Annotated in this window: 54 protein-coding genes, 1 tRNA gene, 1 other RNA gene and 1 riboswitch (1 of these 57 cut by a window edge); of the genes, 26 read left to right on the forward strand and 30 right to left on the reverse strand. The window is 63.9% G+C overall.

Features of this window, described 5'->3' with window-relative positions; translation table 11 throughout:
• The 4 genes from AWB75_RS20875 to AWB75_RS20890 form a co-directional block, all read right to left on the reverse strand.
• On the reverse strand, positions 1-218 hold a 218-nt coding region (locus AWB75_RS20875), incomplete at its 3' end, for an Arm DNA-binding domain-containing protein (protein ID WP_143746475.1).
• 183 nt (positions 219-401) lie between these two features.
• Positions 402-486, reverse strand: a tRNA-Leu gene (locus tag AWB75_RS20880).
• 111 nt (positions 487-597) lie between these two features.
• On the reverse strand, positions 598-1,758 hold the full coding sequence (locus tag AWB75_RS20885) for an ABC transporter substrate-binding protein (RefSeq protein ID WP_061126068.1): 1,161 nt from the start codon (positions 1,756-1,758) through the stop codon (positions 598-600).
• Between the two features lie 56 nt (positions 1,759-1,814).
• Positions 1,815-2,756 (reverse strand): CysB family HTH-type transcriptional regulator, encoded by a 942-nt coding sequence (locus tag AWB75_RS20890; protein WP_061125986.1) that lies wholly within the window; start codon positions 2,754-2,756, stop codon positions 1,815-1,817.
• Positions 2,757-2,993: 237 nt separating this feature from the next.
• Between AWB75_RS20890 and AWB75_RS20895 the strand changes: the two genes are divergently transcribed.
• The 6 genes from AWB75_RS20895 to cobA all read left to right on the forward strand — a co-directional run bounded on the left by AWB75_RS20895 (position 2,994) and on the right by cobA (position 9,124).
• Positions 2,994-4,670, forward strand: coding sequence for a nitrite/sulfite reductase (locus tag AWB75_RS20895; RefSeq protein WP_061125987.1), 1,677 nt, complete (start codon positions 2,994-2,996; stop codon positions 4,668-4,670).
• A gap of 10 nt (positions 4,671-4,680) precedes the next feature.
• Positions 4,681-5,220, forward strand: a complete 540-nt coding sequence (locus AWB75_RS20900) for a DUF934 domain-containing protein (RefSeq protein WP_061125988.1) — start codon at positions 4,681-4,683, stop codon at positions 5,218-5,220.
• 3 nt (positions 5,221-5,223) lie between these two features.
• Positions 5,224-5,946: a phosphoadenylyl-sulfate reductase gene (locus tag AWB75_RS20905; protein WP_061125989.1), complete on the forward strand. Its 723-nt coding sequence runs from the start codon at positions 5,224-5,226 to the stop codon at positions 5,944-5,946.
• Positions 5,947-6,038: 92 nt separating this feature from the next.
• On the forward strand, positions 6,039-7,001 hold the full coding sequence (cysD, locus tag AWB75_RS20910; protein ID WP_061126069.1) for a sulfate adenylyltransferase subunit CysD: 963 nt from the start codon (positions 6,039-6,041) through the stop codon (positions 6,999-7,001).
• Positions 7,002-7,026: 25 nt separating this feature from the next.
• On the forward strand, positions 7,027-8,349 hold the full coding sequence (locus AWB75_RS20915) for a sulfate adenylyltransferase subunit 1 (protein WP_061125990.1): 1,323 nt from the start codon (positions 7,027-7,029) through the stop codon (positions 8,347-8,349).
• A 16-nt stretch (positions 8,350-8,365) separates the two neighbouring features.
• The gene (gene cobA, locus AWB75_RS20920; RefSeq protein WP_061126070.1) at positions 8,366-9,124 is read left to right on the forward strand and encodes a uroporphyrinogen-III C-methyltransferase; all 759 of its coding nucleotides are present in this window, start codon (positions 8,366-8,368) and stop codon (positions 9,122-9,124) included.
• Positions 9,125-9,191: 67 nt separating this feature from the next.
• Here cobA and AWB75_RS20925 read toward each other — a convergent pair whose 3' ends face one another.
• Genes AWB75_RS20925 through lptF form a run of 5 tightly spaced genes read right to left on the reverse strand, consistent with a single transcriptional unit; the run spans position 9,192 to position 12,587 of the window.
• Positions 9,192-9,614: a type II toxin-antitoxin system VapC family toxin gene (locus AWB75_RS20925; RefSeq protein ID WP_235012182.1), complete on the reverse strand. Its 423-nt coding sequence runs from the start codon at positions 9,612-9,614 to the stop codon at positions 9,192-9,194.
• A complete protein-coding gene (locus tag AWB75_RS20930; protein ID WP_327219482.1) occupies positions 9,614-9,895 on the reverse strand; it encodes an AbrB/MazE/SpoVT family DNA-binding domain-containing protein in 282 nt (93 codons plus the stop codon). Before AWB75_RS20930 ends, AWB75_RS20925 begins: the two co-directional genes overlap by 1 nt.
• A gap of 47 nt (positions 9,896-9,942) precedes the next feature.
• The gene (locus AWB75_RS20935) at positions 9,943-10,314 is read right to left on the reverse strand and encodes a sirohydrochlorin chelatase (protein WP_061125992.1); all 372 of its coding nucleotides are present in this window, start codon (positions 10,312-10,314) and stop codon (positions 9,943-9,945) included.
• Between the two features lie 22 nt (positions 10,315-10,336).
• On the reverse strand, positions 10,337-11,485 hold the full coding sequence (gene lptG, locus AWB75_RS20940; protein WP_061125993.1) for an LPS export ABC transporter permease LptG: 1,149 nt from the start codon (positions 11,483-11,485) through the stop codon (positions 10,337-10,339).
• A gap of 4 nt (positions 11,486-11,489) precedes the next feature.
• Entirely contained in the window at positions 11,490-12,587 is a 1,098-nt protein-coding gene (gene lptF, locus AWB75_RS20945) for an LPS export ABC transporter permease LptF (RefSeq protein WP_061125994.1), read from the reverse strand.
• A gap of 164 nt (positions 12,588-12,751) precedes the next feature.
• Here lptF and AWB75_RS20950 point away from each other — a divergent pair, with 164 nt between their 5' ends.
• The 3 genes from AWB75_RS20950 to AWB75_RS20960 are packed head-to-tail and all read left to right on the forward strand — an operon-like array spanning position 12,752 to position 15,107.
• A complete protein-coding gene (locus tag AWB75_RS20950; RefSeq protein WP_061125995.1) occupies positions 12,752-14,284 on the forward strand; it encodes a leucyl aminopeptidase in 1,533 nt (510 codons plus the stop codon).
• Between the two features lie 7 nt (positions 14,285-14,291).
• Positions 14,292-14,708 carry a DNA polymerase III subunit chi gene (locus AWB75_RS20955; RefSeq protein ID WP_061125996.1) on the forward strand — a complete coding sequence of 139 codons (417 nt, stop codon included), beginning with the start codon at positions 14,292-14,294 and terminating at the stop codon, positions 14,706-14,708.
• A gap of 60 nt (positions 14,709-14,768) precedes the next feature.
• The gene (locus tag AWB75_RS20960) at positions 14,769-15,107 is read left to right on the forward strand and encodes a DUF2486 family protein (RefSeq protein WP_061125997.1); all 339 of its coding nucleotides are present in this window, start codon (positions 14,769-14,771) and stop codon (positions 15,105-15,107) included.
• A gap of 66 nt (positions 15,108-15,173) precedes the next feature.
• On the opposite strand, the gene ilvD is transcribed toward AWB75_RS20960, so the two are convergent.
• Entirely contained in the window at positions 15,174-16,847 is a 1,674-nt protein-coding gene (gene ilvD / locus AWB75_RS20965) for a dihydroxy-acid dehydratase (RefSeq protein WP_061125998.1), read from the reverse strand.
• 109 nt (positions 16,848-16,956) lie between these two features.
• Here ilvD and AWB75_RS20970 point away from each other — a divergent pair, with 109 nt between their 5' ends.
• Both AWB75_RS20970 and lgt read left to right on the forward strand, forming a co-directional pair.
• Positions 16,957-17,874, forward strand: a complete 918-nt coding sequence (locus AWB75_RS20970; RefSeq protein WP_061125999.1) for a LysR family transcriptional regulator — start codon at positions 16,957-16,959, stop codon at positions 17,872-17,874.
• A 37-nt stretch (positions 17,875-17,911) separates the two neighbouring features.
• Positions 17,912-18,814 (forward strand): prolipoprotein diacylglyceryl transferase, encoded by a 903-nt coding sequence (gene lgt / locus AWB75_RS20975; RefSeq protein WP_061126000.1) that lies wholly within the window; start codon positions 17,912-17,914, stop codon positions 18,812-18,814.
• On the opposite strand, the gene AWB75_RS20980 is transcribed toward lgt, so the two are convergent.
• The 5 genes from AWB75_RS20980 to AWB75_RS21000 all read right to left on the reverse strand — a co-directional run bounded on the left by AWB75_RS20980 (position 18,815) and on the right by AWB75_RS21000 (position 21,124).
• Positions 18,815-19,546, reverse strand: a complete 732-nt coding sequence (locus AWB75_RS20980) for an SIMPL domain-containing protein (RefSeq protein WP_407642158.1) — start codon at positions 19,544-19,546, stop codon at positions 18,815-18,817.
• Positions 19,547-19,614: 68 nt separating this feature from the next.
• Positions 19,615-20,073: an EVE domain-containing protein gene (locus AWB75_RS20985; protein ID WP_061126001.1), complete on the reverse strand. Its 459-nt coding sequence runs from the start codon at positions 20,071-20,073 to the stop codon at positions 19,615-19,617.
• 71 nt (positions 20,074-20,144) lie between these two features.
• Positions 20,145-20,326, reverse strand: a non-coding RNA gene (gene ssrS, locus AWB75_RS20990) — 6S RNA.
• Between the two features lie 118 nt (positions 20,327-20,444).
• On the reverse strand, positions 20,445-20,759 hold the full coding sequence (locus AWB75_RS20995) for a cell division protein ZapA (protein WP_061126002.1): 315 nt from the start codon (positions 20,757-20,759) through the stop codon (positions 20,445-20,447).
• Complete coding sequence (locus tag AWB75_RS21000; RefSeq protein WP_061126003.1) at positions 20,756-21,124, reverse strand: hypothetical protein; 369 nt, start codon at positions 21,122-21,124, stop codon at positions 20,756-20,758. Before AWB75_RS21000 ends, AWB75_RS20995 begins: the two co-directional genes overlap by 4 nt.
• Before the next feature lie 257 nt (positions 21,125-21,381).
• Positions 21,382-21,701, forward strand: a riboswitch (cobalamin riboswitch).
• 84 nt (positions 21,702-21,785) lie between these two features.
• Between AWB75_RS21000 and AWB75_RS21005 the strand changes: the two genes are divergently transcribed.
• The 6 genes from AWB75_RS21005 to cobC are packed head-to-tail and all read left to right on the forward strand — an operon-like array spanning position 21,786 to position 27,865.
• Positions 21,786-23,672 (forward strand): TonB-dependent receptor domain-containing protein, encoded by a 1,887-nt coding sequence (locus AWB75_RS21005; RefSeq protein ID WP_087086720.1) that lies wholly within the window; start codon positions 21,786-21,788, stop codon positions 23,670-23,672.
• A gap of 26 nt (positions 23,673-23,698) precedes the next feature.
• Complete coding sequence (locus AWB75_RS21010; RefSeq protein WP_061126004.1) at positions 23,699-24,706, forward strand: FecCD family ABC transporter permease; 1,008 nt, start codon at positions 23,699-23,701, stop codon at positions 24,704-24,706.
• Positions 24,703-25,479, forward strand: a complete 777-nt coding sequence (locus tag AWB75_RS21015; protein ID WP_061126005.1) for an ABC transporter ATP-binding protein — start codon at positions 24,703-24,705, stop codon at positions 25,477-25,479. The genes AWB75_RS21010 and AWB75_RS21015 overlap by 4 nt, the downstream gene beginning before the upstream one ends.
• 10 nt (positions 25,480-25,489) lie before the next feature.
• Entirely contained in the window at positions 25,490-26,536 is a 1,047-nt protein-coding gene (gene cobT / locus AWB75_RS21020; RefSeq protein WP_061126006.1) for a nicotinate-nucleotide--dimethylbenzimidazole phosphoribosyltransferase, read from the forward strand.
• 10 nt (positions 26,537-26,546) lie between these two features.
• Positions 26,547-27,308 (forward strand): adenosylcobinamide-GDP ribazoletransferase, encoded by a 762-nt coding sequence (locus AWB75_RS21025; protein ID WP_061126007.1) that lies wholly within the window; start codon positions 26,547-26,549, stop codon positions 27,306-27,308.
• Positions 27,293-27,865: an alpha-ribazole phosphatase gene (gene cobC, locus AWB75_RS21030; protein WP_061126008.1), complete on the forward strand. Its 573-nt coding sequence runs from the start codon at positions 27,293-27,295 to the stop codon at positions 27,863-27,865. Before AWB75_RS21025 ends, cobC begins: the two co-directional genes overlap by 16 nt.
• Here cobC and AWB75_RS21035 read toward each other — a convergent pair whose 3' ends face one another.
• From AWB75_RS21035 to cobU, 4 genes are read right to left on the reverse strand one after another with little or no spacing between them, the layout of a single operon-like run.
• Entirely contained in the window at positions 27,866-28,756 is an 891-nt protein-coding gene (locus AWB75_RS21035) for a cobalamin-binding protein (RefSeq protein WP_061126009.1), read from the reverse strand.
• Positions 28,756-29,751 carry a threonine-phosphate decarboxylase CobD gene (gene cobD / locus AWB75_RS21040; protein ID WP_061126010.1) on the reverse strand — a complete coding sequence of 332 codons (996 nt, stop codon included), beginning with the start codon at positions 29,749-29,751 and terminating at the stop codon, positions 28,756-28,758. The genes AWB75_RS21035 and cobD overlap by 1 nt, the downstream gene beginning before the upstream one ends.
• Position 29,752: 1 nt before the next feature.
• On the reverse strand, positions 29,753-30,694 hold the full coding sequence (gene cbiB / locus AWB75_RS21045; protein ID WP_061126011.1) for an adenosylcobinamide-phosphate synthase CbiB: 942 nt from the start codon (positions 30,692-30,694) through the stop codon (positions 29,753-29,755).
• 6 nt (positions 30,695-30,700) lie between these two features.
• Positions 30,701-31,252, reverse strand: coding sequence for a bifunctional adenosylcobinamide kinase/adenosylcobinamide-phosphate guanylyltransferase (gene cobU, locus AWB75_RS21050; RefSeq protein ID WP_061126012.1), 552 nt, complete (start codon positions 31,250-31,252; stop codon positions 30,701-30,703).
• A gap of 57 nt (positions 31,253-31,309) precedes the next feature.
• Here cobU and AWB75_RS21055 point away from each other — a divergent pair, with 57 nt between their 5' ends.
• Complete coding sequence (locus AWB75_RS21055; RefSeq protein ID WP_061126074.1) at positions 31,310-32,794, forward strand: cobyric acid synthase; 1,485 nt, start codon at positions 31,310-31,312, stop codon at positions 32,792-32,794.
• Here the strand turns inward: AWB75_RS21055 and AWB75_RS21060 are convergent.
• Positions 32,788-33,207 (reverse strand): PaaI family thioesterase, encoded by a 420-nt coding sequence (locus AWB75_RS21060; RefSeq protein WP_061126013.1) that lies wholly within the window; start codon positions 33,205-33,207, stop codon positions 32,788-32,790. The two genes, AWB75_RS21055 and AWB75_RS21060, sit on opposite strands and share 7 nt — an antisense overlap.
• Before the next feature lie 179 nt (positions 33,208-33,386).
• Between AWB75_RS21060 and AWB75_RS21065 the strand changes: the two genes are divergently transcribed.
• Positions 33,387-34,013: a ParA family protein gene (locus AWB75_RS21065; RefSeq protein ID WP_061126014.1), complete on the forward strand. Its 627-nt coding sequence runs from the start codon at positions 33,387-33,389 to the stop codon at positions 34,011-34,013.
• A 50-nt stretch (positions 34,014-34,063) separates the two neighbouring features.
• Here the strand turns inward: AWB75_RS21065 and panD are convergent, their stop codons facing one another.
• The 4 genes from panD to AWB75_RS21085 all read right to left on the reverse strand — a co-directional run bounded on the left by panD (position 34,064) and on the right by AWB75_RS21085 (position 36,480).
• A complete protein-coding gene (gene panD / locus AWB75_RS21070; protein WP_061126015.1) occupies positions 34,064-34,450 on the reverse strand; it encodes an aspartate 1-decarboxylase in 387 nt (128 codons plus the stop codon).
• Between the two features lie 17 nt (positions 34,451-34,467).
• The gene (gene panC / locus AWB75_RS21075; protein WP_061126016.1) at positions 34,468-35,301 is read right to left on the reverse strand and encodes a pantoate--beta-alanine ligase; all 834 of its coding nucleotides are present in this window, start codon (positions 35,299-35,301) and stop codon (positions 34,468-34,470) included.
• A 64-nt stretch (positions 35,302-35,365) separates the two neighbouring features.
• On the reverse strand, positions 35,366-36,193 hold the full coding sequence (locus AWB75_RS21080; RefSeq protein WP_061126075.1) for a segregation and condensation protein A: 828 nt from the start codon (positions 36,191-36,193) through the stop codon (positions 35,366-35,368).
• A gap of 98 nt (positions 36,194-36,291) precedes the next feature.
• Positions 36,292-36,480, reverse strand: a complete 189-nt coding sequence (locus AWB75_RS21085) for a DUF3460 family protein (protein ID WP_200823014.1) — start codon at positions 36,478-36,480, stop codon at positions 36,292-36,294.
• 401 nt (positions 36,481-36,881) lie between these two features.
• Between AWB75_RS21085 and AWB75_RS21090 the strand changes: the two genes are divergently transcribed.
• Together AWB75_RS21090 and AWB75_RS21095 are read left to right on the forward strand one after the other, a co-directional pair.
• The gene (locus AWB75_RS21090; RefSeq protein WP_235012183.1) at positions 36,882-38,615 is read left to right on the forward strand and encodes an autotransporter assembly complex protein TamA; all 1,734 of its coding nucleotides are present in this window, start codon (positions 36,882-36,884) and stop codon (positions 38,613-38,615) included.
• 10 nt (positions 38,616-38,625) lie between these two features.
• On the forward strand, positions 38,626-42,774 hold the full coding sequence (locus tag AWB75_RS21095) for a translocation/assembly module TamB domain-containing protein (protein WP_061126019.1): 4,149 nt from the start codon (positions 38,626-38,628) through the stop codon (positions 42,772-42,774).
• 8 nt (positions 42,775-42,782) lie between these two features.
• On the opposite strand, the gene AWB75_RS21100 is transcribed toward AWB75_RS21095, so the two are convergent.
• Both AWB75_RS21100 and metG read right to left on the reverse strand, forming a co-directional pair.
• Positions 42,783-43,283 (reverse strand): hypothetical protein, encoded by a 501-nt coding sequence (locus AWB75_RS21100; RefSeq protein ID WP_235012184.1) that lies wholly within the window; start codon positions 43,281-43,283, stop codon positions 42,783-42,785.
• A 23-nt stretch (positions 43,284-43,306) separates the two neighbouring features.
• Positions 43,307-45,442: a methionine--tRNA ligase gene (gene metG, locus AWB75_RS21105; RefSeq protein WP_087086721.1), complete on the reverse strand. Its 2,136-nt coding sequence runs from the start codon at positions 45,440-45,442 to the stop codon at positions 43,307-43,309.
• A gap of 94 nt (positions 45,443-45,536) precedes the next feature.
• Here metG and AWB75_RS21110 point away from each other — a divergent pair, with 94 nt between their 5' ends.
• Positions 45,537-45,719: a hypothetical protein gene (locus tag AWB75_RS21110; protein ID WP_235012185.1), complete on the forward strand. Its 183-nt coding sequence runs from the start codon at positions 45,537-45,539 to the stop codon at positions 45,717-45,719.
• 228 nt (positions 45,720-45,947) lie between these two features.
• On the opposite strand, the gene AWB75_RS21115 is transcribed toward AWB75_RS21110, so the two are convergent.
• A complete protein-coding gene (locus AWB75_RS21115) occupies positions 45,948-46,604 on the reverse strand; it encodes an OmpA family protein (RefSeq protein ID WP_061126078.1) in 657 nt (218 codons plus the stop codon).
• Positions 46,605-46,871: 267 nt separating this feature from the next.
• On the opposite strand from AWB75_RS21115, the gene apbC reads away from it, so the two are divergent.
• The 4 genes from apbC (at position 46,872) to AWB75_RS21135 (ending at position 51,751) form a co-directional block, all read left to right on the forward strand.
• Positions 46,872-47,960 (forward strand): iron-sulfur cluster carrier protein ApbC, encoded by a 1,089-nt coding sequence (gene apbC / locus AWB75_RS21120; protein ID WP_061126020.1) that lies wholly within the window; start codon positions 46,872-46,874, stop codon positions 47,958-47,960.
• A 119-nt stretch (positions 47,961-48,079) separates the two neighbouring features.
• Positions 48,080-48,622, forward strand: a complete 543-nt coding sequence (locus AWB75_RS21125) for a superoxide dismutase family protein (RefSeq protein ID WP_061126021.1) — start codon at positions 48,080-48,082, stop codon at positions 48,620-48,622.
• Between the two features lie 167 nt (positions 48,623-48,789).
• Complete coding sequence (gene dcd, locus AWB75_RS21130) at positions 48,790-49,359, forward strand: dCTP deaminase (protein ID WP_016344590.1); 570 nt, start codon at positions 48,790-48,792, stop codon at positions 49,357-49,359.
• Between the two features lie 106 nt (positions 49,360-49,465).
• A complete protein-coding gene (locus AWB75_RS21135; RefSeq protein WP_061126022.1) occupies positions 49,466-51,751 on the forward strand; it encodes an arginine/lysine/ornithine decarboxylase in 2,286 nt (761 codons plus the stop codon).
• A gap of 94 nt (positions 51,752-51,845) precedes the next feature.
• On the opposite strand, the gene AWB75_RS21140 is transcribed toward AWB75_RS21135, so the two are convergent.
• The 3 genes from AWB75_RS21140 to gstA all read right to left on the reverse strand — a co-directional run.
• Positions 51,846-52,799 carry a Csu type fimbrial protein gene (locus tag AWB75_RS21140; RefSeq protein WP_061126079.1) on the reverse strand — a complete coding sequence of 318 codons (954 nt, stop codon included), beginning with the start codon at positions 52,797-52,799 and terminating at the stop codon, positions 51,846-51,848.
• 4 nt (positions 52,800-52,803) lie between these two features.
• Positions 52,804-55,125 carry a fimbria/pilus outer membrane usher protein gene (locus AWB75_RS21145; protein WP_235012186.1) on the reverse strand — a complete coding sequence of 774 codons (2,322 nt, stop codon included), beginning with the start codon at positions 55,123-55,125 and terminating at the stop codon, positions 52,804-52,806.
• A 388-nt stretch (positions 55,126-55,513) separates the two neighbouring features.
• On the reverse strand, positions 55,514-56,080 hold the 3' portion of the coding sequence (gene gstA, locus AWB75_RS21150) for a glutathione transferase GstA (protein WP_061126024.1). It continues 39 nt past the right edge of the window; 567 of the gene's 606 nt are visible here — the last part of the coding sequence; its start codon lies off the right edge, out of view — the gene reads right to left on this strand; it ends in the stop codon at positions 55,514-55,516.

Consider the following 56,080-nt stretch of genomic DNA (forward strand, 5'->3'; position numbering starts at 1 on the left):
TCGCGCGCGTCGTCGCGCTTCTTGCGCGCCGCCGCCAGTGATACGTCGGGATACACGCCGAGCGCGAGGCGCTTCTCCTTGCCCGCAAAACGGTACTTCATTCGCCAATACTTGCCGCCCGCCGGCGTGACTTCGAGGTACATGCCGCCGCTGTCGGCGAGGCGGTAGGACTTTTCGCGCGGCGCTGCATTGCGCGCGGCGGTATCGGTGAGTGGCATGGGGCACCTGTGGGGGCATAAATCCGGGGGCATCTCGCGAAATGCCCTGATGCCCCCAAAAATGCCCCCGGTGTGCCCCCGCTGTCAATGGTGAGACGTTGGCGTAAGCAGGCAATAAAAAACCCCGAGAGCCTTTCGCTGTCGGGGTTTCTGGTCATACTTGGGTGTTGCTTGGAAACTTGTTGGTGCCCAGGGCCGGAATCGAACCGGCACGCCTTGCGGCGGGGGATTTTGAGTCCCCTGCGTCTACCAATTTCACCACCTGGGCCTGGATTGGTTCGCACAGAAACTTCAGCAACGCACCAATCGAGTCGGCGATTATGACCGAAAACCCCGTCGCCGGCAAGCAGCGGCGCTGTCGATTCAAAAAGCTCGGAAATTACTGGGGAAGATACGTGAACTGCCCGTTTTTGATCACGCCCATCACGCTCGCGCGCTGATCCAGGCCCACGTGGTCGGTCGCGCTCGTATTCACCACGCCGTTCGGCACCACGAGTTCATGCGCATGCTCCAACTCCGTGCGCAGCGCCACGCGGAACGCCTTCGTGCCGGGCTGGCCGGCCTTCAGCGCGCGCGCCACGGCATCTTGCAGGCGCGGATACACGCCGGCCGCATCGCCGGCGAACTGCGTCACCGTGCCCTTGCCGTACTTTTCTTCGTAAGCATTCACGAACGCGAGCGCTGCCTTCTTCGACGGATGATCCGCCGGCAGCGTGCGCGCGACGACCACTGGCTGCGTCGGGAAGAGCGTACCTTCCACGTCCTTGCCGCCCAGCTTGATGAATTCCGGCGTCGCGATACCGTGCGTCTGATAGATCGCGCCCTTGTAGCCGCGCTCGACCAGCGTGCGCTGCGGCAGCACCGTCGGCGTGCCTGCGCCCGCTATCAGCACCGCATCCGGCTTCGCCGCCATCAGTTTGAGAATCTGGCCGGTGACGCTCGCATCGGTCCGGTTGAAGCGCTCGCTCGCGACAATCCTGATATGCCGCAGATCGGCGAACTTGGTGAATTCGTTGAGCCAGCTGTCGCCGTAGCTGTCCGCGAAGCCGATGAAGCCCACCGTCTTCACGCCGTGATTGGCCATGTAGCGCGTCATCACGTCGGCCATCGCGCGGTCGGTCTGCGCCATCTTGAACGCCCAGACCTTCTTGCCTTCCTGCGGCTCCACGACCGATGCAGAGCCGATCAGCGTGATCATCGGTGTTTCGGATTCTGCGACGGGATCGAGCGCGGCGAGCGCCGCCGGCGTGATGTTCGGCCCGACGATGACGTCGACATGATCCTCGCTGATGAGCTTGCGGATATTGCGCACGGCCGCGCCCGGGTCCGAGCCGTCGTCGAGGATGATGTACTCCGCGTTCTGCCCGGCGATGGTCTTCGGCCACATGAGCATCGCGTTCTTGCTGGTGATGCCGATTGCCGCGGCGGGCCCGGTGCTCGACAGATCGATGCCGACTTTCAGTTGCGCGTGCGCGGCGGCCGCAAAGACAGACAGGGCGACGCCGGCCACGAGCCGGCGCGTGAACTTCGACAACGTCATCGAAAAGGTCTCCAGGAGGGGTTTTCTTTTATTGAGGCGGCAGGCGCCGCCCATCTTCAAAGCTCGTAGCTCTCGTGCCTGCCCGAAAGCGCCTGCTCGATCAGCTTGCGGTTCAGCGACGGCGAAAGCAGTTCGACGAGCGTATACACATAGCTGCGCAGATACGCGCCCTGTTTTAGCGCGAGCCGCGTCACGTTTGTGCCGAACAGATGCCCGACCGGCATCGCGCGAAGATGTTTGTCGCGTTCAGGATTGAACGCGATGTCCGCCATGATGCCGATGCCCAGTCCGAGCTCGACGTAAGTCTTGATGACGTCGGCGTCGATGGCTTCGAGCACGATGTCCGGCGTCAGATTGCGCAGCGCGAACGCCTGGTTGATCTTCGTGCGGCCGGCAAACGACGCCTCGTACGTGATGATCGGGTATTGCGCGAGATCGTCGAGCGTGAGGATCTTGCGCTCCAGCAGCGGATGATCCGGCAGCATCACGGCGAGGTGCTGCCACTGGAAGCAGGGCAGCGACACCAGTTCCTTATAGTTCGCGATCGCTTCCGTCGCGATGGCGATGTCCGCCTGATCGTGAATCACCATCTCGGCGACCTGCGTCGGGCTGCCTTGCAAGATCGCAAGATGGACTTTCGGGAAGCGCTTCTTGAACTCCGCGATGGCGGACGGCAGCGAGTAGCGCGCCTGAGTATGCGTCGCGGCGATGACGAGATTGCCCTGATCCTGCGCCGCGTAATCCTTTCCGACGCGCTTCAGACTCTCCACTTCCTGCAATATTTTCTCGACGGACGCCAGAATGATGCGCCCCGGCTCCGTGAGCGATCGCACGCGCTTGCCGTGTCGCGTGAAGATTTCGACGCCCAGTTCGTCCTCCAGCTCGATGATCGCCTTGGAGACGCCTGGCTGCGATGTATACAGTGCCTTCGCGGCTTCCGTGAGGTTGAAGTTCTGCCGGACGGCCTCGCGCACGAAGCGGAACTGATGCAGGTTCATATATAACTCAGCCGCATATCAAAGTAATTTTTCAGTCGTTTGCAATATATAGCAGGTTATTTACTATCAGTCCAACTTTTCCAATATCCATAGCTCTATCCGTCATAAGCAAATGACGGTTCCGTCTGAACGGCTGACGGCGCAGGCACTCAATGGATATTCGATGGATGAGACGCGCCACGGGTCTGGAGCAACGAGCTAGGACGTAGCGCTTTTACAAGAACTTGGGGCCCCCGAATGTACCAATACGATCAGATCGACCAACGCATCGTCGACGAACGTGTCGCGCAGTACGCCGACCAGGTCCGCCGCCGTCTGTCGGGCGAATTGAGCGAAGAAGAATTCCGTCCGCTGCGTCTGCAAAACGGCCTGTACTATCAGCGCCACGCGTACATGCACCGCATCGCGATTCCTTACGGCCACCTGCGCAGCGACCAGTTGCGCATGCTTGCGACCATCGCGCGCGAGCACGACCGCGGCTACGGCCACTTCTCGACGCGCACCAACATCCAGTTCAACTGGGTCGAGCTCGAAGAGACGCCGGAAATCCTGCGCAAGCTGGCTTCGGTGCAGATGCATGCGATCCAGACGTCGGGCAACTGCATTCGCAACATCACGGCCGATCAGTTCGCGGGCGTCGCGCCCGATGAAGTCGTCGATCCGCGTCCGTGGGCGGAAATCCTGCGTCAGTGGTCGACGTTCCACCCCGAGTTCGCATGGCTGCCGCGCAAGTTCAAGATCGCGGTGAACGGCTCCGCGGAAGACCGCGCGGCCGTGCAGATCCACGATCTCGGCGTGTACCTCCGCAAGAATGCGCAGGGCGAAGTCGTGATGGACATTCTCGCGGGCGGCGGTCTCGGCCGTACGCCGATCGTCGGCGCGATCATCAAGCGCGATCTGCCGTGGCAGCACCTGCTCACCTATTGCGAAGCCGTGCTGCGCGTGTACAACCGCTACGGCCGTCGCGACAACATGTACAAGGCGCGCATCAAGATTCTGGTGAAGGCGCTGTCGGCTGAGAAGTTTTCGAAGCAGGTCGAGGAAGAGTGGCAGCATCTGAAGGACGGCCCGTCGACGATCACGCAGGACGAAGTCGATCGCGTGTCGAAGTTCTTCGCGCCGCCCGCTTACGAAACGCTCGCGGACACGGACGCGTCCTATGAAAAGCATCTGATCGACAGCAAGCCGTTCGCGCGCTGGGTCGAGCGCAACGTGCGTCCGCACAAGGTGCCGGGCTACGCTTCGGTGACGCTGTCGCTCAAGCCGCGCGAAATCGCGCCGGGCGACGCCACCGACAAGCAGATGGACGACGTCGCCACGCTGGCCGACGAGTTCTCCTTCGGCGAGATCCGCGTTTCGCACGAGCAGAACCTGATTCTCGCGAACGTGAAGAAGCACGACCTGTACACCGTTTGGGAACGCGCGAAGGCGCTGGGTTTCGCGACGGCGAACATCGGCCTGCTGACGGACATCATCGCGTGCCCGGGCGGCGACTTCTGCTCGCTCGCGAATGCGAAGTCGATCCCGATCGCGCTGGCCATTCAGGACCGCTTCAACGATCTCGATTACGTGCATGACCTGGGCGACCTGTCGCTAAATATCTCGGGCTGCATCAACGCGTGCGGTCATCACCACGTCGGCAACATTGGCATTCTGGGCGTCGATAAGGACGGCTCCGAGTGGTATCAGGTGACGCTCGGCGGCGAGCAAAGCTCGGGCGAAACCGGCGCGCATCTCGGCAAGGTGATCGGCCCGTCGTTCTCGGCGGAAGAAATGCCGGACGTGATCTCGCAAGTGATCGATACCTTCGTCGATAACCGCATCGAAGACGAACGCTTCATCGAGACGTTCGGCCGCATCGGCATCGCGCCGTTCAAGGAGCGCGTGTACGCATCGCGCCAGGCACACGCTTAAAGGAATTCAGATGACGTTGATTATCAAGAACCGCGCGGTGGTCGTTGACAGTTTCAACGTGGTGCGTGCAGCCGAAGACGGTACACTGGCGGCCGTCGATGCGTTGCCCGCCGGCAAGATCATCGTGCCGTTCGCGCTGTGGAAGGAGCACAAGGCGGCGATCATTGCATCGCGTCCGAAGGACGACATCGGCGTGTGGCTCGCGCCGGACGACGAACCCGCCGATCTCGTACCGGACTTCGGCTCGCTTTCCGTGATCGCGGTCGATTTCCCCGTGTTCCGCGATGGCCGCGGCTTCTCCATTGGCCGTCTCTTGCGCGAGCGTTACCAGTGGACGGGCGAGCTGCGCGCGATCGGCGACGTGCTGCGCGATCAGGTCGCGTTCCATGCGCGTTGCGGCTTCGATGCGTTCGCGGTGCGCGCCGACAAGGACATCAACGACGCGCTGAACGCCTTCACCGAGTTCACCAATCTGTATCAGGGCGCGACCGACAATCCGGAGCCGCTGTTCCGCCGTCGCGCTGCATTGATCGCCGAGATCGGAGCCTGATGTATGACGCCTGAATTGCAAGCCAAGGTTGATCGCCTGGACGCGCTGCTCGATTCGATCGCGTCGCGCCATCAGAGCGTCAAGCTAGCCAGCAGTCTCGCCGCCGAAGACATGGTCTTGACGCACGCCATTCTCTCGCGCGGTGTGAGGATCGGCATCTTCTCGTTGAACACGGGCCGCCTGCATGCGGAAACGCTGGGCATGCTCGACGCCGTGAAAGCGCGTTACGGCTACGACATCGAGCAGTTCCTGCCGCAGCAGGACGCGGTCGATGCCTATGTGCGCGATCACGGCCTGAACGCGTTTTATGAGAGCATCGACTTGCGCAAGAGCTGCTGCCATATTCGCAAGGTCGAGCCGCTCAACCGCGCGCTGTCGGACGTGTCCGCGTGGGTCACGGGCCAGCGCCGCGAGCAGTCGGTGACGCGCGCCGAACTGCACGAGGAAGAGCACGACGAGCCGCGCGGCATCGCCAAGTTCAATCCGCTCGCGGACTGGACCGAGACCGATGTCTGGGATTATCTGAAGGCCTTCGAGGTACCGGTGAATCCGCTGCATGCGCGCGGCTATCCGAGCATCGGCTGCGAGCCGTGTACGCGGGCGGCGCGCCCTGGCGAAGACAGCCGGGCCGGCCGCTGGTGGTGGGAATCGCGCGACACGAAGGAATGCGGCCTGCACATCACGAACATCAAGATCGTCGAAGAAGCTCCGAGCTCGGCGATCTGAGGCGCACAAGACGCCGCTGCATCAAAACCCTGTCATTGAACGCATCGTCACACGGAACATGCATGACGCTGCATAAAAAAGGATCGACGAACATGAGCACGACGCTCGACTCTACCGTCACCGCACCCGTCGTCAACAAGGCGACGCGCATGGATCACCTGGATTGGCTCGAAGCCGAGTCGATCCACATCATTCGCGAACTCGTCGCGGAATGCAGCAAGCCCGCGCTCCTGTTCTCGGGCGGCAAGGATTCGGTGGTCGTGCTGGCGCTCGCGCTCAAGGCGTTCGGCCTCGGCGGCAACCGCAAGACGACGCTGCCGTTTCCGCTCGTGCATATCGACACCGGCCACAATTTCCAGGAAGTGATCGATTTCCGCGACCGCCGCGCGGCGGAAATCGGCGCGGAACTGGTCGTCGGTCATGTCGAGGATTCGATCAAAAAGGGCACCGTGCGCTTGCGCCGCGAGACCGATTCGCGCAACGCCGCGCAAGCGGTGACGCTGCTCGAAACCATCGAGGAATATGGCTACACGGCGATGATCGGCGGCGCGCGCCGTGACGAAGAGAAGGCCCGCGCGAAAGAGCGCATCTTCTCGTTCCGCGATGAATTCGGCCAGTGGGACCCGAAGGCGCAGCGCCCGGAACTGTGGAGCATCTACAACGCGCGTCTGCACGCAGGCGAGCATCTGCGTGTGTTCCCGATCTCGAACTGGACCGAGCTCGACGTGTGGCAGTACATCGCGCGCGAGAAGCTCGAGCTGCCGAATATCTACTACGCGCACGATCGCGAAATCGTGCGCCGCAACGGCCTGCTCGTGCCCGTGACGCCGCTCACGCCGGTGCGCGAAGGCGAGACCGCCGAGATCGCACAGGTGCGCTTCCGCACGGTCGGCGATATCAGCTGCACGTGCCCCGTCGCAAGCGATGCCGATGATGTCGAGAAGATCATCGCGGAAACGGCCGTGACGGAAATCACGGAACGCGGCGCCACGCGCATGGACGATCAGGCTTCCGAAGCCGCGATGGAACAGCGCAAGAAGCAAGGCTATTTCTAAGCAACGCCCAAAGGAATCAACGAACATGAGCATCTATCAAGCTGAAGACCTGGGCGTGCTGCGCTTCATCACCGCGGGCTCCGTCGATGACGGCAAGAGCACGCTGATCGGCCGTCTGCTGTACGACAGCAAGGCTGTGCTGTCGGACCAGTTGTCGGCGATCTCGCGCGCGAAGAACAAGCGCACCGTCGGCGATGAAATCGACCTTTCGCTGCTGACGGACGGCCTCGAAGCCGAGCGCGAGCAGGGCATCACGATCGACGTCGCCTATCGCTACTTCGCGACGGCGAAGCGCAAGTTCATTATCGCCGACACGCCGGGCCACGAGCAGTACACGCGCAACATGGTGACGGGCGCATCGACGGCGCATGCGGCGATCATTCTCGTCGACGCAACGCGCGTCACGTTCGCGGATGACGATGGCGGCGTCGCGCAACTGCTGCCGCAGACCAAGCGCCACAGCGCGATCGTCAAGCTGCTCGGCCTGCAGCACGTGATCGTCGCGATCAACAAGATGGATCTGGCCGAGTACAGCGAAGCGCGCTTCAACGAGATTCGCGATTCGTATGTCACGCTCGCGCGTCAGCTCGGTTTGTCGAACGTGCGTTTCGTGCCGGTGTCGGCGCTGAAAGGCGACAACATCGTCACGGCGAGCGAGCGCATGCCTTGGTACGCGGGCGAGCCGCTGCTCGATCTGCTCGAGTCGCTGCCGGTCGCGCAGCCGAACGATCAGGCGCTGCGTTTCCCGGTGCAATGGGTCGCGCGTCAGGACGGCTCGCAGGCCGACGATTTCCGCGGCTATATGGGCCGTGTCGAAGCGGGCGAAGTGCGCGTCGGCGATGCGCTCCTCGTGCAGCCGGCGGGCCGTGAAGCGACGGTCGCCGAGATCATCGCGCCCGTGCCGGGCGGCGTGGCGCCGGTGGATCGCGCGTTCGCGGGCCAGACGGTGACGATTCGCCTGACCGAAGACGTCGACGTCTCGCGCGGCGACACGTTCGTTCCGGCGACGCAAAAGGTCGAGCCGACGAAGAAGCTCGAAGCCGACATCTGCTGGTTCGATGAAGAGCCGCTCTCGCCGCAGCGCAAATATCTGCTGAAGCAGACGACGAACACGGTGTTCGCCCGCGTCGGCGCGGTGAAGCAGGTGCTGGACGTGCACACGCTGTCGCACTCGGTCGATCGCAGCACGCTCGCGATGAACGATATCGGCCGCGTGGCGCTCACGCTGCAGAAGCCGATCGTCGCGGACGAGTACGATACGCATCAGGGCACCGGCGCGTTCGTGCTGATCGACGAAGCGACGCATCACACGGTCGCGGCCGGCATGATTCGTGCGATTTCTGGCTAATTGACGGATGAACGATATGGGCAAGGTCTATTTGATCGGAGCGGGGCCAGGCGCGGCGGATCTCATCACCGTGCGCGGCATGCGCTTGCTCGAACAGGCCGACGTCGTGCTGCACGATGCGCTGATCGAACCGGCCATGCTGGAGTACGCGCCGAACGCGAAGAAGATCGCCGTCGGCAAGCGCTGTGGGCAGCGCTCGACGGCCCAGCACTTCATCAACAAGCAGATCGTCGATGCGGCGCTGGAACATGGCGTCGTCGTGCGTCTGAAGGGCGGCGATCCGATGCTCTTCGGCCGCGCGGACGAGGAGATGCGTGCGCTGGAAGCGGCGGGCATCGAGTATGAAGTGGTTCCGGGCATCACGGCGGCTTTGGCCAGTGCGGCGACGTTGAAGCGCTCGCTGACCCTGCGCGGCGTGTCGCGCAGCGTCGCGCTGGCGACGCATTCCCGCGCCGCCCAGAGCGACGAGATCCGCGAGCAGGCGAAGGCGGATTCGCTCGTGTTCTACATGGGGCGGGACAGCGCGCCGGATATCGCGCAGCAGTTGATCGATGCGGGACGTCCGGGGTCGACGCCCGTGGCGATCGTCGAAGCATGCAGTACGCCGCGCGAGCGCACGCTGACGTTGACGCTTGCGCGCATGGCGTTGGGCGAGGCGCAGGAATGGCTGGATCCGTCGCAGCCGAGTTTGCTGATGATCGGGGAAGCGTTTCGCGAGCGGGCGTCGGCCGCGAAGCTGAAGGTGCATCTGAAGGGGATGCAGGCGGCGGCTTGAGGTCGCGCCTGGAGAGGGAAACGAAGCGCACCGGAGACGGTGCGTTTTTGTTTGGGGCCGTCGTGGCTCAGATGTCTATAGAGTCGATGCCTTTCATTCCTGCCGCACGCGCCAGGGCGGCGTCCAGCGTCACCATTGCGTGAGCTTTGCAGTCGAGGGCAATTGCCAGATGCAGTGCGTGTCCCGCGCGCAAGCCGATGGACGCGTCGAGCGACAAAACCGCAGCTTGATGGAACACGGGCGGTTCGATCGGGGTGAGTTGGAGGTCGGTCGCGCACAGGCGCTCGAAGTTTTGCCAGGCAGACGCGGATTGCGCCTCGGATATCTGTCCGGTGCGCCGCTTGAGGCTCAAAGCGCTCGCGAACTCCGTCACGCACCAGACGCCCGAGATGAGTTCGTCTTCACAGCACTCGTACCAGTTCGCTGCGGCCTCACTCTTCGGTTCTCGCACGCAAAGCGCGACAAGGACGCTCGTGTCCACATACACCATCAATAGCGCGCTCCGCCTCGTAGATCATCGATGACGGATTCGGTCATCGGCATGGCATCGCGCGTCCTGCCAAGTTCCTTTGCGAATGCGCGGCGGTCCCACTTTGCCGGGCGAAGCGAAATCCCGCCGTCGACAGTCAGACTCACTTGAACCTGATCGCCTTCGGAAAGACCTGTGTGTCGAAGCAAGTCCGCCGGGATACGTACGGCGAGGCTGTTGCCCCATTTCGAAATAAGTAGATTCATCGCGGACCTTATGGCTATACAGAGTTGTATAGCCATTATAGGGCGCGAATTCAAGTGGCGATATCGGCCGAAAGGCCTAGGCGTCAAAGGGTCGTCTGCCTCAGACAATACCCCGCCACCGCCTCCAGCACCGCATCATCCTCGCCAACCGCCGTCGCGCAGTCTATACGCACACGCGGATGCGCCGCCCGGCATTTCTCGACGATTTCGGGCAAATCCTTCCTTACATGCCCGCCTTGCCCGAAGAACACGGGCACAATGGTGATCGCATCGCAGCCGTCACCAACCTGAGAAGCCACCGCCGAAGGCAGATCCGGCGACATCAATTCGAGAAACGCCAGAGAAACCGGATCGCCGCGCAGAGCACGCAGCTTCGACGCAAGCCGCTCGAACGGCTCGGCCCAGCGCGGATCGCGTGCGCCGTGGCCGAACAGGATGATGCCGTGCTTGCTCATCGCACGCTCCTTCGAGGAAACGTCAGTGCCGCTCCACCCACTTCAGCCCGATCAGCCCGACCGCCAGATAGGCGAGGGCGGGCGCCGCCGCGGTGATCGGCGCGGGCCACGTGTTCAGGTTGCCGATGTGCGAGAACAGCGTATTGAACAACTGGAAGCTCATGCCGATCATGATGCCGCCGAACACCTTCACGCCGACCACGCCGGCGCGCGTATGCAGATAGGCGAATGGCAGCGACAGAATCAGCATCACGAACACCGCGAACGGATAAAGAATCTTGCGCCAGAACGCGATCTGATAACGCTGCGTGTCCTGATGATTTTCCGTCAAATGCTGGATATAGCGGAACAGATTGAACATCGACATGCGATCCGGCGACACCAGCAGCACCGACAGAATCTGCGGCGTCAGCTCCGAGCGCAACGAATATTCAGGCAGCGTCGTCTGCGTCGCGCGATACAGCGGGTTCAGCGTATCGCCGGGATTCACGGCCTGCGGCGGCGCGTCGTTCAGTTGCGTGTCGGTCACGCCCGTGAGCTTCCAGTGTCCCGGCGGTTGGTACACGCCGCTATTCGCGATGCGCACGTTGGTCAGACGGAACTTCGAATCGAACTCGTAGATGCGCACGTTGGCGATCGTCGTGTCGGGATTGAGCGTACCCACGTTGACGAAGCGCGTGACCTGCTCACCGTTCTCCTTCGCGGTCAGCGTGTCCTTCACCCACACGCCCGACTGAAAATTCGACGACACCGACGACCCCAGCGCCTCCAGCCGCACGCGCTCGGACAGTTGATCCGTATAGGGCCCGACAACCTCGCCGATGATGTACGTGATAAGCACAATTGGAACGCCGATCTTCAGCAGCGAGCGCAGCGCGGCGCCGGTTGACAGCCCGGACACGCGGAAGATCGTGAATTCCGAGGCCGCGGCCATCTGCGCGAACACATAGATGGCCGAAATGAGCGCGGCGACCGGAATGATTTCGTAGAAGCGCGAGGGCGTCTGCAATCCGACACGCAGTATCGCGAGCGTGAACTTGTAGTTGCCGTGACCGACCGTGTTCAGCTCGTTGATTAGATCGAAGAAGAAGAACAGGCCCGCAAACGCGAACAGGATGAAGATGAACGCGAGATAGATCTGGCGCGCGAAATATCGTTCGAAAATGCGCATTGCGTCAGGCCCCCTTCGAACCCGTCAGCGACGAGAGCCGGAAAAGCGGCCGGTTGCGCACCCGCAGCCAGAAGATGAACGCGACGAGCGCGCTCACGACCACGTGCAGCCCGACGAGCCCCACGCCGAACGACAGCTTGCCCTGCTCGATCCACGATTGCACGACGTTCAGCAGATTCGAGTAGGTCAAATAGATCAGCACGGCCATCACGAGATTGATGGTGCGGCTGCGGCGCGGGTTCTGATACGAAAGCGGAATGGCGAGCAGCATCAGATTGATTGCGATGAGCGGCAGCCCCGCGCGCCAGGCGAATTCCGCGAGATTCACGCTGGTCGGACTGGCCAGCAGGTCAGGTGTGGAAATGCCCGTCGTGGTGGGCGTGTTGATGACCTGATGATTCAAGATCTTCACACCATAACGTTCGAACTCCATGATGCGGAAGTTCGGCTGGCCGGGCTCGCCGTCATAGCGGCGGCCGTTGTCGAGCACGATGAAGCGGTCGCCGTCCTCGCGCGCTTCGGTGTGCCCGGTCTGCGAGACGATTACGCTGACCTTGCCGCCTTCGGTGCTCGTCACGAACACGTTCTGCACCTTGGCCTGGTCCGGCGACATCTTTTCGATGAAGAACACGCGATGGCTCGACGGCGATTCGCGAAATTGCCCGGGAGCCAGCAGCGACACTTCATCGCGTTGCTGAAAGCGCGCCTTGATGAGTTTGCTTTGCTGGTTCGACCACGGCCAGCCCACAAACGCAAAGAAGATGATGAGAATGATGATCGGCGTGGCGAACACGGCGACCGGCTTGATGAGCTGCGTCTGACTCACGCCCGACGCGAGCCAGACGACCATCTCCGAGTCGCGATACCAGCGCGTGAGCACGAAGAGAATGGAGACGAACAGCGTCACGATCAGCATGACCGCGAGATAGCCGATAACAGTGAGTCCGATCAGCACGACGACGTCTTTCGGGTCGATCTGACCTTGCGCCGCGAAGCCGACGATGCGAATCATCATCGTCGTGAGCATGATCGTGAGCAGCACCATGAATACGGCGCCGGCCGTATACGCGAGTTCGCGCTGCAGGGAGCGTTCGAAGATCATTTGGTTAGCTTAGAGCCGGCGGGGGAGGCGGATCATGCACGCACCTCTGGCAAACGGGAAGGCTTTAGCTCGTCCTCGTTTTGCGCCTGTGACCGCCGCGGAAAAAATAGCGGATAATTGCGGCTTTCATCCTTCAGCCAAGATTTTATCCGAGGATAAGCGCGATGGACTTTAGCATAAAAGCCTGTGATTGGAGCAAAGGCGAGGCAAATGGTTTCCTTACCGGAAAGTCGGATGTCATCGTGCTCGGCATCTTCGAAGCGCAGACGCTCACCGGCGCCGCGCGCGACATGGATGTTGCCACCAAAGGCCTGATCTCGCGCGTCGTGAAAGCCGGCGACATGAGCGGGCGCGCAGGCACGACGCTCTTGGTGCCCGAAGTCACGGGCATCGGCGCATCGCGCGTTCTGCTCGTCGGCCTGGGCAAGCAGGACGCCTTCAATCAGAAAGCCTATGGCGAAGCCGTGCGCGCCGCGTGGCGCGTGGTGCTCGGCTCGAAGATCGGCCAGGCCACTTTCACGCTCGCGCAATTGCCGATCCAGGAACGCACGGGCGACTGGGGCGTGCGCGCCGCGATCCTCGCGCTGCGCGAACTCACCTACAAGTTCACGCAGATGAAGAGCAAGCCCGACAACGGCGCGCGCTCGTTGAAGAAGGTCGTGTTCAGCATCGATTCCGCCGATGAGAAAGCCGCGAAGGTCGCCTTGAAGCAGGGCGTCGCGATCGCGAACGGCATGGATCTCACGCGCGATCTCGGCAATCTGCCGCCGAACGTCTGCACGCCGACCTATCTGGGTCAGACCGCGAAGAAGCTCGCCCGTGACTTCAAGCTCAAGGTCGAAGTGCTCGGCCAGAAGCAGATCGAGGCGCTCGGCATGGGCTCGTTCCTGGCGGTCGCGAGGGGCTCGGTCGAGCCGCCGCAATTCATCGTCATGCAGTATCAGGGCGCGGGCGCCGAATCGAGCAAGAGCAAGGGCAAGAACGCGCCGATCGTGCTGGTGGGCAAGGGCATCACGTTCGACTCGGGCGGCATTTCGATCAAGCCGGGCGAGGCGATGGATGAGATGAAATATGACATGTGTGGCGCGGGCTCGGTCTTCGGCACGATGCGCGCGGTCGCTGAAATGGGCCTCAAGCTCAACGTCATCGGCGTGATTCCGACCTGCGAGAACATGCCCGCGGGCAACGCGGTGAAGCCGGGCGACATCATCACGTCGATGAACGGCACGACCATCGAAGTGCTGAACACGGACGCGGAAGGGCGCCTCATCCTGTGCGACGCCCTGACCTACGCCGAGCGCTTCAAGCCCGCTGCCGTGGTGGATATCGCCACGCTGACCGGCGCGTGCATCATCGCGCTCGGCCATCACAACACCGGTCTCTTCTCGAAGGACGATGCGCTCGCGGGCGAGCTGCTCGACGCCTCGCGCGAAGCGGTCGACCCGGCCTGGCGCCTGCCGCTCGACGACGAGTATCAGGATCAGCTCAAGTCGAATTTCGCGGATGTCGCGAACATCGGCGGACGTCCGGCGGGCAGCGTGACGGCGGCGTGCTTCCTGTCGCGCTTCGCGACGGACTATCCGTGGGCGCATCTGGACATCGCCGGGACCGCGTGGAAGAGCGGCGCGGTGAAGGGCGCGACGGGCCGTCCCGTGCCGTTGCTGTCGCAGTTCCTGATCGATCGCGCCGGCGCGTGACGGCAGCATGACGCGCATCGACTTTCATACGAACGTCGGCGATCCGCTCGCCTACGCCTGCCGCCTCGCGCGCAAGGCGTACGCGAGCGGCAAGCCGGTCGTCGTGCTCGCGGATCCGAAACGGCTCGCCGCGTTCGACGAGCAGTTGTGGACCTTCGAGCCGCTCGAATTCATCCCGCATTGCACGGCGAAGAGTCCGCTCGCGGGGGAGACGCCGGTCGTGCTCACGTCGAATCTCGACGAAGCGCCGCATCATCACGTGCTCGTGAATCTGGGCGCGCCGGTGTCCGCGCAGTTCGCGCGTTTCGAGCGTCTGGTGGAGATCGTCGGCAGCGAGGGCGACGAGCTTGCCGCGGGCCGCGAACGCTATCGCTTCTACCGGGATCGCGGCTACGCGATCGAAACCCACAAGCAGGGCGGTTGAGCGTACAGAGCACGCATTCCCGCTGCACTATGCTCCGCTTACACAGAGGAGACCACCCACATGACCGACAAGCCCGAATCCTTCGATCCGTCCATTCCCGTTCTGACTGATGTCGTCGTGCCCGGCAAGCCTGAATACGCGCGCGCGCCGTCGATCAATGCAGCGATCGAATACGACTCGGAGCAGATTGCCGAAGGGCTGCGCGGCCGCTTCACGAACTTTCTGACGGGCGACGCACGCGCGCTGATCGAAGAGCGTTGCCGCGAAGTGCTGCGCGATCATTCGACGCAGCTCGTCTCCGCAATCACGCGTGAAGTCGCGATGGCGCTCGAAGGCCGCATGAGCGAGTGGGTGCGCGAGGCGGTGGAGAAGGAGTTGCGGCGTCAGCGCGGCGAGTAAGCCGCACGCGGAAAGAAGAAAGGGGCGCAGCGTGCGCCCCTTTTTTCACATCGAAACCTGTTCGATTCACCCCGTCACCGCACCCTTGTTAGCCGGCAGCGCGAGCGCTGCGAACTTCGCCAGCACGCCGCGCGTGTACTTCGGGGCGGGCTTCTTCCACGCAGCGCGTCGGCGCGCCAGTTCGGCGTCGTCGACATTCAATTGCAGCAGCAGCTTGTGCGCGTCGATGGTGATCGAATCGCCTTCCTGCACGAGCGCGATCGTGCCGCCCGCGAACGCTTCCGGCGCGACGTGGCCGACCACCATGCCCCACGTGCCGCCCGAGAAGCGCCCGTCCGTGATGAACCCGACCGATTCGCCCAGCCCCTTGCCGATGATCGCCGATGTCGGCGCGAGCATCTCCGGCATGCCCGGTCCGCCTTGCGGGCCGAGATAACGCAGCACGAGAATGTCGCCGGCCTTGATCTTGTCGGAAAGAATCGCGTCCATCGCACTTTGTTCGTCGTCGAACACGCGCGCCGGGCCGCTGATGACCGGATTCTTGAGGCCCGTGATCTTCGCGACCGCGCCGTCTTCCGCGAGATTGCCGCGCAGAATCGCCAGATGCCCTTGCTTGTACAGCGCCTGCGCGATCGGGAAGATGACCTTCTGATCGGCGCGCGGCTTGGCCGGCACGTCTTTCAGCTCTTCGGCGATGGTGCGCCCGGTGATCGTCATGCAATCGCCGTGCAGCAGACCAGCGTCGAGCAGAATCTTCAGCACTTGCGGGATGCCGCCGGCCTTGTGCAGATCCGTCGCGACGTATTGACCCGACGGCTTCAGATCGCAAATGACGGGCACTTTCTTGCGCATGCGCTCGAAGTCGTCGATGCTCCATTCCACTTCCGCCGCGTGCGCGATCGCCAGATAGTGCAGCACCGCATTGGTCGAGCCGCCCGTCGCCATGATCAGGGCGACCGCGTTCTCGATCGATTTCTTCGTGATGATGTCGCGCGGCTTCAGATCCTGCTTCACTGCTTCGACAAGCACGCGCGCGGATTCGGCGGCGGAATCGACCTTTTCCTGATCCGGATTCGCCATCGTCGACGAATACATCAGCGACATGCCGAGCGCCTCGAACGACGAGCTCATTGTGTTCGCCGTGTACATGCCGCCGCAGGAGCCGGTCGACGGGCACGCGTTCTTCTCGACGCCCTTGAAATCTTCCTCCGACATGCGGCCCGCCGTGAACTCGCCGACCGCCTCGAACGACGACACGATCGTCAGGTCCTTGCCCTTCCAGTTGCCGGGGCGGATGGTGCCGCCATACACGTAGATCGACGGCACGTTCATGCGCGCCATGCCGATCATGCCGCCGGGCATGTTCTTGTCGCAGCCGCCGATCACGACGACGCCGTCCATCCACTGGCCCTGCACGGCGGTCTCGATGCAATCCGCGATCACTTCGCGCGACACGAGCGAGTATTTCATGCCTTCCGTGCCCATCGACATGCCGTCGGAAATCGTCGGCGTGCCGAAGATCTGCGGATTGGCGTCGGACTTCCTGATCGACTCGACGGCGGCGTCGGCCAGGCGCTGCAAGCCCGCGTTGCACGGCGTGATCGTGGAATGTCCGTTGGCGACGCCAATCATCGGTTTGTCGAAGTCCGCTTCCTGATAGCCGAGGGCGTAATACATCGAACGGTTGGGCGAGCGCGCGACGCCTTGGGTGATGTTCTTCGAGCGGCGATTGAAGGCCATGATGTGCTCCTGAGGGGACTTTTTGGTCTGGTCCGAAAGAGAATGCAGCTTCGTCGATGCGTCTGTCCAATATATTATTCAAGGCTTATCAGGTCGCAAAAAGTATTAAATGGATCTACGCCTTTTGCGCTACTTCGTAACGGTCGCCGAAGAGTTGCACTTCGGCCGCGCCGCCGCCCGTCTCGCCATGACGCAGCCGCCGCTCTCTCAGGCGATCCGCGCGCTGGAAGACGCGCTCGGCGTCCAGCTTTTCGTGCGCACGAAACGGACCGTGGAGCTCACGCCGGTCGGCAAGGATCTGCTGCCGGAAGTGCGGCGCCTGCTCGCCAGCGCCGACGCGCTGCGCCCGCTCGCGCAATCGCTCGCGCGCGGCGAGGCGGGCGTGCTGTCGCTCGCGTTCGTTTCCATCGCCGATTACGGCCTTTTGCCCGCGCTGTTGCGCGATTTCGGCGCGCGCTATCCCGGCGTGCGTCTGCAACTCACCGAAGCGACGAGCGACGTACAGATCGAAGAACTCGTCGCCGGGCGCATCGACGCCGGCCTCGTGATTCCGCCGCTGCCGCCGCGCTACGCCAGCTTGCTCGAGTATGTGCCGATCGCGCGCGAGCCGCTGATGATCGCGATGTCCGCGAAACAGGCGGAAGCGCTGGATTCGGGCGAGGACATGCCCGTCGATCTGCGCGATCTCGCCGCGGCTCCGCTCGTGGTCTTTCCAAGGCGTCTCGCGCCGGGTTTGCATGACATCATCATGGGCTGCTACGGCGCGGCCGGTCTCGCGCCACGCATCGGGCAGGAGGCGATCCAGATGCAGACAATCGTGAGCCTCGTGTCCGCCGGCATGGGCGTCGCGCTCGTGCCGCAGTCGCTGCGTCATCTGCGGCGCACGGGCGTCGTGTATCGTCCGTTGCAGCGTCCCGGTCCGATCGTGGAAACGGGCCTGGTATGGCGCACCGCGGAAGTGAGTCCGGTGCTCGCCGGGTTTATCGAAATCGTCCGTTTGCGGGCTGAAAGCGCCGGTTCGGTATGATTCGCCTTTGAAAGTCGCTCAGTTCCCCACATCAGAAATGCTCATACATCCCAATTTCGATCCCGTCGCGATTCATCTCGGTCCGCTCGCCGTGCGCTGGTACGGCCTCATGTATCTGGTGGCGTTCGTGTCGGCCATCGTGATTGGGCGGCTGCGTCTGCGGCTGCCGTATGTCTCGGCCCAGGGCTGGACCGTCAAGGACATCGACGACATGCTGTTCTACGGCGTGCTCGGCACGATTCTCGGCGGACGCCTGGGCTACGTGATGTTCTACAAGGCGAGCTTTTACGCGTCGCATCCGCTCGATATCTTCAAGGTCTGGGAAGGCGGCATGTCGTTTCACGGCGGCTTTCTCGGCGTGACGCTCGCGATGGCGCTGTTCGCGTTTCAGCGCAAGCGCACGTGGCTGCAAGTGACGGATTTCGTCGCGCCGATGGTGCCGCTCGGTCTCGCGGCGGGGCGCCTCGGCAACTTCATCAACGGCGAGCTGTGGGGCCGCGTGACGGACCCGAGCGCGCCGTGGGCAATGCTCTTCCAGAACTCGACGAACGACGACGCGATCTGGCTTTCGAAGAATCCGCAGCTCGATGCGCAATACCATCTCACCGAGATTTTTCAGCGCTATCACATGCTGCCGCGCCATCCGTCGCAGTTGTACGAGATCGCGCTGGAAGGGCTCGTGCTGTTCGTCGTGATCTGGACGTTTTCGCGCAAGCAGCGGCCTGTGGGCGCGATTTCCGCGCTGTTTCTGATCGGTTATGGACTGGCGCGCTTCACGGTGGAATTCGCGCGCGAGCCGGACGATTATCTCGGCCTGCTCGCGCTCGGCCTCTCGATGGGCCAATGGCTTTCGCTGCCAATGATCATCGCGGGCGTCATCATGATGATCTGGGCGTACAAGCGCAATCTGCGTCTGCCGCCCGAGCCTGTCAGGACGTAATCAACGCCCCATCTGCACCGAACCCGACACGTCGACGGTCACGGTCGTCGTGCCGGCTTCCATCGCGATGGGCGCAGCCATCTTCGCGTCGGCGCTCATCGCGCGCGACTGCATCATCATCACCGGGCGCGGCTGATTTCCGCTGCGTCCGACGTTCACTTCCCGAATCGTGAAATTGCTGTAGCCGAACGCTTGCGCGGCCGTCTGCGCCTGCTTGCGGAACGAATCGATGGCCTGCGACACGAGCTTCTGCTCGGCCGCGCGCTGCGCTTCGGGCGATAGCGAGAACGCGACGCTGCCAACTTGCATCGACGAGCTCATCTTGCCCGCGAGCTTGGACGCCGCGGCGAAGTCGTGCGATTCGAGCACGACTTCCGTGCGGCCGCGCCACGCGGAAATCTTGCCGTCGCGGTCAGTGGACGGATACACGGTGAACGAGCCGCTCTTCGCGGTCACGCCGTCGACGCCCTTCGCTTCGCGCAATGCGGCCTCGGCGCGCTGATTGAGCGTGTTCGTGAGCGAGGAGGGATCGGCCGCTTCCTGCTCGTAGAAGAGCGTGATGTTGACGACATCCTGCGGCACCTGCGCGCTCGATTGCGCCGAAAGCGAGAGCACGCCCGACGGTTGCGGCTGGGTGATCACCGTTTGCGCGCCGGCGGATTGAGAGAAGCTGAGCGCTGCGCCCGACAACGCGAGGAGGGCGAGCGCGGCAGCGGTTTTCTTGTTGATCATCGAAGGACTCCGAATATCGCGTAAGTACGACGCGTTTTAGGCGTGGCCTTCGTGTCGTAAGTTCCGCGTTAGACGAGTCGCTCGGTAATAAAGCGCCACTGCGCGTCCGTCACTGGCGTGATCGACAGCCGGTTACCGCGCGCGAGCACTTGCATGTCGGCGAGCTCTTCATGCTCGCGCAGCGCCGCGAGCGGAATGAGCGTCGTCTTCTTCACGAACTTCACGTCGACGAGCATCCAGCGCGGCGTTTCCTGCGTCGATTTGGGATCGAAGTAATCGCTTTGCGGATCGAACTGCGTGGGATCGGGATACGCCGTCGAGCACACTGTCGCGATGCCCGCGATGCCCGGCTCCGGACAGCTCGAATGATAGAAGAGCACGCCGTCGCCGACCTGCATCTGATCGCGCATGAAGTTGCGCGCCTGATAGTTGCGCACGCCCGTCCACGGCAAGGTTTTCTTCGGCGCGTGCGCGAGATGATCGATGCTCGCTTCGTCCGGTTCGGACTTCATCAGCCAGTAGCGCATGATTGTTCGCTGTGCAGGATCGACGATACAAATGAAAACGGCATCGGAAAAACCGATGCCGTCATTTGAATGGGGTCCCCGCCACGGCCGCTAGGCCGGCATCCTGAACCTGGGTTCAAGATTGGTCGCGGTAAGCAACACTTCGGGTACATCGGACTAGCGACGCGCGCGCCCATGTTGCAAGGTTCCGCAACCGTGCCAATATAGCATTGGTTCAAGGAATATATGACCTTGGCGAACCAGGCAGGGAACCGTCACTTTACACCAATCGTTTGCCTGATGCAGCTTCTTGGCAGCGTTCGCGCGGTATCTTTTTTCGATTGACATTGCGCGCTGATTGACTCGACGCACGGACGCCTTATTGCTCGTGATTATTGCACTTCATATTGCGCAATGACGGCGCCCAGTTGCTCGTTCATCGAGTGCATGGTGCGGCGGATTTCCTCGGCGGGGAAGGCTTCGCCGTGGCGCACGCTGTCCTGCAACTTAAGCAATTCCGACGCCAGCGAAAGTGCCGCCATCACCGCGATGCGATCCGTGCCGCGCACGCTGCTGGCATTACGCACCTTGTTCATTTCGGCGTCGACGCGCGCGACGGCTTCACGCAGCGCGGCTTCCGTTTCAGGCGAGCACGCGAGGCGATACGGCTGCCCGAGAATGGATACTTCGATCTGCGTGGTCGTCATGCCTTCTCTCCTTGATGATGCTCGCCGTGCAATGCCGCTTCATGTGCTTCCTGCGAATCGGTTTCGAGGAGATCGAGTTGATTGTCGGCTTCGGCATGCTGCTCGGACTTCGCGCGCGGCAGCTTTTCGAGAATGGCGTTGAGGCGCACTTGCGCGTCGTCGATTTTCGCGGAGAGCGAGTCGCGTTCGGACTGCAGCGTATCGCGTTCTTCGCGCACTTGTGCCAGTTCGGCCTGCACGTTCGCATAGTCGGCGCGCAGCTGTTCGAGCTGGTCCTGCAGCGCCTGATGCGCCTGCTTGTGGCGCTCGCTGATCTGGATCAGCCGGCCGATATTTCCTGACAGTGATTCGAGTTCGTTGAGCATGTGCTGCGTCCTCTAAAGACCTCGCATTTTAGCGCGGTTAAACGGCGCTTCCGATAAATGTCTCGTTTCGAGACGTAACAGCACGCGATCTCGCGTTTAAACGATCGATCGCCGTGCATTCGTGTGCAGAAAACGCGAGCGCGGGTCGCCGCTCGCGAGGACAGGTCGGGTCGGCTGCTCGTCCGGTTCTTGTTCGATTCGTCGTGCGCCGCGCCATTTCGTCCGCGCCGTTTTCTTGACGGCCCCAACTCGCGCTCCTACACTTGCGGCACTTTTGGTGCTCGCATCCGCGGATCTCGCGGATGCAGTCAAACGGGAAACAGGAAGCGAAGTCCTCAGCCGCGGACGAGCCAACCTGTGCTGCCCCCGCAACGGTAAGCGACCGCAACGCAAGTTGCAAGTCGTCTCATGCGCGTTTTTGCAGCCCGAGCGTGCCGATTCCATATCGCATCCGATATTGCTTTCGACATCGCGCCGCCTCACTGCAAGAAACGTGACGACGCCACTGCGCACGATGCGCGGGAAGGCGAGACGATGCGTCGCCAGCCCGGATACCGGCCAGAGTTCGACGCATGCGCGCACCAACGCGCCTATGCGTTTCGTCGCGCATCGTCCTCGCGGGGAGCGGGGCCGCGCTCACGCGAATACGGACACTTCACGCATGGTTTCGCCATTGGCCGCGCTCAGGGACGGCCGCTATCGTCATGGCGCGCTCGCCGCCGCCGTCATAAGTTTTCCCCTTTTCGTACATGCCGTACCTGCCGCACATGCCGCGGATGACGCATCGCAAACGCTTGCGCCCGTCGTCGTCACAGCGACACGCGCGCCGCAGCCGCTGGCGGACTCCATCGCGCAAACTTCCGTCTTCGACGAACAGGACATCGCCGACGCCAACGCCGACGACGCGCTCGGCCTCGTCGCGCTGGCGCCCGGCGTGCAGATCACGCGCAACGGCGGGCCGGGCGCGAATTCGGGTTTATATATACGCGGCGCGGCCTCGTCGCAATCGCTGGTGCTGATCGACGGCGTGCGCGTGGAATCGGCATCGCTCGGCGCGGCGCAGTTGTCGCAACTGATGCTCGACGAGATCGGACGCGTCGAAGTCGTGAACGGCAACGTGTCGGCGCTATACGGCTCGAACGCGATCGGCGGCGTGGTGCAGATCTTCACGAAGGAAGGCGGGGCGCATCCTCCGCGCTTCAACTTCGAGGCCGAGTACGGCAGCTATCACACGCAGCGGCAATCGGCGGGCGTGAACGGCGCGCTCGACAAGGATGGCCGCACGACTTTCAGCGTCAACATCTCGCGCGAAAAGACCGACGGCTTCACATCGATCGATCCGAACATTGCGCCCAATGCGAATCCGAACGCGAACGGGTATCTCAACGAAAGCGTCGCGGCGACGCTGCGCCATAAGCTCAGCGACAAGTGGGACGCGGGCGTGCGCTTTCTGCAGTCGAACGGCGTCAACAGTTTCGACGATGCCTATGGCCTGCCGACCGACATCAACGACACGCACGATCGCGTGCGCTCGGCGTCCGTGTTCGCGAACGGCAGGATCACCGATGACTGGACGACGCACTTCACGATCGCGCAAGGGCAAGACCGTTCGAACATCGAGCAGAACGGCGTTTATACGAGCCGCTTCGACTCGGAGAACCGTCAATACATCTGGCAGAACGATTTCAGGATCACCGATGCGCACAAGCTGCTCTTCGGCTACGAGCATCTCGATCAGACGCTCGATTCCGATCAGTTCGACGCACCCGACCGGCACGTGAACTCGGTGTTCGCGGGCTACGTGGGCCGCATCGGGCCGAGCGAATTGCAGGCGAATCTGCGGCACGACCAGTATTCCGATTTCGGCGGCGCGAACAGCTACTATCTGGGCTACGCGTACAACTTCGACGCGCACTGGCGCGCGAGCGCGAGCTACGCGGCGTCGTTTCGCGCGCCGAGCTTCGATGACCTCTACTATCCGATCAGCGGCAATCCGTCGATTCAGCCGGAGCGCAGCCATTCGGTCGAGGCCGCGTTGCAGTACGCATCGAATGCGCTGGGCGTCGCGCGCGTCACGTTGTTCCAGACGCGCTATTCGAATCTGATCGACTATGTCTCCGATGGCGGCTTCTACTATGTCGCGCAGAATGTCGGGCGCGCGAAGGTGCAGGGCATCGAGGGATCGTGGGCGGGACATGTCGGCGCGACGGACGTGCGCGCGGGCGTCACGTTCCAGAATCCCGTCGACGAAACGAACAACGAAGATCTGACGCGGCGCGCGCGGCGTTTCGCGACGCTCACCGCGCATCGGACGATCGGTCGCTGGCGCGTCGGCGGCGAATGGATCATGAGCGGAGAGCGCAGCGATTACGATTCGACGCTCTCGGGTTACGGCATCGTGAACCTGTCGGCGCGTTACGACATATCGAAGTCGTGGTACGTCACGGCGCGCATCGACAATCTCTTCGACAAGGACTATGAACTCGCGTACTCGTACAACACGCCACGGCGCGGCGCCTACGTCACGTTGGGCTGGCATCCGTCGTGAGTGATGCCGTGCGGCGCGTCCATGCGATGAACGCCGCTCGCGCCACGACCATCTGGATCGCACTCGGCATCGCGTGCGTGTGCGTGCTCGTCGCGTCGCTCGTGATGGGCAGCGTCGCGTTGCCGGTGTCGCGTGCGCTCGGCGCGCTCTTTCACCTGCATGCCGCGACGCCCGCAACGTTCGATCTCGCCGATGACATCGTGCTCACGCTACGTTTGCCGCGCGCGCTCGCGGGCTTCGCATCGGGCGCGCTGCTCGCGACGGCGGGTGCGCTGCTGCAAGTGCTGTTGCGCAATCCCCTCGCGGAGCCGTATGTGCTCGGCGTGTCCGGCGGCGCGGCGGCGTTCGCGCTGGCCGCGATGCTCGCGTCGATGCCGTGGTGGGGCGTCGATATCGCGTCGTGCGCGGGTGCGTTCGCATCGATCGTTCTCGTGCTCGGGCTCGCGCGCAGAGATTTGTGGCGCAGCGGACAGGACGCATCGCCACGGCTTTTGCTGACGGGCGTTGTGATCGCATCGGGATGGGGCGCGTTGATCACGCTGATGCTGAGCGTTGCGCCGGAGAACCGGCTGCGCGGCATGATTTTCTGGCTGACGGGCGATCTGAACGGCGCGGCGCCGCCGTGGCCCGCGTTGATCGCGCTGGCGGTCGTGCTCGTCGCGATCGTGCCCGTCGCGCCGCAACTGAACGTGCTGCTGCGTGGCGATGCCGCGGCGCAATCGCTCGGCGTGCCGGTCGCGCGCCTGCGTTTGCGCGTGTACCTCGTCGCGTCGCTCGCGGCGGCCGCCGCGGTGACGACGGCGGGGACCATCGGCTTCGTCGGGCTCGTCGTGCCGCATCTCTTGCGCCTCGCGTTCGGCAACGATCAGCGCATGCTGGTGCCCGCCGCCGCGCTCGCGGGCGGGCTCGCCGTGATGGCCGCCGATCTCGCCGCGCGCACGATCATCGCGCCCGCGCAATTGCCGGTGGGCGTCGTGACCGCGCTGATCGGCGTGCCGATGTTCCTGTGGATGCTGCTGCGGAGACCGCGATGACGCTGCATCTCGACCACGTCGTGCTTCGCGCAGGCACGCGCACGCTCATCGAAGGTCTCACGCAAAGCATCGAAAGCGGCGAGATGTGGTGCATCGCCGGGCCGAACGGCGCGGGCAAGACGACGCTCATCAACGTGCTCGCGGGACTCGCGAAACCAGCGTCGGGCAGCGTGTCGCTCGATGGCCGCGCGCTCGCATCATGGCGCGCCGCGGATTTCGCACGCGCACGCGCGTTGATGCCGCAGGCGACGCACGACGCATTCAGCGCGACCGTGCTCGATACCGTGCTGCTCAACCGCTTTCCGTATCTCACCGGCTGGGGCTGGGAGAACGAAGACGACCGCAGCGCGGCGCGTTCGGCGCTCGACATGCTCGGCCTCGCGTCGTTCGCATTGCGCGATGTGCTGACGCTGTCGGGCGGTGAGCGTCAACGCGTCGCACTGGCCGCCACGTTGTGCCAGAACGCGCCGCTCGTGCTGCTCGACGAACCGCTCGCGCATCTGGATCTGCATCATCAGATCGACTGCCTGCACGCATTGCGCGATGCGGCGAGCGCGCAAAAGCGCACCATCGTCTTCTCGTGCCACGATCTGAACCTCGCGCGCAGTTTCGCGACTCACGCGCTGTTGCTCGACGGCAAAGGCTGCGCACATGCGGGCCTCGTCGCCGATGTGCTGACGCCCGAGCGCGCGAGCGCCGCATTCGGCTATCCGCTCGCGCTGATCCGCGACGGCGGGCACGAAGCGCTCGTGCCTTCCATTCATCGACTCTGAAGGACTTCCAATGCTCAACGACATTCCCATGCCCCGCGCGCTCGATCGCACCATCGAAACTGAACTGCGCCGCGTCATCGACATGAAGACGAAGCCGCCCGGCAGCCTGGGACGGCTCGAATCCATCGCGCTGCAAATGGGCCTGATCCAGCGCACGACCAAGCCGCGCATCGAGCGTCCGGCGATGATCGTGTTCGCCGGCGATCACGGCATCGCGCAAGAGGGCGTCAGCTCGTATCCGCAGGAAGTGACCGCGCAGATGGTCGCGAATTTTCTGGCGGGCGGCGCTGCGATCAACGCGCTGTCGCGTTCGGTCGGCATGACGCTCGAAGTGGTCGATGCGGGCGTCGCGACGCCGATTCCCATCGATCATGGTTATGAGCGGTTGTCGCTCGGGCTCGGCACGCGCAACTTCGCGCACGAACTCGCGATGTCACGCGACACCGCGCTCGAAGGCATCGCGCGGGGCGCGGCGCGCGTGCGGCATCATGCGTCGCTCGGCACGAACGTGATCGGCTTCGGCGAGATGGGCATCGCGAATACGTCGGCGGCGGCGTGCCTGATGAGCCGGCTGTGCGATGTGCCGGTCGATGAATGCGTCGGACGCGGCACCGGCCTCGATGACAAAGGTCTCGCGCATAAGCGCGATGTGCTCTCGAAAGCTCTCGCGCTGCATCGCGACGAAGGCGACGCCATCGACACGCTCGCGACCTTCGGCGGCTTCGAAATCGCGATGATGACGGGTGCCTATCTCGCCGCCGCCTGCGAAGGCATGACGATCCTCGTCGATGGCTTCATCGCCACATCCGCGCTCGTCGTCGCATCGAAGATCGCGCCTCACGTGCTCGACTATTGCGTGTTCGCGCATGCGTCGGACGAGGCGGGGCATCGGCGCATGCTCGCGCATTTCAATGCCGCGCCGCTCCTGCAACTCGACTTGCGGCTCGGCGAAGGCACGGGCGCGGCGCTCGCGTTGCCGATCCTGCGCGCGGCCGTCGCGTTCGTCGATGAAATGGCGAGCTTCGAGTCGGCGGGCGTGTCGAACAAATCCGCATGAGCGCAACGAGATGAACCGTCCGCTCGACGAACTGCGCTACTTCTTCGCCGCGCTCGGCTATTTCACGCGTGTGCCGGTGCCGCGCTGGGTCGGCTTCGAGCGTGAGTATCTGAACGCGGCGGCGCGCTATTTTCCGCTCGTCGGCGCGATGGTCGGCGGCGTCGCGGCGCTCGTCTATCTCGCGGCGTTGCGCGTGTTTCCCGCAGGCGTCGCGGTGCTGCTTTCGATGGCCGCGACGCTCGCGCTCACCGGCGCGTTCCACGAAGACGGCCTCGCCGATTGCGTCGATGCCTTCGGCGGCGCGTACACCCGCGACGATGCGTTGCGGATCATGCACGACTCGCGCATCGGTGCGTTCGGCGCGATCGCGCTCGTCGTTGCGCTTGCGTTGAAGTGGCAGACGCTCGCGTCGCTGCCGCCGCAACGTGTCGCGTGGACGATGATCGCCGCGCACGCCGCGAGCCGCGTCTTCGCCATCAGCTATCTCGTCACGCTCGAATACGTGCGCGCGGAAGGCAAGGCGAAACCGGTGGCGCAGCGCATGAGTCTTGCGTCTTTCGCGCTCGCGCTCGTGTTCGGTTTGCCTTGGCTCGTCATGATCGACGTGAGGCTCGCTTGCGCGACGATCGTCGTGCTTGCCGTATTGCGCTTCGTCATCGGACGTTATTTCGTGCGGCGCATCGGCGGTTATACGGGCGATTGCCTCGGCTTCGCGCAACAGGTGTTCGAAATCGCCATCTATCTCATCGGGCTCGCATGGATCTCGTTCTGATCCGGCATCCGGAGGTCGCCATCGAAGCCGGTGTTTGCTACGGGCAAACCGATGTGCCTTTGAAGCGCCACGCACATGAATCCGCCGATGCGTTGAAGGCGCGCATGAACGCGCTGAACGTGCCCGCTTGCGCCGATGGATGGCACACGAGTCCCTTGCAGCGATGCGCTTCTCTCGCGCATGCACTTTCGGCCAATGCACATATCGATGCGCGCCTCTCCGAAATGCACTTCGGCGCGTGGGAAGGCCGCGCGTGGGACACGATCGATCGCGCGCTGATCGACGCATGGGCCACGGATATCGACCATGCGCGTCCGCACGGCGGCGAGAGTCTCGCGCAGTTCGCCGATCGCGTTGTGAAGTGGTTCGAAGACACATGCGCCGATCGCGATGAAGCCGTGCATGTGATCGCGCATGCGGGCGTCGTTCGCGTGCTCGCAGCGCATCTTCTCGGCATCGCGCGCGATAACGCGTTGCAATGGCCGCTCGATTTCGGCGCGATCGCTTGGTTCAGGCGCGTGCGCGGAACGTGGCTCTTGATGCGTTGGAACGCCTGACTATTTCGGACGCCGCTCGCGCGCCGCATCGAGATCGCGGCATAACTCAGCGGCACCCGCGGCGAGGCGCGGCGTCGGCCGGTTGATCAGATCGCCGTCGATGCCGAACAGATTGCCGCGCGACACCGCCGTGAGCGATGGCCAGCGCTTCCAGCGATCGAGCGCGGGCAGGGCGCGGTCGGGCTTCGTCGCGCCGGGCGTCGCGGTGACGATCGCCTCGGGATTTGCCGCGAGCACGGCTTCGGGCGATATCGTGGGCACGCGCGGCTTTTCCGCCGCGAACACGTTGACGCCGCCGCATAGCCCGATTACTTCATCGAAGACATTGTCGCGATTGAGCGTCATCAGCGGATCGTCCCAGACCTGATAGAACACGGTCACGGGCGGCTTCTGCGAATAGCGCGCGCGCAATCGGGCGATGTCGCGCGTGAAGGCATCGGCGTTCGTGCGCGCGCTCGTCTGCGTGCCGAGCAGCGCGCCGAGCTTGTTGATGCTCGCGGCGATATCGTCGAGATGCTTCGGCTCGCTGAAGTAGATCGGCACGCCGAGCGCTTCGAGCCGATCCATCTGACGCGCTGCATTGCCATGCCGCCACACGACGATCAGATCCGGATGCAACGCGACGATGCGCTCCAGATCGAGCGCCTTGTTGTCGCCGACGCGGGGAATCGCCTGCGCTTCCTTCGGATAATCGCTGTACGTCACCGCGCCGACGATGCGCGCGCCGCCGCCCGCCGCGAACAGCAATTCGGTGACATGCGGCGCAAGACTGACGACGCGCTCGGCGGGCTTCGCGAGCGTGACCGATGCGCCGCTGTCATCGGTGACGGTGATCGCATGCGCTTGCGTCATGAAGACGCCGATCAGCAAACCCATCGCGCAGCGCAGCATCACGCGCAAATCTCCTGCAACGCGAGCGACAGGCGCGCCCAGTCGCCTTCCGCGCCGGGCAATCCGATACGCAAGCTCGGCGTCATGCCGGGCAGATCGAAGAGGCGCGTCCAGATGCCCCGCAACGCGAGCGCGTGCTGAAGCCCGGACGCGTCGTGCGTCGGCATCCACGCGAACAGCGGCGTCGCGCGCACATTGAAGCCGTGGTGCGCGATCAGCCCGGCGAGGCGCGCGCCATCGCGTTGCAGGCGTTCGCGCGTGTCGCGCTGCCATTCGGTATCGGCGAAAGCGGCAACGACCGCGTGACGCGCCGGACCGCTGACGGTCCACGCGCCAAGCGCATCGCGCAAAGGATCGATGATCGACGGCGCCGCCAGCACGAAACCCGCGCGCAGGCCTGCGAGCCCGAAGAACTTGCCGACGGAGCGCAGCACGATCAACCCGTCGCGCGCGGTCTCGCTTGAAAGCGACGCGGCCGGGTCGACATCGGCGAACGCTTCATCGACGATCAGCGTGCCGCCGCGCGCCGCGAGCTGAGCATGCCAGCGCAGAAGCGTGTCGCGCGTGAGGCGCTCCGCCGTCGGGTTGTTCGGATTAGCGACGATCACGTGATCGAGCGTATCGGGCAGGTCGTGCGAAGTGACGTCGAGCGTCGCGATGGCGTGGCCCGCGCGCATGAACGCCGGCGCATATTCGCCGTAAGTCAGCGGCGCGACGCCCGCTGTGCCGCGACGCAAAAGCGCGGGCAGCGCACGGATCGCCGCCTGCGAACCCGCCACCGGCAACGCGTGAGGCGCACCGTAATGGCGCGCGGCGGCATCGGCGAGACCATCGTCGTCTTCGGGCAGGCGGCGCCATGCATCGGGCGGCACGGGCGGCACCGGATAGCCGCGCGGATTGATGCCCGTCGACAGATCGAGCCAGTCGTCGAGAGGAATCGCGTAGCGGCGCGCAGCTTCGCGCAGATTGCCACCGTGTTTGATCGTATCGCTCATGTCAGCCGCCCGCCGTCGCGCTCAGCGCGGCCAGAACCAGATACAACGCGAGCCACATCAAAGTCGCGCGCTCGACGAGCCGCAACGCCGCGACGACATGCTTCGGGCTCGCGCTGTGACCCGCGCCGAGCGTCGGCCGCGTTTCTAGCACGCCGTCATACACCGCCGCGCCGCCGATCAGCACGTTCAGGCTGCCCGCGCCCGCGGCCATCACCGGGCCTGCGTTCGGACTGTCCCACGAGCGCGCCTGCGTGCGCCAGCAGTGCCAGGCCATGTGTGTGTCGCCCGCGAGCGCGTAGGTCGCCGCCGTGAGGCGCGCGGGGATGAAGTTGAGCACGTCGTCGAAGCGCGCGGCGGCCCAGCCGAAGCGCAGATAGCGCTGCGTGCGATAGCCCCACATCGCGTCGAGCGTATTGGCCAGGCGGAACATCAGCGCGCCCGGACCGCCCGCGACGGCGAACCAGAAGAGCGCGCCGAAGATCGCATCGTTGCCGTTCTCCAGCGCCGATTCGACGGCGGCGCGCGACAGGGCGTTTTCATCGGCTTGCGAGGTATCGCGCGACACGATGCGCGAGGTCAGCTTGCGGGCGTTTTCGATATCGCCGAAGCTCAACGCCCGCGCGATCGGCGCGATGTGCTGGCGCAGGCTCTTCGCACCGAGCGCGAACCAGAGCAGCAGCACGTGCACGAGACACGCATAGCCGAACGGCAGCGCGCCGACGAGCAACCACGCGACGCCGACCGGCGGCGCGACCGCGATGAACCACGCGAGAATGCCCGCGGGCCGCGCGCGAAAGCCGGTGTTCATGCGCGCTTCGAGCTTCGTCGCCAGATTGCCGAAGCCGACGAGCGGATGCCGCGCGCGCGGCTCGCCGAAGATGCGGTCGACGATCACGCCGAGCACCGCAAGCAGGGCCATCGCGTAGGCGGAGAGGAGGAGCATCGCGGTTCAGCCTTTGAGCGCGAGCGGAAGGCCGGCGACCATCATGACCGCGCGCGTGCTCGCGGCGGCGACGCGCTGATTGAGACGCCCGAGCTCGTCGACGTAAAGACGCGTGACCGAGCCGAGCGGCACCACGCCCAGGCCGATTTCATTGCTCACGACGATGACCTTGCCTTGCGTGTCGGCGAGAGCGGCATCGAATGCGTCGAACGCTTGCTGCGCGGATGGCGGCAACACGGCGATGTCGTCGCTCATCGCGTCTTGCGCGAAGAGAAGGTTGGCGAGCCAGAGCGTCAGGCAATCGATCAGCACGCAATGCCCCGCGCGATCCACATCGCGCAGCGCGCCCGCGAGATCGAGCGGCGCTTCGACGAGCGGCCAGTGCGCGGGCCTGCGCTCGACGTGATGGCGCACGCGTTGTGCGAATTCATCGTCGTGAATGCGCGCCGTCGCGATATACGTCACCGGCACGCCGCTTTCGATGGCGAGCCGTTCGGCGTGAGCGCTCTTGCCCGAGCGCGCGCCGCCGAGCACGAAGGTGATATCGCGTGGATTCATCGCGCCATTGTACCGGCGGGCTAAGATAGCGCGTTCTCGCATAAGAGGATTCCGATGATGCCATTCACGCCACGCGGCACGCTGATGATCCAGGGCACGACGTCCGATGCCGGCAAGAGCACGCTCGTCGCGGGCCTGGCGCGTCTCGCGCGGCGCGGCGGCGTGCGCGTTGCGCCCTTCAAGCCGCAGAACATGGCGCTGAACAGCGCAGTGACCGTCGATGGCGGCGAGATCGGCCGCGCGCAGGCGCTGCAGGCGATCGCGGCGGGCGTCGATGCGCGCGTCGACTTCAATCCGGTGCTGCTCAAGCCGACGAGCGATCGCGGCGCGCAGGTCATCATCCACGGTCATGCGCACGCGAATCTCGATGCGCGCGCGTATCACGATTACAAGCGCATCGCGTTCGATGCCGTGCTCGCGTCGTATGAACGATTGCGCCACGAGTTCGATGCGGTGATCGTCGAAGGCGCGGGCAGTCCCGCCGAAATCAATCTGCGCGACGGCGATATCGCCAACATGGGCTTCGCGGAGCGCGTCGATTGCCCGGTCGTGCTCGTCGCCGATATTGATCGCGGCGGCGTGTTCGCGCATCTGGTCGGCACGCTCGCGTGTTTGTCGGAGAGCGAGCGCGCGCGCGTTCGCGGCTTCGTCATCAACCGGTTTCGCGGGGACATTTCGCTGTTGCAGCCGGGGCTCGACTGGCTGGAAGCGCAGACCGGCAAGCCGGTGTTCGGCGTGCTGCCGTATCTGCACGGGCTGACGCTCGATGCGGAAGACATGCTGCCCAGCCAGCCGCACGCGCGCGCTGCGTGTGACGTGACTAGCGCACTGAAGGTGATCGTGCCGGCGCTGCCGCGCATCAGCAATCACACGGATTTCGATGCGTTACGGGCGCATCCGCAAGTCGATTTCTCGTATGTCCGCGCGGGCATGGCGCCGCCTGCGGCCGATCTGATCGTGCTGCCCGGCTCGAAAAGCGTGCAGCGCGACCTTGCGTGGCTGCGCGAAAACGGCTGGGATCGTGCGATCGTTCGGCATCTGCGCTATGGCGGCAAGGTGCTCGGCATTTGCGGCGGCATGCAGATGCTCGGGCGCGAGATCGATGATCCGGATGGCGTCGAAGGCGCGGCGGGGCGTGTGCAGGGTTTAGCGCTGCTCGAACTCTTCACCGAACTCACGCCGCACAAGCAGCTTGAGAACGCGAGCGGGCAATTGATGATCGGCGGCACGCGAGCGCTCGTGCGCGGCTACGAAATTCACATGGGACGGACGCGCGGCGCGGCGCTTTCACGGCCTTTCGTCGAACTGGATGCGGGACGTGTCGACGGCGCGCTGTCCGACGACGGCCAGATTGCCGCGACTTATCTGCACGGCGTGTTCGATACGCCCGAAGCGTGTGCCGCGCTGCTCGCGTGGGCCGGGGTGAAGGACGCCGAGCCGCTGGATTATCCGGCGCTGCGCGAGGCGTCGCTCGATCGGCTGGCGGATTCGTTTGGGGAAGCGCTGGATTTGGAGGCGCTACAGGCCGCCTTCACTCAATAAAGAATCATCTGCGTACACCGGAACATGGCGATGAGTTTCCCCTCGCCGCTCGTGACCGTCGCGTCCCACACTTGCGTGCTTCGCCCGAGATGCACGGCCGTCGCCTTCGCGACGATCTTTCCCTCGCGCGCCGTCGAAACGTGATTGCTCTTCAGTTCGAGCGTCGTGAAGTTCTGCGCCTTTTCCGGCAGATGCGCGATGCACGCGTAGCCGCAGCACGTATCGGCGAGACCGATGACCGTCGCCGCGTGCAGAAAGCCGTTCGGTGCGAGCAATTCCGGACGGATCGTGAGTTCGCCGCTCAGTTGGCCCTGATCGAGCGAAAGCACTTGCACGCCGAGCAGGTCGGGCAGGCGGCCTTTCTGGCGGTTGCGCAGGTAGTCGAGCGTGACGTCGGGACGGAGTTGAGTCATGGGGATTTTCTGGGCGAATGGATGAGGAGGGCGGCAAATGCGGCACGGCCGTTCGGCCAGTATGCCGGATGCCCCCGTTTTGCCGATAATATCAACGCTCGAATCATGCACCTGTTCTTCTAAAGACGAAATCGTGCGCGCGGCGACGCCGGCGCGCCCAACAAAATCCAGGACACTTCATGACCGTGATCGTGGTGGCAAATCCGAAGGGCGGCGTCGGCAAAAGCACGCTCGCAACCAATCTGGCCGGGTATTTCGCGGCGCAAGGCGAATGGGTCGCGCTCGCCGATCTCGACAAGCAGCGCTCGTCGCACGCGTGGATGTCGCTGCGCGTCGACACGCTGCCGAAGATCGAGGAATGGAACATCGACGTCGATTCTCCGGCCAAGCCGCCCAAAGGTCTGGAGAAAGCCGTCGTCGATACGCCCGCCGGCGTCCACGGCAACCGCCTCGCGCTCGCGTTGGAACTCGCGGACAAGGTGATCGTGCCGCTGCAGCCGTCGATGTTCGACATCCTCGCGACGCAGGACTTCCTGGCCAAGCTCGCGAAGGAAAAGGCGGTGCGCAAAGGCGCGATCCAGGTCGGCGTGGTCGGCATGCGCGTGGACGCGCGGACGCGTTCGGCGGACCAGCTGCATCGCTTCGTCGAAGGTCTGGATCTGCCGGTGCTCGGCTTTTTGCGCGATACGCAGAACTATGTGCAGCTCGCCGCGCACGGCCTCACGATCTGGGACGTGGCGAAAAGCCGCGTCGAAAAGGATCTGGAGCAGTGGGAGCCGATCATCGAGTGGGTCGGCAAGAAATAGAAAAGCCGGCGCCCGTCGAGGATCGCCGGCTTTTGCCTGAGGCTAGGCGGTTACGTCCAGGTCTGCGTCGGCACGTGATCGCGGCTGCCCTTGATGCGGTTCTCTTCATCGCAGAACACGAGGTTCGGCTTCCATCCCGCCTTGATCTCTTCCTCGTCCACCTGCGCGAACGCCGCGATGATCACGAGATCGCCCAGTTGCGCGCGGCGCGCGGCCGAGCCGTTCAGCGAAATCATGCCGCTGCCGCGCTCGCCCTTGATCGCGTAGGTGGTCAGACGCTCGCCGTTGTTCACGTTCCAGATGTCGATCTGCTCGTTCTCCATCAGGTTCGCGGCTTCGAGCAGGTTTTCGTCGATCGCGCACGAGCCTTCGTAATGCAACTCGCAGTGCGTGACCGTCGCGCGGTGGATCTTCGATTTCAGCATGGTGCGCTGCATGGTCTTTCCTCTCTACTTCAGATTTCCAGATTATCTATGAGACGCGTCGCGCCCAGCTTCGCCGCCGCGACCACCACGAGCGCCGCATCCGTGTCCGCTTCGCTGGGCGGCAGCAGGTTCGAGCGCTTGCGCACGCTGATGTAATCGGGCTTCCAGCCGCGCTCGGCAAGCGCATTCATCGCGTCGCGTTCGAGCGCGGCGATATCGCGATTGCCCGACAACACCGCGTCGCGCACGCGCTGAAGCTGCTCGGCGAGCTTGGGCGCTTCGGCGCGCTCTTCCGCCGACAAAAAGCGATTGCGCGACGACAGCGCGAGCCCGTCATCATCGCGCACGGTTTCCGCCGCGATGATTTCCGTGGGCAGCGCGAACTGATTGCACATGGCGCGCACGATCATCAACTGTTGATAGTCCTTCTTGCCGAACACCGCGACGCGCGGCTGCACGCACGACATCAGCTTCATCACGACCGTGCACACGCCCGTGAAAAAACCGGGGCGGAATTCGCCTTCGAGAATGTCGCCGAGATTGTGCGGCGGATGCACGCGATACTCCTGCGGCTCCGGATACATGTCCTTCTCGGTCGGCGCGAAGAGCACATAGACGTTCTCTCTCTGCAGCTTTTCGATGTCGTCCTGCAGCGTGCGCGGGTATTTGTCGAAGTCCTCGTTCGGGCCGAATTGCAGACGGTTCACGAAGATGCTCGCCACGACCGGATCGCCGTGCTGGCGTGCGAGGCGCATTAGCGAGAGATGGCCTTCGTGGAGATTGCCCATCGTCGGAACGAAGGCGGTTCGGTTCTGGCCGCGCAACTGGTCGCGCAGTTCATGGATGGAGCTGATGACTTTCATCGAGCGGGTGTCTCCTGTCGGCGCGGCCGGAGGCGGCGCAGCGAAACAAGGGTAAAGGAAATTCTCAGGCGGGCGAGTACGCGAGTCTCACGTAAATGGGCGCGTAGGGCTCGGGCTGCGTGATCTCGATCAGCGATTCGCGCGACAACTCCAGCATGGCGATGAAATTCACCACCACCACCGGCACGCCGCGCGAGGTGTCGAAAAGCTCCGTGAACTCCATGAAGCGCGCGCTCTGCAGACGCCGCAAGATGACGCTCATGTGCTCGCGCACCGAGAGCTCCTCGCGCGTGATCTTGTGATGCTGGACGAGCTTCGCACGTTTGATGACGTCGGCCCAGGCGGCGCGCAGGTCGTTCATGTCGACGTCGGGGAAACGCTGCTCGGCGGCCTGCTCGATGTAGATATCCGCGCGCAGGAAGTCGCGGCCGAGTTGCGGCAACTGGTCGATCTTCTGCGCGGCGAGCTTCATCTGCTCGTATTCGAGCAAGCGGCGCACGAGCTCGGCGCGCGGATCTTCGGCGTCTTCGCCGGTGTCCGCCTTCTTCACCGGCAGCAGCATGCGCGACTTGATCTCGATCAGCATGGCCGCCATCAGCAGATATTCCGATGCGAGCTCCAGATTCGATTCGCGAATCTGGTCGACATAGCCGAGATATTGCGCGGTGACATCCGCCATCGGGATGTCGAGCACGTTGAAATTCTGTTTGCGGATGAGATAGAGCAGCAGGTCGAGCGGGCCTTCGAACGCTTCGAGAAAGATTTCGAGCGCGTCGGGCGGGATGTACAGGTCCGTGGGCAGCTTCCACAGCGGCTCGCCGTACAGATGCGCGAACGCGACACCGTCGATGGTGTCGGGCGTCGAATCGGTCGCGGGCGCGGCGAGCGCCACGGCCCGGTCGTCCCGTGCGTCGTCGCGCTTCGCCTCATTGCGCGAATGAGGCGATGAATGCGCGGACGTTTGCGGTTCGCGGCCGGCTGCGCTCACGTTCAGAAGTTCTGGTAGTAGACGTAGGGCGTCTGGTTCACGCGCGATTGCTGCTGCTTGCTGCGCTCGTCGAGGTCGATCGGCTGCTTGTCCCACAAAAGCGCGCGGCCGCAGCGCTGTTCTTCTTCCAGCGAGGGCTTTTGCACTTTCAACTGATTGATGAACTGGGTGATATCCGACTGATACATGATGCGGCTTCCGTTGGGTCGAGACGTGTTCGTGTGACGAAGTCGGCGTGGGCGGCAACCCGCCTTGCCCTGATTTCGCCTGTGCGTCGCAATTTTACCGCAAGCGTGCAGCGGCAACGTATCTTGCGGCGCGCGTGTTTCGCGCGCCGCAAGGTGTACGAGCGTGCCGGTTTCGCGGAACCCGGCCGGTGCAAAGCCGTCCAACGGCGCACGTCTCGCGCGAGCCGGCCTGCTTTGCGGCGTCGGCGCACGGCAATGTGGTGAAATAGCGCCTGCGTCAAATTCGCGGCGCAGCAAGTTTTACCTTTCAATCCCACTCATCCCGATGCCGGAGGTCACGTTTGGCGGGCCGTTCGTTTGATCTGCTGCGCGCAACGCGCGTGAAGCCGCATGGCCCGAGGCGCATGTCCGTCTTGTCGATGGTGTTCGTCGCGCTCGCCGCGTTCGGCCTCGCCGCGCCGGCTTTCGCCAAGTACGACATCGACATCGATGCGCCGCGCAGCGTGAAGAAGCTGCTCAAGGAGAATCTCGACATCGCCCGTTTCGCCAAGCGCGACGACGTGAGCGACGACCAGTTCCAGTTCCTCGTCACCGCGGTGCCGAAGGACGTCCGCGATCTCGTCGCCACCGAAGGCTATTTTTCGCCGGTCGTGCGCACGGACGTGACGACCGTCGACGACAAGCGCACCGTCAAGGTGAGCGTCGACCCCGGCCCGCGCACGACCATCGCTTCCGTGCAACTGAATTTCACCGGCGCGGTGACGACCGAGGATCGCGCGCAGGAAAATGCGGCGCGTTTCGCGTTCTCCGTCAACGAAGGCGATCCCTTCACGCAAAACGGCTGGAGCGACGCGAAGACCGCGGCGCTCAGGGCGCTGCAATCCAGGCGCTATCTGGGCGCGAAAATCGTGCGCTCGCAGGCGCGCATCAATCCGCGCGCGCATATCGCCGATCTTTCGGTGACTTTCGACAGCGGCCCGACCTTCACGCTCGGCAAGCTCGACGTGAGCGGCCCGAAGCGCTATCCGGCGTGGATCATCGACCACGTGAATCCGATCCGGGAAGGCGAGATCTACGATGCGGCGCGCGTGAACGAGCTGCAGCGGCAGATCCAGAACACGCCGTATTACGCGAGCGTCGCGATCGACGCGGACGCCGACGTCAGCAAGCCGGTCGACACGCCGCTGCATGTGAAGGTCAGCGAATATCCGTACCACAGCATCCGCTACGGCGTGGGCTATGCGACGGACACGGGCTTTCACATCCAGGGCGGCTACAGCTATCTGAACACGTTCGGCGCGGCGTATCCGTTCACCATCTCCGGGCGGCTCGACCAGACGCAGCAGTACGGCCGCGTGCAGCTCGCGATGCCGCCGGATGCACACGGCTGGGTGAACGCCGTGTTCGGCTCGTACACGATCACCGATGTATCGAGCACGATGATCTATAGCGCGCGCGCCGGGGTGCAGCGCTCACGTTCGCGTCAGAACATCGACACGACTTTTTCGCTGACGTTCTACGACGACCGCCTGACGCAGAACGAGCCGAATCCGTCGACGGCGCGCGCGCTCGTGCCCGCGTGGACGTGGGTGCGGCGTGACGTCGACGATCCGCTGTTCCCGCGCCGCGGCAACATCATCCGCGCCGAGGCGGGCTTCGCCGTGAAAGGCGCGCTGACCGATCAGACCTTCGCGCGCCTCTACACCAACGCGGTGCAGTACTTTCCGCTCGGCAAGAACGATCTGCTGCTGTTTCGCGCGGAGTTCGGCGGCGTGTTCACGAGCGGGCCGTCGAGCGGCGTGCCGGCATCGCTGCTGTTCCGCGCGGGCGGTGCGAACTCGGTGCGCGGCTATAGCTATCTGAGCATCGGCAACAATGTGGCGGGCTCGGTTCTGCCGACGAAGTACATGGTGACCGGCAGCAGCGAATATCAGCACTGGTTCACGCACGACTGGGGCGGCGCGACGTTCTTCGACATCGGCACGGCGACGGATACGTGGGGCGAGCGCGTGTTCCAGCCGGGCGTGGGCGTCGGCGTGCGCTGGCGCAGCCCGGTCGGCCCGGTGAACGTCGACGTGGCGTATGGATTCAAGAGCAAGAGCGTCAAACCGTATCTGACGCTCGGCATCGCGTTCTGATGGAAAAAGCATGACGGAACCGACCAACCCGGCCGACACCCCCGCATCTGGCGGCAGCGCCGGCGACCACGACAATGGCAACGGCAAGCACGCGCCGCCCCCGAAAAAGAGCGGCTGGCGGCGCCTCGCGCGCTGGATCGGCGCGCTCGTGCTCGTCGTCGTGCTGATCGTGGCGCTCGCGGCAGGCGGCGTGCTGTTCGTGCTGACGACGGAGCGCGGCACGCGCTACGCGTGGGACGCGGCGACGTCGCTGCTCAAAGGGCAACTGACCGGCAAGCTCGACGGCGGCGCGATCGCGACCGGCCTGCAGTTGCGCGACGTGCGCTGGAAAGACGGCAAGGGCACGGACATCGCGGTCGACAGCGTGTCGGGCCGCTGGGCGCTCACGCGCGAGCCGCTGCGCTTCACGATCGACTATCTGCACGTCGGGACGATCGATGCGCGCGTCGCGCCATCGAACGAGCCGAGCAAGAAGACCGAGCTGCCGAAGGACTTGCGCATTCCGATCCAGCTCGCGATCCGCGATCTGTCCGTCCAAAAACTGCGCCTGCATCAGGGCACGACGACGACCGAATTCTCCCGCCTGCTTTTCAATGGGCGCAGCGACGGCCAGCATCACGAAGCGACGGTCCAGCGCCTCGACACGCCGTTCGGCGCGGTGACGGCGGCGGCGAAGCTCGACGGCGGCGCGCGGCCGTTCCCGCTTTCCGGCGATGCGGGCTACGCCGGCAAGATCAACGGCGAAGCGGTGAACGTGAGCGCGCGGCTCGCCGGCTCGCTCGAAGACCTGATCGCCGACGTCGATGCAAGCGGCATGAAGCTGAAGGGACAGGCGCACGTCGAAGCGCTGCCGTTCGCCGACGTGCCGCTCAAGTCGGCGCTCGTCACCTTCGATCACGTCAATCCGCAGGCGTTCGCGCCGGGCGCGCCCGAGGCTGATCTCGCGGTGCGCGCCGAAGTGAAGCCGGTCGAGGGCGCGGACCCGAAGGCGTTCATTGTCGCCGGGCCGGTGTCGATCGTGAACGCGAAGCCCGGTTCCATCGACAAGAAACTGCTGCCGCTCATCGACGCGCGCGCGAACGTGCGGCTCGATGCCTCCGAGCAAAGCATCACCGACCTGAACGTGCGGCTCTTGAAAAGCGCGACCGTGACGGGTGGCGGATCGCTCGTGGACGGCAAGGGCAAATTCGACTTGAAGGTGGCGAAGCTCAATCTGAGCGCGATCGAACCGACGCTGCGCCCGACCGATTTCGCCGGGCCGATCAGCGTGGTGCTCGCGGGCGACACGCAGACGATCACCGCCGATCTCAGCGACCCGAAAGCGGCGCTTCGCGCGCAGGCCAAGGTCAAGCTCGATCCAAAACAGACCTCGCTCGACGACGTGAAGCTGACGGTCGGAAAAGGGCGCGTCGAAGCGAACGGCGCGCTGAAGAAGGACGCCAATTCGAGCTACGACCTGAAGGCGAAAATCGTCGACTTCAATCCGCTTCTGCTGCAACAGCAGTTGATCGCGCCGAAACCCGCGCCGGCGAAGAAGGGCGCGCCGAAAAAGGCGGCCGCGCCGCCGCGCGTGATCGAGGCGCGCGTGAACGGCACGCTCGCGGCATCCGGCCAGCTCGCGCCGACGCTCACGACGAAAGCGACATTCAAGCTCAACGACAGCATGTACGACAACCTGCCGCTCACGGGCGAGGGCACGGTGCAGGTCGCGGGCACGCGTCTCTTGCCGAGCAAGGCGTCGCTCTCGGTCGCCGGCAACGACGTCGACGTGAACGGCAGCTTCGGCGGGCCCGGCGACCGCCTGCGCTTCAAGGTCGACGCGCCCGCGCTCGAGCGGCTCGGCTTCGGCATCGCGGGCACGGTGAAGGCGGACGGCGATCTGACCGGCTCGATCGCGCATCCGAACGTCGTGGCGAACTATCAGGCCGATGGCGTCGTCTTCGGCGCGAATCGCCTGGGGCACGCGGAAGGCCGCGCGGATATCCGCGACGGTGCGAACGGCGCGCTCGTCTTCACGCTGAAGGCGCGCGATTTCAGCACGGAAGGCATCGAAGTCGCGAACCTCGACGCGAATCTGAACGGCACGCGCGTGCATCACACCCTCGACCTGACCGCGACGGGCAAAGTGCGCGGCCAGCCGGTGAATCTCGCGGCCGCCGCTGCCGGCAAGTTCACCGACGCGCCCGACGGACCGCACTGGGACGGCGCGATCACGAAGCTGTCGAACAATGGCACGCCGTCGCTCAATCTCGAAGCGCCGCTGTCGGTGAGCTACGGCCCGAATCGTCTCGTGCTCGGCGCGACGCGGCTCGCGGCGGAAGGCGCGGTGCTGAACCTGAAATCGTTCGCGATGGAAAATGGCCGCGTGCAATCGGCGGGCACGCTCACGAACCTGTCGGTGCCGCATCTGCTCGAAGTGCGCCGGCAGTTGACGGGCGCCGAACCGCCGATCCGCACCGATCTCGTGTTCGACGGCGACTGGGATTTCTCGCTCGGCGCGACCGCGACGGGCCACGCGCAAATCAAGCGCCGCGGCGGCGACGTGACGATCGACGGCGCGCGCGGGCTCGCCGCGCTCGGCATCACGGATATTGCGGCGCGCGCGGATTTCACCGACGGCAATCGCCTGAACGCGTCGCTGCATGCGCAGGCGAGCCGTATCGGCGTGATCGACGCGAACGTGCACACGCCGCTCGTCAACCGCGACGGCATGCTCACCCTCGACGACAATGCGCCGCTCACCGGCGGCATCGACGCGAATATTCCCGAACTGCGCACGACGGGCGGGCTGCTCGGCGCGAACTATCTGCTCGGCGGCAAGATCGCGCTCAAGCTGGTGATCGCGGGCATCGTCGCGAAGCCCAATCTGTCGGGGTCGCTCACCGGCGACAACGTGTCCGCGACCGTCGTCGATCAGGGCGTGCAACTGAAGGACGGCATCATCCGCATCGCGCTGTCGGAGAATCTCGTCGATCTTCAGCGCGTCGAGTTTCACGGCGCGAGCGGCACGCTGCGCGCGACCGGCAAGGTGCGGCTCGACCAGCAGCAGCCCGATCTCACGGCGAGCATCATCGCGGACAAGCTGGAATTGTTCGCGTCGCCGGACCGCGAGCTGACGCTCTCAGGCGAGGCGAAGATCGCCAACGCGGGGCTGCAGGGCGGCATGGCGATCGACGGCAAGTTCACCGTCGATCACGCGCTGATCGATCTGCCCGAATCGTCCGCGCCTTCACTCGGCGACGATGTCGTGATCGAGCGCCCCGATGGCACCATCAAGGGCGAAAACACGAATCGGCAGATCGCGGCGGCGACCGAGAAGCCGGTCGGGCCGTTCACGCCGCGCGCGAACATCGACATCAATCTGGGGCAGAAATTCCGCTTCAAGGGCGCGGGCGCGGATCTCGGGCTCGCGGGCACCATCACCGCGACGAGCGCGCCGAACATGCCGCTGCGCGCGGTCGGCAACGTGCGCGTGACGCCGGGCTCGACCTACACGGCGTTCGGTCGCAAGCTCGCGATCGAGAACGGCTTTTTCACGTTCAACGGGCCGGTGGCGAATCCGGGCATCAATATCCTCGCGATGCGGCGCAATCAGGAAGTGGAGGCGGGCGTGCAGGTGACGGGCACGGTGCAGGCGCCGGTCGCGAAACTGATCTCCGAGCCGAGCGTGCCCGACAACGAAAAGCTCTCGTGGCTGCTGTTCGGCCACGGCACGGATCAGGGCAACAACGTCGGCCAGCAGAGCGCGATGACGAGCGCGCTCGCGCTGCTCGGCAGCAGGGGTGGCGCGAAGATCGCGCAGACGGTCGGACTCGACGAGTTCACCGTCGGGTCCAGCGAAGTCGGGCTGACGGACCCGCAAGTCGTGCTGCTCTCGAAAGCGATCAACGAGCGGCTCGTGATCGGCTACGAACAGGGGTTGCAATCGGCGAACAACGCGATCAAGGCGACGCTGAACCTCTCGCGATTCTGGTCCGTGACGGCGTATGGCGGGACGTATCAGGGCGTCGATCTGTCGTACACGCGCAGGTTCAATTCGTGGGCGCGGTTGTGGGCGGGATCGCCGGGAACGCAGGCTGTGCAGCCTTCGGCTGCTTCGGGCGCGTCGGGGGTGAGTGCGCCGTTCGGGGCATCGGCGACGGCGGTGGAATCGGATTGATCGTCGGATCAAAAATAACTGCCACAGACAACGAATACGCCGTTTGGCAGCGTGCGCAACGTGATCCGGTTGGCCTCGAACGACATGCCGCGGCCATCGCGGTGATGCAGAAAAGAGAACACGCCGCCGCCGATGAAATGCAGCGTATGAGATGTCGTGTCAGTCGTGGTCACGACTTCATGCCGTAAAACCTGCGCGAGATCGCCGATCTGAACCTGACGAATCTCGGGTATCGTCCCGTTGATTCTTCCGTCCTCGGACAGAACGTACTTGTCTCCATCCGGACCTTCGATCAACTGACTGCCGTCAGGAAAATCAGTGTGTTTCCCGCCGGGAATGTCAACGAATGAACCGTTTGGCGCCGTCGCGCGTGATGAATCTTTGGGCTGTCCATCTTTCATTGCGTGTGCTTTCGTTTGATCAGGAAAGCAGAGTAAAACGCAGACGGACGGAAGAATCAACGCTTGCCGATCGGCATGAAAAAGGCCACGCAAGCTGTGCGTGGCCATTCATCGCGAAGGAGCCGTGCGCCTTACTTCACGCGCATCCCCGGCTTAGCGCCGCCGTGTGGTTCGAGAATATAAAGCCCCGGCTCGGCTTTCTCATCCGCCGCCGACGCCGCCAGCACCATCCCTTCGGACAGGCCGAACTTCATCTTGCGCGGCGCGAGATTGACGACCATCACGGTGAGCTTGCCGATCAGATCCTGCGGCTGATACGCCGACTTGATGCCCGAGAACACGTTGCGCGTCTTGTCCTCGCCGATATCGAGCGTCAGTTGCAGCAGCTTGTCGGAGCCTTCGACCGCTTTGCAATCGACGATCTTCGCGATGCGCAGATCGACCTTCGCGAAGTCGTCGATGGAGATGACGCCCGACGCTTCTTCCTTCTTTGCGACGGTCTTCGCCGGAGCAGCCGCAGCCGCAGCCGCAGCCGTTTCCGCAGACGGCGCGAGCGATTCGCGATTGGCCGCCAGCAGCGCCTCGATCTGCTTCGGATCGACACGCGTCGTCAGATGCTTGTACGCGTTGATCGCATTCGCCGACGACAGCGGCTTCGCGGCATCGGCCCAGACGAGCGGCGCGATGCCGAGGAACGACTCCACCGATTCGACGAGCTTCGGCAGCACCGGCTTCAGCGCGAGTGACAGCAGGCGGAACGCTTCGAGGCTCACGCTGCAGGTCTCGTGCAGCGCGACGGCGTTCGCCGGATCCTTCGCCTGCTCCCACGGCTTCGCGGTATCGACGTAGGCGTTGACCGCATCGGCGAGTTCCATCGTCGTGCGCAGTGCGCGGCCGTACTCGCGTGATTCGTAGAAACCGGCGATCTGGCCGATCGCGTCGCGCAGTTGCCCGAGCAGCGCATGATGCATCGCGCTGTCCTGCACGCGGCCGTCGAAACGCTTGATCAGAAAGCCCGCCGCGCGGCTCGCGATGTTCACGTACTTGCCGACGAGATCGCTGTTCACGCGCGCCTGGAAGTCGTCGAGATTCAGGTCGATGTCTTCCATCGTGCTGTTGAGCTTCGCCGCGAAGTAATAGCGCAGCCACTCCGGGTTGAGGCCCGTGTCTATCACGCTCTGCGCGGTGATGAAGGTGCCGCGCGACTTCGACATCTTCGCGCCGTCGACGGTGAGAAAGCCGTGCGCGAACACGTTCGTCGGCGTGCGATGGCCGGAGAATTCGAGCATCGCCGGCCAGAATAGCGTATGGAAATACAGGATGTCCTTGCCGATGAAGTGGTATTGCTCGGCCTTGGCGCCGCGTGCGATCCAGGCATCGAAATCGATCCCCACGCGATCCGCGAGATTCTTGAAGCTCGCGTAATAGCCGACCGGCGCATCGACCCAGACGTAGAAATACTTGCCCGGCGCGCCGGGAATCTCGAAGCCGAAGTAGGGCGCGTCGCGCGAAATGTCCCAGTCGGCGAGTTTGGCTTCGCCCTGGTCGCCGAGCCACTCGCGCATCTTGTTGGTCGCTTCCGGCTGCGCGAGCCCGCTGACCCAGCCGCGCAGGAACGTCTCGCAGCGCGGATCGGACAGCTTGAAGAAGTAGTGCGTCGAGGTCTTGCGGATCGGCGTTGCGCCCGACACGACCGAGTACGGATTGATGAGCTCGGTCGGCAGATAGGTCGAGCCGCAGACTTCGCAGTTATCGCCGTACTGGTCCTTCGCGCCGCATTTCGGGCACTGGCCCTTGATGAAGCGGTCCGGCAGGAACATTTCCTTGACCGGATCGTAAGCCTGCTCGATGTCGCGCGCCTCGATCAGACCCGCCTCCTGGAGCGCGGTGTAGATCGAATTGCACAGGACGCGGTTTTCCTCGGCATCGGTCGAGTAGTAGTTGTCGAACGAGATGCCAAAGCTGTCGAAGTCGCGCTTGTGCTCTTTCCACACGCGCTCGATCAGCTGTTTCGGCGTGATGCCTTCCTTCTCGGCGCGCAGCATGACCGGCGTGCCGTGGGTGTCGTCGGCGCCTACGTAATAGACCTCATGGCCATGCATTCGCAGCGTCCGAACCCAGATGTCCGTCTGAATGTACTCGACCATGTGGCCGATATGAATCTGACCGTTCGCGTACGGCAACGCGGACGTGACGAGGATCTGGCGGCGGCCGCTTTCGTTGGCGGCAGGCGCGGCGGCGGCAGTGGCTGAAATCGGTGCTGACATAAAGGCGCGGCCTGGGGTAGAAGTGCTTGGGTTGCGAAAAAGCGGATTTTGATTTTAGCAGGGAGGGGACGCGGGCCGGATGTGGTAGGGCGGGATGGAAATTCACTACTACGAGATGATCCGCCAGGGCGTGCGCAAGTCTGAACTCGCGCGCCGCCTGAACGCGCATATGCCACAGGTGGACCGGCTGCTCGATCCGCGCCACTCGTCGAAGATTGAAGCGATCGAGGCTGCTTTCCGTTCGCTCGGCAAGCGCCTGAACATTTCGATTGCCTGAGCCATCGAGCAAAACCAGACGCACAAAAAAACCGGGGTCCAATCGGGCCCCGGAGCAACAACGACAAGAGGAGAATGGCGGGTGATGGCCTCGCCATCCACCCACCGTAAAGACAGACAAGCGCCGCACGTCCAAGTTTCAAAATTTTTTCAGACCGATGCGCGCGCCTGCCGCGCCACTCTCGCCGCAGCGAAGAAAGCGGCGATTTCCTCTTTCAAATCAACTGCTTTACTGAACCTGACCCGGCTGCGCGGTCGCGCGCAGATAGATTTCCACGCGACGGTTCTGTGCACGGCCGGCTTCCGTCGAGTTGTCCGCGATCGGCTGGTTCTGGCCCATGCCCTGCGACGACAGACGCTGCGCCGGGACACCGTGCGTCGAAATGTACGACGCGACGCTCTGCGCGCGATTCTGCGACAGCGTCTGGTTGTAAGCCGCCTGGCCGGTGTTATCCGTATGGCCGACGACGTTCGCGATCAGCTCCGGATGCTGCTGCATCGTCTGCGTGACGGAATTGAGCACCGGATCGAACGACGGCTTGATCGCGTAGCTGTTCGTGTCGAACGAAATCGAATTCGGGATGTTCACCTTGAGCGAGCCGTCTTGCTGCTCGGTCACCTGCGTGCCGGTGCCCTTCGAGTCGCCGGAAATCTTGTTCTTGATCCCCTGCCAGTTGTAGCCGACGATGCCGCCCGTCGCCGCGCCCGCTGCCGCGCCGATCGCCGCGCCCTTGCCGCCGCCGAAAATCGCGCCGATCGCAGCGCCGGTTGCCGCGCCCGCGCCGGTGCCGACCGCCGTGTTGGTGCCCTGTTGCGTCTGGCAGCCCGCGAGCAGCGCGCCCGCGATGGCAAACACGGACAAGCGGGTCAGGAATTTCCTGTTCATCTTCATTCTCCTTGTGAATCGACAAGCGGTTCGGCGATGAGCGCCGACAGTGCGAAAGGGTCTTCGGACGAGCCTCCGGACGAGCCTCTACAATAATGAGAGAAGGCGTCCGTTTGCCCGATGCGATGCGTCCCCGGAAAGATTTGCAGCGGCATAGTGCAGTGCGCGAGCCGCCGGGCGCAATGGCGCTAACAATTACTTGCAAATTCTTCAGTCTGTTGCGCGCGCCGAAGGGCGGTAAGCAACAACCGTTCCAATGGAGTCCAGATGAGTATTGACCGCGCGAAGATCGACAACGCACTCGCCACACTGACCGATCCGAACACCAACCGCAAGTTTGCAGATACGAAAAGCATTCGCCATGTCGCCGTCGATGGCGCGAAGGTCGCGGTGAGCGTCGTCCTCGGCTATCCGGCGAAAACGCAGTTCGGCGCGATCCGCGCGCAGGTGGAAGACGCGCTGCGGCAAGTGCCCGGCGTAGCGAACGTCACCGTGGACGTGTCCTCGCAGGTCGTCGCGCATGCGGTGCAGCGCGGCGTGAAGTTGCTGCCGAACGTCAAGAACATCATCGCGGTGGCGTCGGGCAAGGGCGGCGTCGGCAAGAGCACGACGGCCGCGAACCTGGCGCTCGCGCTCGCCGCGGAAGGCGCATCGGTCGGCATGCTCGACGCCGACATCTACGGCCCCTCGCTGCCGATGATGCTCGGCATCACCGGCCGTCCCGAATCGCCCGACAACCAGACGATGAACCCGCTCGAAGGCCACGGCATCCAGGCGAACTCGATCGGCTTTCTGATCGAGCAGGACAACCCGATGGTCTGGCGCGGCCCGATGGTCACCTCCGCGCTCGAGCAACTGCTGCGTCAGACGAACTGGAAGGATCTCGATTACCTCATCGTCGACATGCCGCCGGGCACGGGCGACATTCAGCTCACGCTGTCGCAGAAGGTGCCGGTGACGGGCGCGGTGATCGTCACGACGCCGCAGGACATCGCGCTGCTCGACGCGAAGAAGGGCTTGAAGATGTTCGAAAAGGTCGGCATCCCGATTCTCGGCATCGTCGAGAACATGAGCACGCACGTCTGCTCGAACTGCGGCCACGAGGAGCACATCTTCGGCGCGGGCGGCGGCGAGCGCATGGCGAAGGAATACGGCGTCGAGATTCTCGGGTCTTTGCCGCTCGATATCAGCATCCGCGAACGGACCGATGCGGGCCAGCCGACGGTCGTATCGCAGCCCGAGAGCCGCATCGCGGAAACGTATCGCGCGATTGCTCGGCGCGTCGCGATTTCGGTCGCCGAGCGTCAGCGCGACATGACTTCGAAGTTTCCGAGCATCGTCGTGCAGAACACCTGATTTCGAGCATCCCGACGAATCTTCGCGAGCCTTGTGCAATGCGGCTCGCGGTATCATGTCGCCTTCGATGCGCGGCAGCGCGGACGCAGTGGGCGTTCGCGGGCCGCCGAGAGGATCGCATGAGACACGGATTCGACGGGAGGGCAGCAAGGACGCCTGGCGTCTTGATCGCACTGGCCGCTTGCAGCGTGATGCTGAGCGGTTGCGGCCTCATCTTCCAGAATCACGAGAAACGCGCGGACGCGGTGCTTCAGCCGACGCCCGGCTACGCGGCGCGCGGCACCGTCACGCTGATCGAGCGCGCGGACGGCGTGCAGGTCTCGTACAGTGTCACCGACATGCCGCCGAACAGCGATCACGCGCTGACCGTGCACGAGCGTGGCGATTGCATCGCCGTGAACGGTCAGGATTCGAGCCCGGTGTTCGCGCTGCCCGCCGAGCGCAGAAAGCCGGGGTTCAGGCTCGAAGGCGAGCTCGGCAATATCCACGCGGATGCAACCGGCGCGGCGACGGGCTTCATCGTCGCGACGGATGTCTCGCTCGACGGCGTGCGCTCGGTCATTTCGCGCGCCATCATGCTGCATCGTGAAGCGGTGGACCCGTACGCGAGCGCGCCGCACAACGTGGGACCGGCGCTCGCCTGCGGCGTGATCCGCCGCTAGGCGGTGAAGACGGGCGCGGCGTCTCGGTCGCCCGACCCATCGCGTAAAATACGCGCTTTCATTTTTCGTTTGGCACGCGCGGGCGCGACCCGCCGCCTGCCATGCTCCGTTTCACCGCAGGCGGCGGTCGCGAGACCCGAGCCGAACACCCTTGAGTAGCGTCCCCTATGAGCATCAAATCCGACAAGTGGATTCGCCGCATGGCGGAAGAGCACAAGATGATCGAGCCGTTCGTGCGCGATCAGGTGCGTGTGGCCGAGGACGGCCGCAAGATCGTGAGCTACGGCACGTCGAGCTACGGCTACGACATCCGCGTCGCCGACGAATTCAAGATCTTCACGAACATCAATTCCACGATCGTCGATCCGAAAAACTTCGACGAGAAATCGTTCGTCGACTTCAAGGGCGATGTCTGCATCATTCCGCCGAATTCTTTCGCACTTGCACGCACGGTCGAATACTTCCGCATTCCGCGCTCATGCCTGACCGTGTGTCTCGGCAAGTCGACGTACGCGCGCTGCGGGATCATCGTCAACGTGACGCCGTTCGAGCCGGAATGGGAAGGCTACGTGACGCTCGAATTCTCGAATACGACACCTTTGCCTGCCAAAATCTACGCGAACGAGGGCGTCGCCCAGGTTCTGTTCTTTGAAAGCGACGAGATCTGCGAGACGTCGTACGCGGATCGCGGCGGGAAGTATCAGGGGCAGCACGGCGTGACCTTGCCGAAAACCTGATCATCGCGCTCATCAGAACGCGCACGCACTAAAGCTTGTCGAAAAGACCGCTGGCCCTTGAATTGCGTTCAGGGCGGCGGTCGTTTCCATTCTGGAGATTCGCCTCATGAAGTTCCGCTTCCCCGTCGTCATCATCGACGAAGACTTTCGTTCCGAGAACATCTCGGGTTCCGGCATCCGGGCGCTCGCCGAGGCGATCGAAAAGGAAGGCGCCGAAGTCCTCGGCCTGACGAGCTACGGCGATCTCGCCGCGTTCGCGCAGCAGTCGAGCCGCGCCTCGTGTTTCATCCTTTCGATTGATGACGACGAATTGCTGCCGTATGCGGACAATGTCGTCGTCGAGGGCGACACGCCGGAGCTGGCGTCGGCGATCGTCGCGCTGCGTGCGTTCATCAACGCCGTGCGCCGCCGCAACGCCGATATCCCCATCTTCCTGTACGGCGAAACGCGCACCTCGCGCCACTTGCCGAACGACATCCTGCGCGAGCTGCACGGCTTCATCCACATGTTCGAGGACACGCCGGAGTTCGTTGCGCGCCATGTGATCCGCGAGGCGAAGGTGTATCTCGATGCGCTCGCGCCGCCGTTCTTCAAGGAGCTCGTGCAGTACGCGGACGAAGGCTCGTATTCGTGGCACTGTCCGGGACATTCGGGCGGCGTCGCGTTCCTGAAGAATCCGTTGGGGCAGATGTTCCATCAGTTCTTCGGCGAAAACATGCTGCGCGCGGACGTCTGCAATGCTGTCGAGGAACTCGGCCAACTGCTCGATCACACCGGCCCGGTCGCGGCGTCGGAGCGCAACGCGGCGCGCATCTTCGGCGCGGATCATCTCTTTTTCGTGACCAACGGCACGTCCACGTCGAACAAGATCGTATGGCACGCGACCGTTGCGCCGGGCGATATCGTGCTGGTGGACCGCAATTGCCACAAGTCGATCCTGCACGCGATCACGATGACCGGCGCGATTCCCGTGTTCCTCACGCCGACGCGCAACAACTTCGGCATCATCGGGCCGATTCCGCGCGACGAGTTCAAGCCGGAGAACATCAGGAAGAAGATCGAGGCGAATCCGTTCGCGCGCGAGGTGCTCGCGAAGAATCCGAAGGTGAAGCCGCGCATCCTGACGATCACGCAAAGCACCTACGACGGCGTGATCTACAACGTCGAAATGATCAAGGATCTGCTTGGCGACATGCTCGACACGCTGCACTTCGACGAAGCCTGGCTGCCGCACGCCGAGTTCCATTCGTTCTATCAGGACATGCACGCGATCGGCGCGGGCCGTCCGCGCACGGGCGCGCTCGTGTTCGCGACGCACTCCACGCACAAGCTGCTCGCCGGCATTTCGCAGGCGTCGCAGATTCTCGTGCAGGACAGCGAGAACAGCGCGTTCGACCGCCATCGTTTCAACGAGGCGTATCTGATGCACACGTCGACGTCGCCGCAATACGCGATCATCGCGTCGTGCGACGTGGCGGCGGCGATGATGGAAGCGCCGGGCGGCGAGGCGCTCGTCGAGGAATCGATCGCGGAAGCGCTGGATTTCCGCCGCGCGATGCGCAAGGTCGATGCCGAATACGGCGACGACTGGTTCTTCAAGGTCTGGGGCCCGGACGCGCTGGCGGAAGAGGGCATCGGCGACCGCGAGGACTGGATGCTCAAGCCCAATGACCGCTGGCACGGCTTCGGCGCGCTTGCGGACGGCTTCAACATGCTCGATCCCATCAAGGCGACGATCATCACGCCGGGGCTCGACGTGGACGGCGAATTCGGCGAAACCGGCATTCCGGCCGCGATCGTGACGAAGTATCTGGCGGAGCACGGCATCATCGTGGAGAAGACCGGGCTTTACTCGTTCTTCATCATGTTCACGATCGGCATCACGAAGGGCCGATGGAACTCGATGGTCACCGAGCTTCAGCAGTTCAAGGACGACTACGACAACAATCAGCCGCTGTGGCGCGTGCTGCCGGAATTCGTCGCGCAGCATCCGTCTTACGAGCGCATCGGCTTGCGGGATCTGTGCGAGCAGATTCACAGCGTCTATCGCGCGAACAACATCGCGCGTCTCACGACCGAGATGTATCTGTCGAGCATGGAGCCGGCGATGAAGCCTTCCGAAGCGTTCGCCAAGCTCGCGCATCGCGAGATCGATCGCGTGCCTATCGACGAACTCGAAGGGCGCGTGACGTCGATCCTGCTGACGCCGTATCCGCCGGGCATTCCGTTGCTGATTCCGGGCGAGCGTTTCAATCGCACGATCGTCGATTACCTGCGTTTCGCGCGCGAGTTCAACGAGCGCTTCCCGGGCTTCCACACGGACATTCACGGGCTCGTCGGCGAGACGATCAACGGGCGCATCGAATATTTCGTGGATTGCGTGCGGGGTTGATCATCGCCCGATGATGCGGTTATGAAGGGACAGCCCAATCGGCGCAGGCGGATTGGGCTGTTTTCGTTTGGGCGGCACATCGGGTCGCCAGACCTCAAAAGCTTACCGTCGCCGTGATCGTGTCCGTGTACCGCCCCGGCGTTTTCGAGGGCTGCGGCGGCACTAGGCCATACACCGTCATACTGTGCGCCGTACCCGTGCCGATGGCGCCCCACCTCACCGTGCCATTCGAGCCGTCGCCCCAAATCTCGGCGCGGGATGAGCCCAGGTAGAGTTGGTAGTCGATCGTGTCCGCGCCGCCTTCGAGCAGGAGCTTGCGCTGCGTGATGCTGCCGCCCGGCGTGGTGCCGCCGTCGAGATCCACGAAGAAGTCCACGCCGGTGACACAGGTGACCGTCACCCGGCTCGTCGCCTGCAGCGATTCGTTGAGCAGGCTGGTGCTCCCAAAGCGCATCGGCGTCGCGCTGATGTCGCAATCGACGCCCACGTTCGCCGTCACCGTGAACGGAGCGGTCTTGAACGGCGCCGTCGATGTCGCGCAGTTCGGCGGCGTGCCGCTGTAGCCGACGTACACGAAGTACGTATCGGTGGCGGTGAACGGTTGCGTGTAGGTGCCCACAGCCACGTTCTGCTTCGGCGGAATGCGCCCGTAGAACGGCTCGTTCGCCCAGACATTGCCGCTGGGATAAACCGGCAGATCGAGAATCAGCGGCGCAGTGTTGGGCGCGGTCACCGATCCCCACACGCTGTTGTGATCCGGATCGACGTACAGGTTGTAGTTCAGCACCGCGCCGTTCGGGCCGATCAACTGACGCGGCGCGGTCGCGCTGATGTTCAGGCACATGCGGACCATCGGCGTCGAGTAGCCGGTGCACAAAATGTGAATGCCGCCGACGATATCCTGCGGCTCGGTCTGAAGCGCGCTGATCGTGCCGAAGTCCGTATATCCCACCGAAAACGTGCAGTTCTGCGCGTGCGCCGCTTCGTGCAGCGTCATCAACGCGAGCAGCACGGCCACGTATCGGCAGATGCGAAATAGGCATCGCATGATGTCACCTCCCATCGTTCCTGTTCGCGGTGCACGGCACCGGTCCGATCTGCGCGAGCGTGCCGGCCGCCGGGGCCGCGTACTTCACGTCGGCCGTGCAGTCGAGATTCCTGCCGTGGATCGTCACCTCGTTGTTCGCGTCGAGCTTGTCGAAGAACGCGAGGCCGTCGTAGCCCACCGTCGCCGTCGCGCCGCTCGGCGCGAGCGTCGCCATCGCGCCGGCGGGAAGGGCCTGGCCGTTCGCATCGACGAAACTCACCGACGCGCCCTGGTAGCGCGCCATGCCGAAATGCGCGAGCGCGCCCGAGCGACGCTCCGGCGCGATGTCCAGTCGCGTGCGATCGATCTGCACGTCGGGCGGCAGCGCGAGCGGATCGATCGCCAACTGGTTGCGCTGGTAAGACGTGAGGTCGGGCACGAGCAGATAGCCGCGCGTGTCCGTCGCGCCGACCAGACGGTTTTCCTGCGTCACCGGAACCTTGGCGAGGCCGTCGGTCGAGACGAGCGCAAAGCCGTCGGTGAGCGTGCGCGACGGCAGCACCGTGCCGTCCATCACGACGAGCGCGCCCGCGGCTTCGACGGTGGCCGTCGTCACGCCGTTGAAGCGCTGCGCGGTCGCCTGGAAGTCGCCGAAGCTCGCGCGATAGTTCGCGCCCGCGAACGCATGCCGATAGTCCGCGCCCGCGCCGCCCTGCACGGACCAGCCCCAGCCGCCGCTGAAATCGGCGGGGCGCGACGCGGTGACGTCCCCGCCGAGCGCGAACGTCACGCCGATGGAGCCGCCCCACACGCCGCGCTGCAGGAAATCGCGGTAGGTCGTCGCGAACAGCGACCAGCGCTTGCCGACCTGCGCGTTGTAGGCGAGCGTCGCGACGCGCGCGTGCCCCGAGAAGCTGTCGAGCGAATCTATGTAGCTCAGGCTCGCCGATTGCCCGCGCCCGAGCGCGACGGAAGCGGTCGTCTGATAGATATGCTGGAAGATCGACGTATTCGACAGCGCGGCGATATCGCGATAGCCGTCCGTTGCGCGCGTCGCCTGCACCGTGAACGAGAACTTCGGCCCGATGTACTGATAGCCGATGCTGAACAGCGCGCCCGTCATGCCGTGCAGCTTGCTCGCCGCCGCCGCGGTGCTCAGGACGCCCGCATCGCCGATGCCGATGATCGCGCCCGCGCCGCCGTTGGAAAGACCCTGTCCGCCTTCCGCGTGGGCCTGTAGCGTGAGCCAGTCGGTGACGCCGTAGCCGTAGAGTCCGCTGAAGATCGGCGACGACTCGTAATCGTTCGAGCTGATCGTGTAGTTGTCGCGCAGAAAACCGATATCGATCGAATAGTTCGACAGGTCCTTCGCGAGCAGCCTGGTGTCGATGTAGAGCGGAATGCTCGTCGTCACGCGGCGCCCGAGCGCGTCCGTCACGACGACCTGCGCGACGCCCGCCCCGGTGAGACTCGGCGGCTGCGAAATCTGGAACGGGCCGGGCGCCGCGTTGCCGCTGTACTGGCGCAGGCCGTTGATATAGAGATCGACGGCCGAAGGCACCGCCGCCGAACCGGCGAACACCGGCAACGGAAACGTGATCAGATCCGGACGCAGGCTGAAATCGCGCTGCAACTGAATGCCGCCATAGCGGACCGAGCGCGACCATGCGAGCGAGCCCGAGATGGTGTCGCCGACGGTCATCGTGAAGAGCGTCGAAGGACGGGAATATGTCCAGTTGGTATCGAGCCGCGTGTAGCGATTCAGGCCCATTCCGTTCAGATAGGTGCCCGTGTTGTCGAATACGCCGTAGTGCGTGAAGAAGCGCTGTTCGCTCCAGACGCCGAACTGGTCATCGTGCACATCGCCGATATTGCGCAGATACGTGATGTCGTAATTGAGCACGAAGCCGGTGCCGGGCGTCGCTTTCGGCGTGGCCGGCGTGTGATAGCCGATGCGCTGCGTGACGCGGCGCGCCTCGTCGACTTGCAGGATCGCCTGCTGTTTCGCGACGGAATACTCGGCGTGCAGCCCGGGGATCGATGCCAGCGCGATCCAGCCTTCCGCGTCTGGTTTGAGATCGTTGACGCGCACGCCTGCATCTTCCAGCGTCGATGGCTCGGCGTACAACTGGCCGTCGCGCAAACGGAAGGTGGCGGGCTCACCCAGGCTCGCGCCGTTCAGCACGATTTCGAGCACGAGCGTCTGCGCCGCGCCTGGCCAGGGCGCTGCACGCGGCGCGCCGGCGAGGTTCGGAAGCTCGCCGGGCGGGCCGCCCGTGATATCGTCCTGCGCAACCGCCGTCGATGCGATAGCGCAAAGCACAATGAACCCGCGTGCGAAACGCACGCGGCATCCGCAGGTGCTTCCGCGAAAGACGGGCCGCGCGCGCATGGCAGCAGAGGGAGGGGTTTGTTGCGCTTATCGGCGACTGCACGGTTTGGATGCGCAAAATAATAAATAGTGATGCGAAATTATTTGTTCGAAAAAAACATGAATCATGACGGGAGCGCGAACGGCGGACCGTTGCGGGATCGGCAAGACCGCATGGATGAGTTTCGAATAGCGTGGCATCGCCGCTCTCCCAAGTCCGCTCCGACCCACGATTTGATAACGCGTCTTTTAGTTGCTGACAAGCAGTTACTTGCGCCGCGGCGTATCCCGCACGATGACGTCGATGCAATAAAAAACGGTCTCCGAAGAGACCGTTCGTTCATCGCGTTCCAGCGCTCGTGATTCAGACGAGACCTTCGGCCTTCATCGCGCGCTGCACGGCGGGACGCGCACCGACGCGCGCCTGATACGCGACGAGCACCGGCCACTTGCCGAGATCGAGGTCGATATGCTTCGCCCAGCCGAGCACGGTGAAGAGGTACGCATCGCCGATGCTGAATTCATCGCCGAGCAGATACGGCTTGTCGGTGAGTTGCTGTGCCGTGTAGGTGAGACGGCGCTCCAGATTGGACATCGCGGCGGCTTTCCAGTCGCTGCTCGCCGCGGGATTGAAGAACGGCGAGAAGTTCTTGTGCAATTCCGTTCCGATGAACGTCAGCCAGCCTTGCAGGCGATAGCGCGACATCGCGTCGGCGAGCGGAGCGAGATGCTTCGCCGGCGCCTGATCCGCGACGAATTGCATGATCGCGGGGCCTTCGGTCAGCAGTTCGCCGCCATCCAGCAGCAAGGCCGGCACGTAGCCTTTGGCATTGATCGCCGTGAAGTCGGCGCCGCTCGCGGTCCGCTTGGTTTTCAGATCGACTGCTTCGATTTCGTAGGGCAGTCCGGCTTCTTCGAGAACGATATGCGA

The sequence above is a fragment of the Caballeronia catudaia genome (assembly GCF_001544755.2).
Taxonomy (GTDB): domain Bacteria; phylum Pseudomonadota; class Gammaproteobacteria; order Burkholderiales; family Burkholderiaceae; genus Caballeronia; species Caballeronia catudaia.

Excerpts from the sequence above, each read along its gene's own strand:
- dcd (WP_016344590.1), top strand. The coding sequence starts at position 48,790 with ATGAGCATCAAATCCGACAAGTGGATTCGCCGCATGGCGGAAGAGCAC.
- panC (WP_061126016.1), bottom strand. The coding sequence starts at position 35,301 with ATGAAAGTCATCAGCTCCATCCATGAACTGCGCGACCAGTTGCGCGGC.
- AWB75_RS20905 (WP_061125989.1), top strand. The coding sequence starts at position 5,224 with ATGACGCCTGAATTGCAAGCCAAGGTTGATCGCCTGGACGCGCTGCTC.
- AWB75_RS20970 (WP_061125999.1), top strand. The coding sequence starts at position 16,957 with ATGGATCTACGCCTTTTGCGCTACTTCGTAACGGTCGCCGAAGAGTTG.
- AWB75_RS20885 (WP_061126068.1), bottom strand. The coding sequence starts at position 1,758 with ATGACGTTGTCGAAGTTCACGCGCCGGCTCGTGGCCGGCGTCGCCCTG.
- panD (WP_061126015.1), bottom strand. The coding sequence starts at position 34,450 with ATGCAGCGCACCATGCTGAAATCGAAGATCCACCGCGCGACGGTCACG.
- AWB75_RS21010 (WP_061126004.1), top strand. The coding sequence starts at position 23,699 with ATGAACGCCGCTCGCGCCACGACCATCTGGATCGCACTCGGCATCGCG.
- AWB75_RS21110 (WP_235012185.1), top strand. The coding sequence starts at position 45,537 with ATGGAAATTCACTACTACGAGATGATCCGCCAGGGCGTGCGCAAGTCT.
- AWB75_RS20955 (WP_061125996.1), top strand. The coding sequence starts at position 14,292 with ATGACGCGCATCGACTTTCATACGAACGTCGGCGATCCGCTCGCCTAC.
- cobT (WP_061126006.1), top strand. The coding sequence starts at position 25,490 with ATGCTCAACGACATTCCCATGCCCCGCGCGCTCGATCGCACCATCGAA.
- AWB75_RS21005 (WP_087086720.1), top strand. The coding sequence starts at position 21,786 with ATGGTTTCGCCATTGGCCGCGCTCAGGGACGGCCGCTATCGTCATGGC.
- metG (WP_087086721.1), bottom strand. The coding sequence starts at position 45,442 with ATGTCAGCACCGATTTCAGCCACTGCCGCCGCCGCGCCTGCCGCCAAC.
- AWB75_RS20890 (WP_061125986.1), bottom strand. The coding sequence starts at position 2,756 with ATGAACCTGCATCAGTTCCGCTTCGTGCGCGAGGCCGTCCGGCAGAAC.
- cysD (WP_061126069.1), top strand. The coding sequence starts at position 6,039 with ATGAGCACGACGCTCGACTCTACCGTCACCGCACCCGTCGTCAACAAG.
- lptF (WP_061125994.1), bottom strand. The coding sequence starts at position 12,587 with ATGATCTTCGAACGCTCCCTGCAGCGCGAACTCGCGTATACGGCCGGC.
- AWB75_RS21090 (WP_235012183.1), top strand. The coding sequence starts at position 36,882 with ATGTCCGTCTTGTCGATGGTGTTCGTCGCGCTCGCCGCGTTCGGCCTC.
- AWB75_RS21025 (WP_061126007.1), top strand. The coding sequence starts at position 26,547 with ATGAACCGTCCGCTCGACGAACTGCGCTACTTCTTCGCCGCGCTCGGC.
- AWB75_RS21035 (WP_061126009.1), bottom strand. The coding sequence starts at position 28,756 with ATGCTGCGCTGCGCGATGGGTTTGCTGATCGGCGTCTTCATGACGCAA.
- cobD (WP_061126010.1), bottom strand. The coding sequence starts at position 29,751 with ATGAGCGATACGATCAAACACGGTGGCAATCTGCGCGAAGCTGCGCGC.
- AWB75_RS21000 (WP_061126003.1), bottom strand. The coding sequence starts at position 21,124 with ATGCTCAACGAACTCGAATCACTGTCAGGAAATATCGGCCGGCTGATC.
- lptG (WP_061125993.1), bottom strand. The coding sequence starts at position 11,485 with ATGCGCATTTTCGAACGATATTTCGCGCGCCAGATCTATCTCGCGTTC.
- AWB75_RS21015 (WP_061126005.1), top strand. The coding sequence starts at position 24,703 with ATGACGCTGCATCTCGACCACGTCGTGCTTCGCGCAGGCACGCGCACG.
- AWB75_RS20915 (WP_061125990.1), top strand. The coding sequence starts at position 7,027 with ATGAGCATCTATCAAGCTGAAGACCTGGGCGTGCTGCGCTTCATCACC.
- AWB75_RS20895 (WP_061125987.1), top strand. The coding sequence starts at position 2,994 with ATGTACCAATACGATCAGATCGACCAACGCATCGTCGACGAACGTGTC.
- cobU (WP_061126012.1), bottom strand. The coding sequence starts at position 31,252 with ATGAATCCACGCGATATCACCTTCGTGCTCGGCGGCGCGCGCTCGGGC.
- ilvD (WP_061125998.1), bottom strand. The coding sequence starts at position 16,847 with ATGGCCTTCAATCGCCGCTCGAAGAACATCACCCAAGGCGTCGCGCGC.
- AWB75_RS21060 (WP_061126013.1), bottom strand. The coding sequence starts at position 33,207 with ATGACTCAACTCCGTCCCGACGTCACGCTCGACTACCTGCGCAACCGC.
- AWB75_RS20930 (WP_327219482.1), bottom strand. The coding sequence starts at position 9,895 with ATGGCTATACAACTCTGTATAGCCATAAGGTCCGCGATGAATCTACTT.
- AWB75_RS20985 (WP_061126001.1), bottom strand. The coding sequence starts at position 20,073 with ATGCGCTACTGGCTGATGAAGTCCGAACCGGACGAAGCGAGCATCGAT.
- AWB75_RS21135 (WP_061126022.1), top strand. The coding sequence starts at position 49,466 with ATGAAGTTCCGCTTCCCCGTCGTCATCATCGACGAAGACTTTCGTTCC.
- AWB75_RS20900 (WP_061125988.1), top strand. The coding sequence starts at position 4,681 with ATGACGTTGATTATCAAGAACCGCGCGGTGGTCGTTGACAGTTTCAAC.
- apbC (WP_061126020.1), top strand. The coding sequence starts at position 46,872 with ATGAGTATTGACCGCGCGAAGATCGACAACGCACTCGCCACACTGACC.
- cobC (WP_061126008.1), top strand. The coding sequence starts at position 27,293 with ATGGATCTCGTTCTGATCCGGCATCCGGAGGTCGCCATCGAAGCCGGT.
- AWB75_RS20950 (WP_061125995.1), top strand. The coding sequence starts at position 12,752 with ATGGACTTTAGCATAAAAGCCTGTGATTGGAGCAAAGGCGAGGCAAAT.
- AWB75_RS20995 (WP_061126002.1), bottom strand. The coding sequence starts at position 20,759 with ATGACGACCACGCAGATCGAAGTATCCATTCTCGGGCAGCCGTATCGC.
- cobA (WP_061126070.1), top strand. The coding sequence starts at position 8,366 with ATGGGCAAGGTCTATTTGATCGGAGCGGGGCCAGGCGCGGCGGATCTC.
- AWB75_RS20960 (WP_061125997.1), top strand. The coding sequence starts at position 14,769 with ATGACCGACAAGCCCGAATCCTTCGATCCGTCCATTCCCGTTCTGACT.
- AWB75_RS21100 (WP_235012184.1), bottom strand. The coding sequence starts at position 43,283 with ATGGCCACGCACAGCTTGCGTGGCCTTTTTCATGCCGATCGGCAAGCG.
- AWB75_RS21140 (WP_061126079.1), bottom strand. The coding sequence starts at position 52,799 with ATGCGATGCCTATTTCGCATCTGCCGATACGTGGCCGTGCTGCTCGCG.
- AWB75_RS21095 (WP_061126019.1), top strand. The coding sequence starts at position 38,626 with ATGACGGAACCGACCAACCCGGCCGACACCCCCGCATCTGGCGGCAGC.
- AWB75_RS21125 (WP_061126021.1), top strand. The coding sequence starts at position 48,080 with ATGAGACACGGATTCGACGGGAGGGCAGCAAGGACGCCTGGCGTCTTG.
- lgt (WP_061126000.1), top strand. The coding sequence starts at position 17,912 with ATGCTCATACATCCCAATTTCGATCCCGTCGCGATTCATCTCGGTCCG.
- AWB75_RS21115 (WP_061126078.1), bottom strand. The coding sequence starts at position 46,604 with ATGAACAGGAAATTCCTGACCCGCTTGTCCGTGTTTGCCATCGCGGGC.
- AWB75_RS21065 (WP_061126014.1), top strand. The coding sequence starts at position 33,387 with ATGACCGTGATCGTGGTGGCAAATCCGAAGGGCGGCGTCGGCAAAAGC.
- cbiB (WP_061126011.1), bottom strand. The coding sequence starts at position 30,694 with ATGCTCCTCCTCTCCGCCTACGCGATGGCCCTGCTTGCGGTGCTCGGC.
- AWB75_RS20980 (WP_407642158.1), bottom strand. The coding sequence starts at position 19,546 with ATGATCAACAAGAAAACCGCTGCCGCGCTCGCCCTCCTCGCGTTGTCG.
- AWB75_RS20935 (WP_061125992.1), bottom strand. The coding sequence starts at position 10,314 with ATGAGCAAGCACGGCATCATCCTGTTCGGCCACGGCGCACGCGATCCG.
- AWB75_RS20925 (WP_235012182.1), bottom strand. The coding sequence starts at position 9,614 with ATGGTGTATGTGGACACGAGCGTCCTTGTCGCGCTTTGCGTGCGAGAA.
- AWB75_RS21055 (WP_061126074.1), top strand. The coding sequence starts at position 31,310 with ATGCCATTCACGCCACGCGGCACGCTGATGATCCAGGGCACGACGTCC.